This window comes from Arthrobacter sp. UYEF20 (assembly GCF_040546335.1).
GTDB lineage: Bacteria > Actinomycetota > Actinomycetes > Actinomycetales > Micrococcaceae > Arthrobacter.
This window is the reverse complement of the sequence record NZ_JBEPNP010000029.1, coordinates 1-43,182: the sequence shown is the minus strand read 5'-3', so window position 1 is coordinate 43,182 and position 43,182 is coordinate 1. Positions and strand designations below refer to the sequence as shown.

The 43,182-nt window shown below is 66.8% G+C and carries 40 protein-coding genes, 1 tRNA gene, 1 rRNA gene and 1 pseudogene; 17 read left to right on the top strand and 26 right to left on the bottom strand.

What is annotated here, in order from left to right; translation table 11 throughout:
* Positions 1–967 (top strand): annotated as a pseudogene (locus ABIB26_RS21455) (hypothetical protein); the annotation flags it as partial.
* A 598-nt stretch (positions 968–1,565) separates the two neighbouring features.
* On the opposite strand, the gene ABIB26_RS21450 reads toward ABIB26_RS21455, so the two are convergent.
* The 13 genes from ABIB26_RS21450 to ABIB26_RS21390 form a co-directional block, all read right to left on the bottom strand.
* Positions 1,566–2,249 (bottom strand): C40 family peptidase, encoded by a 684-nt coding sequence (locus tag ABIB26_RS21450; RefSeq protein WP_354247950.1) that lies wholly within the window; start codon positions 2,247–2,249, stop codon positions 1,566–1,568.
* A gap of 2 nt (positions 2,250–2,251) precedes the next feature.
* Positions 2,252–2,686, bottom strand: coding sequence for a flagellar FliJ family protein (locus ABIB26_RS21445; RefSeq protein ID WP_354247938.1), 435 nt, complete (start codon positions 2,684–2,686; stop codon positions 2,252–2,254).
* A complete protein-coding gene (locus tag ABIB26_RS21440; protein WP_354247935.1) occupies positions 2,683–4,011 on the bottom strand; it encodes a FliI/YscN family ATPase in 1,329 nt (442 codons plus the stop codon). The genes ABIB26_RS21445 and ABIB26_RS21440 overlap by 4 nt, the downstream gene beginning before the upstream one ends.
* Positions 4,008–4,703 (bottom strand): FliH/SctL family protein, encoded by a 696-nt coding sequence (locus ABIB26_RS21435; RefSeq protein ID WP_354247932.1) that lies wholly within the window; start codon positions 4,701–4,703, stop codon positions 4,008–4,010. Before ABIB26_RS21435 ends, ABIB26_RS21440 begins: the two co-directional genes overlap by 4 nt.
* Entirely contained in the window at positions 4,693–5,709 is a 1,017-nt protein-coding gene (fliG, locus tag ABIB26_RS21430) for a flagellar motor switch protein FliG (protein ID WP_354247929.1), read from the bottom strand. The genes ABIB26_RS21435 and fliG overlap by 11 nt, the downstream gene beginning before the upstream one ends.
* The gene (gene fliF, locus ABIB26_RS21425; protein ID WP_354247926.1) at positions 5,706–7,316 is read right to left on the bottom strand and encodes a flagellar basal-body MS-ring/collar protein FliF; all 1,611 of its coding nucleotides are present in this window, start codon (positions 7,314–7,316) and stop codon (positions 5,706–5,708) included. The genes fliG and fliF overlap by 4 nt, the downstream gene beginning before the upstream one ends.
* On the bottom strand, positions 7,316–7,621 hold the full coding sequence (gene fliE / locus ABIB26_RS21420) for a flagellar hook-basal body complex protein FliE (protein WP_354247923.1): 306 nt from the start codon (positions 7,619–7,621) through the stop codon (positions 7,316–7,318). Before fliE ends, fliF begins: the two co-directional genes overlap by 1 nt.
* The gene (locus ABIB26_RS21415) at positions 7,621–8,013 is read right to left on the bottom strand and encodes a flagellar basal body rod protein FlgC (RefSeq protein ID WP_354247920.1); all 393 of its coding nucleotides are present in this window, start codon (positions 8,011–8,013) and stop codon (positions 7,621–7,623) included. Before ABIB26_RS21415 ends, fliE begins: the two co-directional genes overlap by 1 nt.
* The gene (gene flgB, locus ABIB26_RS21410; protein WP_354247918.1) at positions 8,013–8,354 is read right to left on the bottom strand and encodes a flagellar basal body rod protein FlgB; all 342 of its coding nucleotides are present in this window, start codon (positions 8,352–8,354) and stop codon (positions 8,013–8,015) included. Before flgB ends, ABIB26_RS21415 begins: the two co-directional genes overlap by 1 nt.
* A 181-nt stretch (positions 8,355–8,535) precedes the next feature.
* Entirely contained in the window at positions 8,536–8,943 is a 408-nt protein-coding gene (locus tag ABIB26_RS21405) for a hypothetical protein (RefSeq protein ID WP_354247915.1), read from the bottom strand.
* Positions 8,944–8,953: 10 nt separating this feature from the next.
* Positions 8,954–9,478, bottom strand: a complete 525-nt coding sequence (locus tag ABIB26_RS21400; RefSeq protein ID WP_354247912.1) for a flagellar export chaperone FliS — start codon at positions 9,476–9,478, stop codon at positions 8,954–8,956.
* Positions 9,475–10,806, bottom strand: a complete 1,332-nt coding sequence (gene fliD, locus ABIB26_RS21395; RefSeq protein WP_354247910.1) for a flagellar filament capping protein FliD — start codon at positions 10,804–10,806, stop codon at positions 9,475–9,477. The genes ABIB26_RS21400 and fliD overlap by 4 nt, the downstream gene beginning before the upstream one ends.
* A 187-nt stretch (positions 10,807–10,993) precedes the next feature.
* A complete protein-coding gene (locus ABIB26_RS21390; RefSeq protein ID WP_354247907.1) occupies positions 10,994–11,848 on the bottom strand; it encodes a flagellin N-terminal helical domain-containing protein in 855 nt (284 codons plus the stop codon).
* A gap of 201 nt (positions 11,849–12,049) precedes the next feature.
* On the opposite strand from ABIB26_RS21390, the gene ABIB26_RS21385 reads away from it, so the two are divergent.
* From ABIB26_RS21385 to fliW, 4 genes are read left to right on the top strand one after another with little or no spacing between them, the layout of a single operon-like run.
* The gene (locus ABIB26_RS21385; RefSeq protein ID WP_354247904.1) at positions 12,050–12,610 is read left to right on the top strand and encodes a flagellar protein FlgN; all 561 of its coding nucleotides are present in this window, start codon (positions 12,050–12,052) and stop codon (positions 12,608–12,610) included.
* Positions 12,611–12,618: 8 nt separating this feature from the next.
* Positions 12,619–14,046: a flagellar hook-associated protein FlgK gene (gene flgK / locus ABIB26_RS21380; protein WP_354247901.1), complete on the top strand. Its 1,428-nt coding sequence runs from the start codon at positions 12,619–12,621 to the stop codon at positions 14,044–14,046.
* Between the two features lie 4 nt (positions 14,047–14,050).
* Positions 14,051–14,941 (top strand): flagellar hook-associated protein FlgL, encoded by an 891-nt coding sequence (gene flgL / locus ABIB26_RS21375; protein WP_354247899.1) that lies wholly within the window; start codon positions 14,051–14,053, stop codon positions 14,939–14,941.
* Positions 14,938–15,327 (top strand): flagellar assembly protein FliW, encoded by a 390-nt coding sequence (gene fliW / locus ABIB26_RS21370; protein WP_354247896.1) that lies wholly within the window; start codon positions 14,938–14,940, stop codon positions 15,325–15,327. The genes flgL and fliW overlap by 4 nt, the downstream gene beginning before the upstream one ends.
* Positions 15,328–15,369: 42 nt before the next feature.
* Here the strand turns inward: fliW and ABIB26_RS21365 are convergent, their stop codons facing one another.
* From ABIB26_RS21365 to ABIB26_RS21355, 3 genes are all read right to left on the bottom strand, one after another.
* Positions 15,370–15,915: an AMIN-like domain-containing (lipo)protein gene (locus ABIB26_RS21365; protein ID WP_354247893.1), complete on the bottom strand. Its 546-nt coding sequence runs from the start codon at positions 15,913–15,915 to the stop codon at positions 15,370–15,372.
* A 251-nt stretch (positions 15,916–16,166) separates the two neighbouring features.
* Positions 16,167–16,469: a DUF4193 domain-containing protein gene (locus ABIB26_RS21360; protein ID WP_354247890.1), complete on the bottom strand. Its 303-nt coding sequence runs from the start codon at positions 16,467–16,469 to the stop codon at positions 16,167–16,169.
* A 148-nt stretch (positions 16,470–16,617) separates the two neighbouring features.
* A complete protein-coding gene (locus tag ABIB26_RS21355; RefSeq protein ID WP_354247887.1) occupies positions 16,618–17,106 on the bottom strand; it encodes a GyrI-like domain-containing protein in 489 nt (162 codons plus the stop codon).
* Positions 17,107–17,331: 225 nt separating this feature from the next.
* Here ABIB26_RS21355 and ABIB26_RS21350 point away from each other — a divergent pair, with 225 nt between their 5' ends.
* Genes ABIB26_RS21350 through ABIB26_RS21340 form a run of 3 tightly spaced genes read left to right on the top strand, consistent with a single transcriptional unit; the run spans position 17,332 to position 20,962 of the window.
* Positions 17,332–18,366 carry a nitrilase-related carbon-nitrogen hydrolase gene (locus ABIB26_RS21350; RefSeq protein ID WP_354247885.1) on the top strand — a complete coding sequence of 345 codons (1,035 nt, stop codon included), beginning with the start codon at positions 17,332–17,334 and terminating at the stop codon, positions 18,364–18,366.
* A complete protein-coding gene (locus ABIB26_RS21345; RefSeq protein ID WP_354247884.1) occupies positions 18,363–19,388 on the top strand; it encodes an agmatine deiminase family protein in 1,026 nt (341 codons plus the stop codon). Before ABIB26_RS21350 ends, ABIB26_RS21345 begins: the two co-directional genes overlap by 4 nt.
* Before the next feature lie 11 nt (positions 19,389–19,399).
* Positions 19,400–20,962, top strand: coding sequence for an APC family permease (locus ABIB26_RS21340; RefSeq protein ID WP_354247882.1), 1,563 nt, complete (start codon positions 19,400–19,402; stop codon positions 20,960–20,962).
* A gap of 91 nt (positions 20,963–21,053) precedes the next feature.
* Here the strand turns inward: ABIB26_RS21340 and ABIB26_RS21335 are convergent, their stop codons facing one another.
* From ABIB26_RS21335 to ABIB26_RS21320, 4 genes are all read right to left on the bottom strand, one after another.
* On the bottom strand, positions 21,054–22,010 hold the full coding sequence (locus ABIB26_RS21335) for a carbohydrate kinase family protein (RefSeq protein WP_354247879.1): 957 nt from the start codon (positions 22,008–22,010) through the stop codon (positions 21,054–21,056).
* 127 nt (positions 22,011–22,137) lie between these two features.
* Entirely contained in the window at positions 22,138–22,932 is a 795-nt protein-coding gene (locus ABIB26_RS21330; RefSeq protein WP_354247877.1) for an ATP-binding cassette domain-containing protein, read from the bottom strand.
* The gene (locus ABIB26_RS21325; protein WP_354247874.1) at positions 22,929–23,975 is read right to left on the bottom strand and encodes an ABC transporter permease; all 1,047 of its coding nucleotides are present in this window, start codon (positions 23,973–23,975) and stop codon (positions 22,929–22,931) included. The genes ABIB26_RS21330 and ABIB26_RS21325 overlap by 4 nt, the downstream gene beginning before the upstream one ends.
* Positions 23,976–24,080: 105 nt before the next feature.
* Entirely contained in the window at positions 24,081–25,199 is a 1,119-nt protein-coding gene (locus ABIB26_RS21320) for a substrate-binding domain-containing protein (RefSeq protein WP_354247872.1), read from the bottom strand.
* Between the two features lie 167 nt (positions 25,200–25,366).
* Here ABIB26_RS21320 and ABIB26_RS21315 point away from each other — a divergent pair, with 167 nt between their 5' ends.
* Positions 25,367–26,365 carry a LacI family DNA-binding transcriptional regulator gene (locus ABIB26_RS21315; protein ID WP_354247947.1) on the top strand — a complete coding sequence of 333 codons (999 nt, stop codon included), beginning with the start codon at positions 25,367–25,369 and terminating at the stop codon, positions 26,363–26,365.
* A gap of 46 nt (positions 26,366–26,411) precedes the next feature.
* Positions 26,412–26,705, top strand: a complete 294-nt coding sequence (locus tag ABIB26_RS21310; protein WP_354247869.1) for a putative quinol monooxygenase — start codon at positions 26,412–26,414, stop codon at positions 26,703–26,705.
* A gap of 130 nt (positions 26,706–26,835) precedes the next feature.
* On the opposite strand, the gene ABIB26_RS21305 is transcribed toward ABIB26_RS21310, so the two are convergent.
* On the bottom strand, positions 26,836–30,372 hold the full coding sequence (locus ABIB26_RS21305; RefSeq protein WP_354247866.1) for an ASH domain-containing protein: 3,537 nt from the start codon (positions 30,370–30,372) through the stop codon (positions 26,836–26,838).
* Positions 30,373–30,752: 380 nt separating this feature from the next.
* Between ABIB26_RS21305 and ABIB26_RS21300 the strand changes: the two genes are divergently transcribed.
* Entirely contained in the window at positions 30,753–32,132 is a 1,380-nt protein-coding gene (locus tag ABIB26_RS21300) for a hypothetical protein (protein WP_354247864.1), read from the top strand.
* Positions 32,133–32,235: 103 nt separating this feature from the next.
* Here ABIB26_RS21300 and ABIB26_RS21295 read toward each other — a convergent pair.
* Both ABIB26_RS21295 and ABIB26_RS21290 read right to left on the bottom strand, forming a co-directional pair.
* Positions 32,236–32,309 (bottom strand) — tRNA-Thr (locus tag ABIB26_RS21295).
* 208 nt (positions 32,310–32,517) lie between these two features.
* Positions 32,518–33,408, bottom strand: coding sequence for a DsbA family protein (locus ABIB26_RS21290; protein ID WP_354247862.1), 891 nt, complete (start codon positions 33,406–33,408; stop codon positions 32,518–32,520).
* Positions 33,409–33,587: 179 nt separating this feature from the next.
* On the opposite strand from ABIB26_RS21290, the gene ABIB26_RS21285 reads away from it, so the two are divergent.
* The 4 genes from ABIB26_RS21285 to ABIB26_RS21270 all read left to right on the top strand — a co-directional run bounded on the left by ABIB26_RS21285 (position 33,588) and on the right by ABIB26_RS21270 (position 38,849).
* Positions 33,588–35,108 (top strand): alpha,alpha-trehalose-phosphate synthase (UDP-forming), encoded by a 1,521-nt coding sequence (locus ABIB26_RS21285; RefSeq protein WP_502913728.1) that lies wholly within the window; start codon positions 33,588–33,590, stop codon positions 35,106–35,108.
* On the top strand, positions 35,098–35,916 hold the full coding sequence (gene otsB, locus ABIB26_RS21280; RefSeq protein WP_354247860.1) for a trehalose-phosphatase: 819 nt from the start codon (positions 35,098–35,100) through the stop codon (positions 35,914–35,916). Before ABIB26_RS21285 ends, otsB begins: the two co-directional genes overlap by 11 nt.
* Before the next feature lie 228 nt (positions 35,917–36,144).
* A complete protein-coding gene (locus ABIB26_RS21275) occupies positions 36,145–37,227 on the top strand; it encodes an ABC transporter ATP-binding protein (RefSeq protein WP_354247857.1) in 1,083 nt (360 codons plus the stop codon).
* Positions 37,228–37,430: 203 nt separating this feature from the next.
* Positions 37,431–38,849 carry a DUF4032 domain-containing protein gene (locus tag ABIB26_RS21270; RefSeq protein WP_354247941.1) on the top strand — a complete coding sequence of 473 codons (1,419 nt, stop codon included), beginning with the start codon at positions 37,431–37,433 and terminating at the stop codon, positions 38,847–38,849.
* A gap of 49 nt (positions 38,850–38,898) precedes the next feature.
* On the opposite strand, the gene ABIB26_RS21265 is transcribed toward ABIB26_RS21270, so the two are convergent.
* Complete coding sequence (locus ABIB26_RS21265) at positions 38,899–40,266, bottom strand: FAD-binding oxidoreductase (protein ID WP_354247854.1); 1,368 nt, start codon at positions 40,264–40,266, stop codon at positions 38,899–38,901.
* A gap of 186 nt (positions 40,267–40,452) precedes the next feature.
* On the opposite strand from ABIB26_RS21265, the gene ABIB26_RS21260 reads away from it, so the two are divergent.
* Entirely contained in the window at positions 40,453–41,262 is an 810-nt protein-coding gene (locus ABIB26_RS21260; RefSeq protein WP_354247851.1) for an SDR family NAD(P)-dependent oxidoreductase, read from the top strand.
* 185 nt (positions 41,263–41,447) lie between these two features.
* On the top strand, positions 41,448–42,071 hold the full coding sequence (locus tag ABIB26_RS21255) for a dihydrofolate reductase family protein (RefSeq protein WP_354247848.1): 624 nt from the start codon (positions 41,448–41,450) through the stop codon (positions 42,069–42,071).
* Positions 42,072–42,092: 21 nt separating this feature from the next.
* On the opposite strand, the gene ABIB26_RS21250 is transcribed toward ABIB26_RS21255, so the two are convergent.
* The gene (locus ABIB26_RS21250) at positions 42,093–42,593 is read right to left on the bottom strand and encodes an SRPBCC domain-containing protein (protein ID WP_354247845.1); all 501 of its coding nucleotides are present in this window, start codon (positions 42,591–42,593) and stop codon (positions 42,093–42,095) included.
* Between the two features lie 320 nt (positions 42,594–42,913).
* Positions 42,914–43,030 (bottom strand): 5S ribosomal RNA (rrf, locus tag ABIB26_RS21245).
* Positions 43,031–43,182: the final 152 nt, after the last annotated feature.

The following is a 43,182-nucleotide window of genomic DNA, read 5'->3' as shown; positions in this document are numbered from 1 at the left end:
GACGGTCGAGGCCGGCGTGGCGGTCAGCGAAGTTGCGGGAAGCGCGGTCGCCTGCGCCCCTGGCGTCGGAGCAACCGTGGTGGGAAGGACGGTCGAGGCCGGCGTGGCGGTCAGCGAAGTTGCGGGAAGCGCGGTCGCCTGCGCCCCTGGCGTCGGAGCAACCGTGGTGGGAAGGACGGTCGTGGCCGGCGTGGTCGTCGCAGCTGGGGGAAGTGCGGTCGCCGCCGCACCGGGCGTAGGAGCGACCGTAGTGGGAAGGACGGCCGTGGCCGGCGTGGTCGCGGCTGTTGCGGGAATTGCCGTCGCCCGCGCCCCAGGCGTCAGCGTAGTGGGAAGGACGGTCGTGGCCGGCGTGGTCGTCGCAGCTGGGGGAAGTGCAGTCGCCGCCGCACCGGGCCTCGGAGCGACCGTAGCGGGAAGGACGGTGGTGGCCGGCGTGGTCGCCAGCGAAGTGGCGGGAAGCATGGTCGCCCGCGCCCCTGGCGTCGGTGTAGCGGGAAGGACGGTCGTGGCCGGCGTGGCGGTCGGTGAAGTTGCGGGAAGTGCCGTCGCTCGCGCCCCAGGCGTCAGCGTAGTGGGAAGGACGGTGGTGGCCGGCGTCGGCGGCGGCGTCGATGTTGCGGGTAAGACGGTCGTGGCCGGCGTGGTCGCCAGCGAAGTGGCGGGAAGGAAGGTCGCGGCAGGCGTCGGCGTCGGCGTCGGCGTCGTCGTCGGCGCAGTTGCGGGAAGTACGGTCCCGGCCGCCACCGCCGTCGGCTGCACCGCCATTGCCTGCGCACTATTGACGGGCGGCCCCTCTGCAGGCTGCGCGGTGGAAGTTTGCGACACCGGAGACGTTGCGGGCAGGGGCTGCATGGCACCGGCGAGCACGCCGCCGGCCTGGATCAGCCGGGAATCCGGCAGGCCGGGTTCGCCCGGCACGAAAGTTGCCAGTCCGCGGGTTGCCGCGAGGGGAGCCTCGGCGTAGGCCGGCTGCGCGGCGGGGACGTTGGGTGTCCCGGCCACCTGGTTTCCGAGGGCCACCTGGTTTCCGACCGCGGCCGGCAGCCCACGGTGTGCGGCGCTGGCTGCAAGGGGTGACCGCGAGGAACCCGAGCCGAGGATCGGAGCCATAGTTCCAACTGACGATGCAGCGGCAGGAACAGCAAACGATCCCATCGCCGACGCAGCACCTGAAGGGTCCACCGCAGCCGGAACGAACTGGGCCGGATCGACCGCAGCCCGATCGAACTGAGCCGGCGCGAACTGAGCAGGAACAACCGCAGCCGGGCGTGCGGCGGCGTCGGTGGCGGATTCGCCGTCGACAGGTGCGTCAGCAGGCGCCTCGGCGGGAACTCCTTCAGTCTCCTGCGCTCCAGGCGTACCGGTCTCCGGAGCCTGGCCGGACGCTGAATTGAGGACGTCACTGAGAACGGTGGCGAAGGTGCCCGAGTCGGTGAAGCCGGCGGTCTCCTGTTGCGCGCCGCGGCCACGCGCCGTCCCTGCGGCGGGCGTCCCTGCGGCCGCCGCTGCAAGAATTGGCGCTGCAAGAATTGCCGGAGCAAGGTCCGTCGATGCCATCCCGTTCATGCTCCTGCCCCTGCCGGAACGATCCGCCGGATGGACGTCAGGTTCGAGTGCTGCTCCCAGGCGTCCCGGATCTGGATGGTCTTGCCCGGAACGGGGGCGTCAATCGCCTTGCCGTTGCCGAGGTAGATGGAGATGTGGTCTCCCCCGAAGCTGACCAGCAGGTCACCGGGCTTGGCCTCGGCCAGGGACGCCACCGGGGTGCCCTGCCGCATCTGGTCGCTCACGACGCGTGGAATCTCGATGCCCAGGTCCTTGAAGACGCGCTGGGTGAAGCCGGAGCAGTCCATGCCGGTGGCCGGGTTGGTCCCGCCCCAGACGTAAGGCACGCCGATGTACTTCTTCGCCATCGCGACGACGTCGGTGCCGGTCGCAGCGCCGGCGGCGGGAACGGACCCGGCCACTGCGCCCGGCGCGGTCAGGCCCTTGAGGGCGCCCACCGCCGTCGTGCTTCCCAGCCCGAGGCCGTTGGCGAGGGAGGAAATGTCAGCGCCGGTAGTGCCGCCCAGTGCCGCGGTGAGCGCCTGGGTAAAGGAAGCGGCATCGCCGCTGCCCGTCGCGGTGGCAAGCGAAGACGCGGCGGCGGACTTCACCGCGGCGGCGTTAGCCTCGGCCGCCGGGGGGCGGGTCAGTTCCGCAATCATGGACTGGATGCCCTGCATCCGGCCGATCGCCTCGGTCATGCTCACTGCGTCACCTGCTGCGCATCGCGGTGCCACACGGTGGATGCGATTTCGTCCAGCGTGGATTGTTCGGCCCGGAGGTCCTCGGTGGTGACCTCCGCGTGGTGGCGGGCCTGCAGCTTCTCCAGGCCGACCGAGCGGGTGCGTGCGGCGATGAACTCGCTGCGGGCGTCGGCTTCCTGGGTCTCCGCAAGCCGGCCCAGGGCCTGCAGGTCCGCGAGCATGCTCTGGGACGAGGACCGTGCCGCCGCAATGGCCCGCAGCGAGGCGGAACTGGAGATCGGCTCGTCGTTGGCGGCCAACTCGCGGCGCGCGGCGGCTTCCCGGACCCGGACGGAGCTTGAGCGCGAGCGGGCGCGCGCCAGCCCGGTGGCGGCCTGGTCCTGCTGAATCTGGCGGAGGCGCAGGAGCCCTGCCAGTGAGAATTGGCGGCTCATGCTGCGGCTCCCAGGATTGAAGTGAGGTTCTCGAGCCGCTGCCAGGACTCGGGGTGGGCCGTGGATTCCTCCATCGGCTGCTGCAGGAATCCGCTCACGTCCTGCTCGTGGTTGAGCGCCGCGTCCACCAGGGGGTTGGTGCCCGTCTGATAGGCGCCGACGTCGATCAGGTCCTGTGCCGCCTTGCGCGCGGCAAGGACCCGGCGCAGGGTTGCTGCGGCCTCGAGGTGGGGCCGTGAGTTGACCTTGGTGGCCACCCGGGAGACGGACCCGAGGACGTCCACCGAGGGGAAGTGCCCGGTGACGGCGAGTTTCCGGTCCAGTACCACGTGCCCGTCAAGGATGGACCGGGCCGCGTCGGCGATCGGCTCGTTGTGGTCGTCGCCGTCGACGAGGACGGTGTAGATGCCGGTGACGGAGCCGGTTTCGGCAGTCCCGGCCCGTTCCAGCAGCCGGGCCAGGATCGAGAAGGTCGACGGCGGGTAGCCGCGGGTGGCGGGCGGCTCGCCGGCGGACAAGCCGATTTCGCGCTGGGCCATGGCCACCCGGGTGAGGGAGTCCATCATCAGGACCACGTCCTGGCCCTTGTCGCGGAAGGACTCGGCGATCCGGGTGGCGGTGAAGGCCGCGCGCATCCGCATCAGTGCGGGTTCGTCCGAGGTGGCGACGACCACGACGGAGCGCGCCAGGCCTTCGGGTCCCAGGTCATCCTCGAGGAATTCCCGGACTTCACGGCCGCGCTCCCCCACCAGGGCAATCACCGAGACTTCGGCGTCCGTGCCGCGGGCAATCATCGAGAGCAGGGAGGATTTCCCGACGCCGGAACCGGCGAAGAGGCCCATCCGCTGGCCCTTGCCGAGCGTGGTCATCGTGTCCAGCACACGGACGCCGGTCTGCAGCGCAGTATCGATCCGGGCACGCTTCATGGCGTTCGGGGCTTCGTTGTCGATCGGCACGCGGGGGCCGCTGTTGAGCGGACCTTTGCCGTCGATGGGCCGGCCCAGTCCGTCAATGACCCGGCCGAACAGTCCCGGACCGGTTGGAACCAGCACGGTGCCGCCCTTGGCCCGGACGGGGTCGCCCGCCGCGACACCGGCGAGCCGGCCCAGCGGCATGCAGCGCACGGAGCTGTCCAGGGCGGCGACCACTTCGGCGTCCAGTCCCGGGTTGGAGCCCACGGTCACCAGATCGCCCAGGGCGCAGTCGAGTCCGGACACTTCAAGTCCCAGGCCCATCACCGAGGTGACGACGCCGACCCGCTGGGGGGCGGCAGCCTTGAGGGCCGCGGCGTAGTCGGCACCCTTGGGGCGCCACTCGGCGATCATCGCTGGTCCGCCGGAAATCCGGCGGGAACTCCGTCGCCCAGCAGCGCTGTGCGGGCACGGGTCAGGGCGCTGCCCAGGCTGGCGTCGAGCCAGCCCTGCTGGTATTCCACCTTGGCGTCGCCCCGGCTGAGGGACTGGTCCGCGAGCAGTGGCAGTCCGGCGGGCAGGTCCTGTCCTTCCTTGGCGAGGACGTCGATGTCAGCCGGGTTGAGCCGGATCGCCAGCACGTTGGCGGCGTCGTTCCCGGACAGGGCCCGGTCCAGGGCGGCGCGCGCCGTCCGGGTGCCTTCGGCGAGTTCGTAGCCCAGAATGGCCTCCGCGAGTTCCAGCGCGGTGCGGGCCAGTACTTCCTCGGCATCCTGCAGGGCCTGTACATTGCGGTGCGCGAAGTCAGTCCGTGCCACCGCAAGGGCGCGCACGGCACGGTCGAGGTCCTGCTGGCCGGCGGCGAGGGAGGCGGCCTGCTCGGCGGCCATCCGGTCCCGCCATCGGCGCTGTTCCTTCGCGGCGGCCCGGACGCCGGCTGCGTAGCCGGCGGCATGGCCCTCCGTGTAGCCGGCCTGTTCGCTGGCCGGCCCGCTCGCGCGGAGCGAGGGAAACACAATCCGCTCAGGGGCGGTGACAGTAGGCGCGGCGCCGGTAGGGGCGGTGACAGTAGGGGCGGTGCCTGCAGGGGGCGCGTCAGTAAACATAGTCTTCCTCGTCCCCGCGCTGGATCGAGATCGAGCCTTCGGCATCGAGCTCGCGCATGGACCGGACCACGGCCGCGCGGGCTTCCTCGATCTGGGAAGCGCGCAGCGGGCCCAGGGCGGCGATCTCGGACTCGAGGATTTCCAGGTTGCGGCCGGAGACGTTGGTGGTGATGGTCTCCAGGACGGGCTCCGAGGCGCCCTTCATGGCCACGGCCAGCACGGACGCGTCCAGTCCGCGCAGCACCAGCTGGACGTCCTTGCGCTCCAGCTTCACGATGTCGTCGAAGGTCACCATCTGGGCGCGGATTTCCACCGCGAGTTCCGGGTCCAGCAGGTCCAGGCCGTCCAGCACGGAGCGTTCCGTACCGGCGTCGGTCCGATTGATGATCTCCAGCAGCGGCTGGATGCCGCCCACCACCTTGGAGGCCTGCTGCGAGACGGCGGCGCCACCGCGCAGCTTGAGCGTGTCCGCTACGATGCCGATTGCTTCCGGCGCGCCGGAACCCATCGTCGCGATGCTCAGGGCGACGTCGGCCCGCAGCGAGCCCGGCAGTCCGGACATCACGGCGGAGGCCTTGCGGGGGCTGAGGTGGGCCAGGACCAGGGCAATGGTCTGCGGCAGTTCGCCGTCGATCAGTGACAGGACCTGGACGGGTTCAATGTCTTCGAGGAACTCAAAGGACTTTCCGGCCATGTTGACCGTCAGGCGGTTGATCAGGCCGGCAGCTTTTTCGGAACCGAAGGAGGCTTCGAGGAGGCCTTCGGCGAGTTCGCGGCCGCCCCGGGCCTGCCGGGGGCTGGACAGCGCGGCGTGGTGGAAGTCCTTCATGATCTGCTCGGCCACGTCCGGGTCCACCTTCCGGAGCCGGACGATCTCGGCGGCAATTTCTTCCGCCTCGGAATCCGTGAACTGGGCCATCACCTTGGCGGCGTTGGCGGAGCTCATCTGCATGAGGACGACGGCGACACGCTGGGTGCCGGTGAGGGTGACTTCGGCTAGTTTCATACCGGCTGCCTGTCATCCATGAGGCCGCGCAGGTAGTCGGCGGCCTTCTCCGGGTTGGCGGCCACCATGCTGTCGATCTCGAAGCGACGCTGCTCGGCCTCCAGCTGTTCGGGCGGCGGGCCGGGAAGCGGGGGCAGCGCGGTCAGGGGGATGGCCGACGTCGCGGGCGCGAGCGGCAGTGCGGAAACAGCCGGCATGACCGGCAGGAGATCCAGGTCCAGGCGTTCGCCCAGGTCCACCGGTTCGCGCTTCTGCCGGCGGCGCAGCACAATCATGATGACCAGCGCCAGGATCAGCAGCCCCAGCAGGATGCTTCCCGCGGTGACCAGGGTCCCGAAGAACTCGGCCTGCTTCTGGGCTTCCGCCTCGGCCTTGGCGGCTTCAAGGGAGGCTGCGGCCTGGTCCGCGGCGGCGGTGCTGAAGGGCACAACCTCGACGGTGACGACGTCGCCGCGTGCGGTGTTGATGCCGGCGGCGGCAGTGACCAGCGACGTCAACGAGGCCACGTTCAGTCCGCCGGCGGCGGACTGGTTGACCGCCACGGAAATCGTCTGCCGCCTGACGGCGCCCGGCGGGATCACGCGGTCCTCGGTGACCTTGTTGACGGCATTGTTCTTGGTGGCCGTCGCGGAGTCGAAGTTGCCGTTTCCGCTGGTGCCGCCGGGAACGGCGATGTTGTCCGGGCCGAGGACTCCTGCGGCGCCTCCCCCGGTCCCGGTGTATTTCTCGGTCTTGGAGGACTCGCTGAGCGGCAGCGCGCCCTCGGCGTTGGAGAACGTTTCGCTTTTCTGCTGGGCGGATTCGCCGGTGACGTCCGCGGCCACGGCCACGGTGGAGTTGCCGGGACCCACCACGCGGTCCAGAACCGTCTTGACGGCGTCGGACGTGCGCTGCTGGAAGTCGCTGGCCTGCTTCGAGGAGGAGCCCGCGGCCCCGCCGCCGACGGTGGACAGCACATTGCCCTGCGAGTCAACAACGGACACGTTGGCGGGCTTCAGGTTTTCGATGGCGGCCGAGGTCAGGTGCACAATCGCCTGGACTTTGTCGCCGGAGAGCGTGGAGCCGGGCGCGGTCTCCACGAATACGGAGGCGGTGGTGTCCGGCGTCTGGGACACGAAAACGGTCCTTTCCGGGATGGCCAGGCGGACAGCGGCGGTCTTCACGCCGTCCATGGCCGAGATGGTGCTGGCCAGCTCGCCTTCGAGGGCCCGCTTGTAGGTGACGGACTGCTGGAATTCGGAGGACGTGACGCCCATCTTGTCCAGCAGCGAGTAGCCGGTGGCCGCTGCGGTGGGGAGCCCGGCGGCGGCGGCCTTGAGCCGTTCGTCGTACACCTTTTCCTGCGGCACCAGGATGGTGGAGCCGCCGTCGCTGAGCTCGTAGGGCACGTTGTCCTTGCGCAGCTGCTCCACGATGCCGTTGGCGTCCGTGTCCTTGAGGCCGGAGAACAACGGCGTCAGGGCAGGCTTGGTCAGCCAGGCGGAGAGGGCGATGATGCCGACCACCAGCATGGCGGAACCGATCACGGCGAGGGTCCGCTGGCCGGTGGAGAAACCTTTGAGGCCCGCGCTGAAGCGCTGGAAAAAGCCCGTAATCTGCGGCGGCATCAGGCCTGCATCCTCATGATCTCGTTGAACGCGTCAACACCCTTGTTGCGCACGGTTGCCACGAGCTCCAGGGTGATCTGCGCGCGGCTGGCGGCGAGGGTGGCGTTGTGGATGTCGCTCAGGTCGCCGGTGACCGCCGAGACGGCGAGCTCCTTCGACGTCGATTGCAGCTGCTGGAGGTTGTCCACAGCACCCGTGAGGGTGCTCGCGAAGCCGGAGCCGTCAGTTCCGGTGGCGGCTCCCGCGCCGGAGACAAAATTCGAGGGAAGTACTCCCTGGACCGGGGCGATTGGGGAAACAGGCATCAGGATCTTCCAATCTCAAGGGCGGCCATGTAGGTCTCGCGGGCGCGGTCGACCACCTGCGCGTTTGCCTGGTAGCCGCGCTGGGCGATGATGAGCGCGCCCATCTGTTCGGCCATGTCGATCTCCGGGTATTTCACGTTGCCGTCCGCGTCGGCCAGCGGGTGGTCCGGCTGGTAGACGATCCGGCCCTCGGCGTTGCCGAGCTGGGTGCTCTTGACGTAGACGCCGGTGCCCTCGGAGCCCTCGGCGGCCTCCACATAGCGGGCCTGGAACGCGTTGCCGCTGGTGGGCGAGGCGTTGTTCATGTTGGCAAGGTTGTCCGAGACGGCGTCGAGCCACTTGCGGTGCACGGTCAAGGCCGAGCCGGCGATCCCGATTGCGTCGAAGGTCATCAGTTGGTCCTCATGGCGGCGCGCACGGCGTTGAATTCCCCGCCGGCGGCGCGGGCGGCGAACTGGAAGCGCAGCACGGTGTCGATGTTGGACAGGGTCTCGGTGTCCAGGTTGACGTTGTTGCCGTTCAGCTGGGTGGGCTCGAGGGACGCCGCGGTGGTGGCCTGGGCGCGGCCGTCGCCGGACTTCACGGAGGCTGCGAGGGCTGCCTCGAAGCTGACGCGCTTCGCCTGGTAATTCGGCGTGTTGACGTTCGCGATGTTGTTCGCGATGGTGCGCTGGCGCAGCGCAAGGCCGTCCATGGCGCTGGCCAAGGCGGCGGAAGTCACGGATTCGAGCACAGAGTCCTGCCTGGGGATGGAGAGGAGAGGCCGATCCGTGGCCGGTAAGCGAGCGATCCGTGCTCTATCAGTGGTTATCGGCACTGGTCAGCCGCGCGTTAGGAGAAAATATGAAAGGTTTTCACAGGTTCTTCCGCCGCGGGTTTTGGGGGGTTCTTGGCCGTGTTCTTCGCAGGACCGGTCAGCCGTTTACGTCGAGGTAGACGGCGCCGGAGGACTCGCCGACGCCGGGCACGGAGGATACCGCCTGGAGCTGGCGGGCCACGTCCATTCGGGCTTCTTCAAGCCTGCTCGCGATCCGCTCCTGGGAGGCCGACAGCGCGACGGCGCGGCGCCTGGCTTCCGCCGGCACCGGGCCGGTGAGGGCGGGTGGAGACCAGCGCTCCGCCGCCAAGGGCGCTACTGCGCTCTGAGGCGCGGCGGAGAGCGGGCCAAGGGGGTCATTCAGTGTGCGTTCGGCTGCATGGACGGCCATCTCCAGCACGTCCAGGATGGCCGTCCACGCAGCCAGGGCTGTGTCCGTGGGGGCGTGTGCTGCGAGGGATAGTTCGGCGTGGTTGAACCCGGCTTCCGCTAAGCGGGTTTCCACGTCCGCTTGGTCACCCAAAGCCGAGGCTCCCGCCACCTGTCCCGGGCTGGGTGTTCCAGGCCCCGGCCGCCGGGAACCCGTTGGGGACGGGAAAGGCAATGCTTGCACCGTAGGCTCCGGAAGGGGCGGACGGCGCAGGAACCGCGGCGGCGGCCTCGTGCCAGGCCTGGCGCAGGGGTTCCAGGAGTTCGATGGCTTCGCGGGTCAGGGCCGGATCGCGCTGGATGTTGGCGTTGACCAGGGCCGTGAAGGCGTAGTTGTAGAGGCCCAGAAGTCCGTCGGCGCCGTCCCAGGCGTCCGTCTTGAGCGAGGAGATGAGTTCGGCGATGATGGCCTGGCCATGGAGGAGGTTCTCCGAAGCGACGGGCCAATTAGCCGACTGCTGAGCGGCTTCCGCGCGGCCCAGGTCCAGCAGGAGCCGGTCGTAGAGCATGGTGAGCAGGCGTGCCGGCGGAGCCGAGAGGACGGAGTCGGCGAGGTACTGGTTCCGCTGGGCGGCACTGCCGAGGCCGCTGCCGTAAGACGTGGTGGTCATGCTGAGTTACTTCCTGAAGAAAGGCCGCCGAGCTGGGCGGTAAGCCAGGACTGCTGCGCCTTCATGTTGCTGAGGGCCACTTCCAGTCCGGAGTAGGTGCGCGCCAGCGTGGCCTTGCGGGATTCGAGCCGGGTGTCCCAGTCGCTGATGCGATTGGCGAGGTCACGGACTTCGGATTGCTGGCCGGTGATCTTCTGGGTCAGGGTCCCGTCATATTTGTCCGAAGCGGTGGTAGCGGCTGCGGCAATGCGCGTGGCGATCTCCTGGACCTTGGCTGCGGTACCAGCCGGGTCCGCAGCCAGGGCGGCGGAGAACTTCTTCTCGTCAAACTCCATGCTGCCGGTCTTGGTGATGCTGATCCCGATTTCCGACGGCGACCGCGGCGGCGTGCCCACCGGCAGCGACGCGGCGGACAGGATGCTCTGATTGACGGAGCGGACCGCGCTGTCACTGGTGAAGATGCCGGCAGTGGTGGATGTCCCGCTCGTGTTGGTGGTGCTTGTGACGGCGGTCTTGCTGGCCACGAAGGAGAAGATGCCATTGACTCCCGAGACGAGGTCGGAGGCGAGCTTGGTGATGCCGGCGGCGTCACGGGCCACGGTGAGCGTGACGGGAGCGGCCGTCACTTCTTTGGCTGTGACGGACACGCCGGGGAGCAGGTCAGCAAAGGTGTTCGTCGAGGATTTCACGGTCTGGGCTGCGGCGGTGCCTGGCCAGAGGGCGATTTCGGCGTCTTGCGCGGCTTTGACGTCGGTGAAAGTAGCTGCCGGGTCTTTGACCGTGAAGGCCCCGGCTTCGCCGGACTTCGTTGCGGTGAACTGGAGCCGGAAGTCCCCGCCGCCAACAGCCACCTTGCTGGCAGTGACACCGGCTCCGGCTGCATTGACGGCGGTCACGACGTCGTCGAGGTTGCTCGAGAGCGGCTCGATCGTGTAATCAACGCCCCCGCTGTTGATGGTCATGGTGGCATACGGCCATCCGACCACCGCGTTCACTTTGGGCGTCACGGTGACCTGGGTCTGCGCGAGCTTGGTTACCTGGAAGTCGATGGAGCCGGCCCTTGCAGCGGCCGTGGTGGTGACGGCGACGTTGTCGCTGCTCGTTGTCCCGGCAAAGAGGTCCAAGGCGCCGGGCTTGGCCGCGGCGGTGGCCTGGGTGGCAAGGGCCGCGACCTTGCCGTTAAGGCCCTGTAGTGCGGACACCATGGACTGAATGCCAGCGGATTTGTTCTTGAGGAGAGTCTGCGGGATGGCCTCAACCTGCATCACGGAGCTGATGAGCGCGGTGGTATCGAGCCCGCTGGCTAGTCCGTCGAGTGAGATTCCCATCGCTGCCTCTCATTGCTGCAAATGATCACTGGTGCTTGGTGGTCGGAAATTCAGATGTTGCACGTAAGGGCCGGACGCTGCATTTCTGCAATCGTCCGGCCCTTCCGCAGTGCGTTGATCGGGGGTGTCGCTTCGTCCGATCAGGGTGGCAGACTCATTTCTGGACTACGGGACTGCCGGAACCTGTTTAGCGCAGGAGCGAAAGAACACCCTGGCTGGACTGGTTTGCCTGGGCCAGCATGGCCGTGCCGGCCTGGGACAGGATGTTGGCCTTGGTGAACTTGACCATTTCCTGAGCCATGTCGACGTCGGCGATGCGTGACTGAGCGGCCTGCAGGTTCTCACCGGACACGTTCAGGGTCTTGATCGTGTGCTCAAGACGGTTCTGGGCTGCACCCAGATCCGAGCGGGAGCTGGACACATCCTTGATCTGCGTGTCGGCAACGGCGATCGATGCTGCGGCCGTCGTGGCGTTGGTGTAGAGGTTGGCCTTGATTGCTGCACCGATCGTGGCCAGGTCCATGCCGGCACTGGATGTGCTGACCGTGATCTGGTCATCAGCAGCGACAGAGCCTGCGCCGACCTGGAACGTCATGTCCCCGCCACCGCTACCGGAAGTTGCGCCGGAGAGCAGCTTGATGCCGTTGAAGTTAGTCGATGTACCAATACGGAGCAGTTCGTCACCGAGGGCGTCCGATTCGGTCTTGATGGCCGTCCGTGCATCATCGTTGTTGGAGTCGTTACCGGCCTGAACGGCGAGGTCACGAACGCGCTGCAGAATGGAGTGAACCTCGGTCAGTGCGCCTTCAGCGGTCTGGATGACCGAGATGCCGTCCTGGGCGTTACGGGCGGCCTGGGCCGAGCCGGTGACCTGGGACTTCAAGCCTTCCGAGATGGACAGGCCTGCTGCGTCGTCGCCGGCACGGTTGATGCGCAGGCCGGTGGACAGCTTCTCCAGGGACTTGGAGAGATCGTTCTGCGTGGCGTTAAGGCTGCGGTAAGAGTTGTTGGCCGCAAGGTTGTTGTTAATGACGAAGCCCATGATGTTTCCTCCGTGAGTGGGACTGTAAGCGATGGCCCATCCGTGGGCCTTCAGGAGTAGTTATCGCCCTTTCGGAAGCACAGGTAAGCAGAAATCCAAAATTCTTTTCCGAACGGCTTTCCTTGCCACTCCGCAGGTAATCCGCCTTGTTGCCGCTAACGGATCCCCCACCCCTGCCGATAGTTTCTACGAACCCTGCTGATGGCTGCAGCCGACTCCTTTATGTACTGCATGCCCGGCACCAACGCTTTAGTCACCTTTGAGGGAGCCGTCCGGACCATGGCCATCCACGAACTTTCAGCCCTGCTGTGGCGGGAGCGTGAACTCCTGGACGTTCTCACTTTCAAGCTCGAGGAAGAACAGCTCCTGCTGACCTCTGGCAAGTCACGCTGGCTCCCGCACGGGACCAAAGAAGTAGAGCAGGTCCTGGGGCACCTTTCGCAGGCGAGCCTGGCCCGCACCATCGAGGCTGCCGTCGTCGCCGAGGTCTGGGGCCTCCCGACTAACGCGTCCCTGGCGGAATTGGCCGCCGCGGCCCCGGAAGGCGCCTGGTCCGAGGTTCTCACCGCGCACCTGGCCGCGCTGACCCGCCAGACGGCCCTCATCAAGGAACTGCGCGACTCCAACGAGCAGTACCTGCGCACCGCCGTCCGCTCCACCCAGGAGTCGTTGGCCGACCTGCGCCCCGCCGCCGGTACCTACGACGCGCACGGCAAGACCGGGGAATCCGCCGGTTCCCGCATCTTCGACAAGCAATTCTAAGGAAGCGAATGAGCACCTTCGGCGCCCTGAACACCGCCTACCGTGGACTGACGGCAGCCCAGCAGGGCATGAACGTGGCCGGCCAGAACATCGCCAATGCCGCCACCGAGGGCTACACCCGGCAGCGCGTCGAACAGTCCTCGCTGGCCGCGCCGGCCCGTGGACTCTTCAGCGGCGGGCTGTTGCAGCCCGGCCAGGGTGCGTCCGTGGACGCCATCGCACGCCTCGGCAACAGCTTCCTCGACGCCGGCGTCCGCTCCACAGGTGCCCAGGCCGGCTACGCGAGCGTCCGATCCTCGGCGCTGCAGGGTATCGAAGGCATCCTCCAGGAACCGGGCGATAACGGCATTTCCACCGCATTGCAGGGCTTCTGGTCAGCGTGGCAGGGCGCCGCAACACAGCCTGATAAATCCGGCCCCCGGGGACTGCTCCTGACCGCCGCCAACTCGGTGACAGACAAGATCTCTTCCGCCTACCAGGCACTGGATTCCCAGTGGACCAGCGTTCGCGCCCAAGCGTCAGACAACGTAACCGCCGTCAACGCAGCAGCCGCCCAGGTCGCTTCTTACAACACGACGATCCGTTCCACCCTCGCCGCCGGAGGCTCAGCAAACGAGCTGATCGATGCTCGCGCCAAACTTACTGACAAGATCGCCGGCCTAGCTGGCGGCACCGTCCGCGAACAGGCCGATGGCACCGTGGACGTCCTCATCGGCGGCAACGCCCTCGTCACGGGCGGTTCCGTCCGGACGTTGCAGCTGGCTGGCGCAACGAGGCTGGCCGATGCCAACGGCAACGCGCCTCGCGTCGAGTGGACCAAGCCCAGTGGCGTGGCGGCCCTTGATGGCGGCGAAATCGCCGGTGCACTCTCGGTACTGGCCCCGGCAGACAAAGGCGGAGCAACCGCCCAGGCGGCGGCGGCCTACAACGGCTTCGCCACCGAACTGGCCAGGATCGTCAATGACGTCCATCGGGACGGCCAGCTCCCGGACGACGCCTCGGGCAATCCGGGGCTGACGGGTCAGAACTTCTTCACAATCGGCCCAGTCGGAAGCGAAGCTCTCGGCATCAAGGGCCCCCCCGACATTACTGGCATTGCACTCAAGCTCCCGAACAAGGGCGCCCTGGACACCAGCATCGCGGACCTGATCTCGCAGCTCGGTACCGGTGTAGGTTCGCCGGACAAGGTCTGGTCAGGCATCGTGACCGCCATCGGCGTGCAGTCCCGCGGAGCCCAGCAGCACGAGTCGCTCACCAATGCCGCCCAGGCCTCTGCCCTCACCGGTCGCGCCTCACAGGCCTCCGTGAGCCTTGACGAAGAAAACGTCAGCCTGCTCACCAACCAACACGCCTACCAGGCCGCGGCCCGCGTGATGACCGCCGTCGACGAGGCCCTCGATGTCCTGATCAACCGCACCGGATTGGTAGGAAGGTAGACCCATGCTGAACCGGGTAACGAACCTGACCATGAGCGCGAACGCCCAGCGGACGCTGCAGACCCAGCAGTCCAGGCTGGCCGAGCTGCAGGAAAAGGCCACCACACTCAACAAGATCTCCCGCCCCTCGGACGACCCGGCCGCTACGGCCAAGGCGCTCGAAACCCGTTCGCTTCTCGCTGCCAACGCCCAGTACGGCCGGAACATCGACGACGGCAACACCTGGCTCACAGCGGCGGATTCCGCGCTCGAGCAGGCCACCAACGTGATGCACCGGGTCAAGGACCTCACCGTGCTGGCAGGAAACGGCTCGCTGAACCAGTCCGGCCGGGACGCCATCGCCCTTGAGCTGGAGGCCCTGAACAAGGACCTTGTTTCGATCGCTAACACCAAGCACCTTGGCCGGAACATCTTTGCCGGGAACTCGGATAACCCCGAAGCGTTCAGCGGCCCCATACCTCCCGCCTTTAACGGCGCCGGCCTCAGCCCCGTCGAACGTCGCTTCAGTGCGACCCAGTCTGTTCGTGTCGACGCCGACGGCCAGGCGATCTTCGGCAGCGCGACAGGCTCCGTCTTCGACTCCGTCAAGTCGATCTCTGATGCGTTGAGGAGCGGAACGGCCCCCACGTCGTCGCAACTCGGCAACGTGGATACTGGGTTTAATAGCATCGTCAACGGACGTGCTGAGATAGGAACACGGCAGGCGCAGCTGGAACGTGCCGGCAACGTCAATACAGATTTGGAGGCCAACTTGGATGCGCAGAAGATGGGCATAGAAAAGTTAGATCTTGGCAGCGTTATCATGGATCTGAAACTTCAGGAAACCAACTATCAGGTGGCCCTGGCCGCCACGGCACGGGTCCTGCAGCCCACGCTGATGGACTTCCTCCGGTGAGCACAGCCGTGATGGACACCCCCGTCGCCTTCACCGCCCCCATGCCGGGCCTGGAGCACGTGCACGACTTCACGCTTCGAAGCGTCGAGGGCGCGGCGGGTCTCTACGCCCTGGAGTCAAGCTCCACCCCGGTGCGGCTGTTCCTCGCCGACGCGGCCGTGTTTGTGCCGGGCTACGACCCGCCGATTCCGTCCGCGTCGCTGGAGGCCCTCGAACTGGAACAGGGCGCGGCGCCCCAGGTGCTGGTGGTCCTCAACCACTCCCCCGGCTCCACCACGGTCAACCTGATGGCCCCGCTCGTGCTCAACCCGGCCACCCGGAGCTGCACGCAACTCGTGCTGGACGGCCGCGACTACCCGCTCCGGGCGGAGCTCAACGCGCTGTAGCAGGCCCTGCCATACAAAACCCCGGCGTCACTGACGCCGCACTCACCAGAAATGCGCGACGTCGATCACGAGCCGTGAGCCGGCGTCTGGCCCGGCGAGGGTGGACACCCGGAACGGCAGGCGAGCGCGGACCCCGAGCCCAAGCGTCGTGTAGCCCTCAAAACTGCCGGCAAAAGCCACTTGCCGGAACGTCTGGTAGCCCGTGACAGTGGTGAGTTCATTCTTGTCCGCCGGGTTGTAGGTGGAGTTGCCGGCGTCATCGTAGGCCGGAGCGTTGACCGTCAGCTGGAGGAACGCCTGGCCCCTCAGCGGCACCCCGGCGCCCGATCCGCCCTGGGTCACCTGCGGAACGTAGCGGACGGTGTACCCCGCCACCGGGCCGTTGAGATCGATCACCAGCCGGTCGAAGCAGTAGTGCTGACCGGTGCGTACGTTGGTCACCTTGGCCTGGCTCAGCGCCGGATCAGCCTTGGCCAGGGATCCCCACACCAGGCCGCAATAGGGTTCCGCCGAGGCCGGCCCGGATGCCACCAGCACCATGCCGACGGCCAGCAACACGGCTGCGAGCCATACCTGGATCTTCTTCATTTGGACCGCCCCCTGAAGCGATGAGATAGCTTCAGACTAGGAGCATTTCCGGGCCGAATCGAGGGCCGCGGGAGGATCGGCGCCCAACCGTTAAGCTGCGGCGCGGCTGATCACAAGGCGATATCCCCGCCGTCGCCCGGCTTGACAAACACCACGGATGCAACGAAGCGCCGGTCCCCGCTGGGGTGCCGACGCTTTGCTGGGTAATACTTTTTGTGCTTTGAAGTGGGTGCCGCGCGCTCCGAAGTCCCCTAGCCTTCGCAGTCGCGGCAGTACTTCAGGCCGTTCTTTTCCTTGGCCACCTGGGACCGGTGGCGGACCAGGAAGCAGGAGGAGCAGGTGAATTCATCGGACTGCTCCGGAACAACAATGACGGTCAGCTCTTCGCCGGAGAGATCGGCACCGGGAAGGTCGATGCCTTCAGCCGTGTCGTTCTCGTCGACGTCAATAATAGCGGTCTGGGCGCCACCGCCGCGGGACGCCTGAAGGGCCTCCACCGATTCGGCGGGAGACTCTTCTTCTGTCTTGCGTGGGGCATCATAATCGGTAGCCATGTCGGGGTTCACTTTCGTTGCTGCGCAGCGCCATTTCAGGCCCTCAGTGAAGCAGTTTAGGACATTATGCACGGAGTTGGAGCATAGTGTGTTCAAACAGACACTTTGCGTCGCCCAGCCCCTTGCGCGCCGGCGTCTGAGCCGCCTCTCAGGCCACCGGCCAGACGACAAGGGTCTTCCATTTTGAGGGATCCGGCTCGGTCGCCGGATCGCTGAGATAGTACTCCCACATCTTCTCCGCGGGTGTCACCGCCTCGGCTTCCATCCGCGCCATGAGCGCGTGGTACGTGTCCTCCAGGGTCTCGTACGATCCGATGTGCATCGCCTCGAACGCCTGGCCGGCGGGGAGCGCCCCGGCCGTCACACCACCTTCGGCGGTGCCCGGGAAGGGCGCGGCCAGCGGAAAACCCGCCTCGACGTCGACGACGTCGGTGGGCATCCCCCGGTAGAGCGCAAACGGCGGTCCGGCCAGCTGGACGTGCTGCTGTTGCACGGCGCCCATCACAGCGGCATAGGCCCTGCTGAAGAATTCGCGCAGGGCAGTCATCGGGACGGTTTCGCGCACGACGGCGGTCGGTTGTTCGTGGAGTTGGGTGGACTTGATGTCCGGCGTCTTTTCCGGATTCGTTTCAGTCATACGCCCAGACTCCGCCCGCCGTTTTGTGGGGTCAAGGGCCTAATGTCCCGGCGGGCCTAACGTCCCCGCGGGGCGACCTGCCCCACGCCACCGCCGGGAACGCGGACAGCCACCTTCGTAACAAAATGAACTTTATTCATTTAACCCTTGCCTTCCGGTGCCGTCCGCGTCCATACTAAATGAACGTCATTCATTTAGTGACGTCCATCTCACTGGAGTAACCAAATGATCGAAATCACCTGCCTGAATGCGCCGCCTTCGCTGGCCCGGACCGAGCCGTCAACACGCCCGGCACTCCGGGTCGGGCTGGTCCAGCACCGCTGGCACCCGGACATGGCCGCCCTCCGCGCCGAACTCGACGAGGGAATTGAGCGCGCAGCCCGGCTGGGCGCCACCGTCGTCTTCCTCCCGGAGCTCACGCTCTCCCGCTATCCGGCCGCTACGCTTCCCGAAAACGACATCTCGCGGCCCGGAGCGGTGCGTCCGCGCCCCTCGGACACAGCAGAAGATCTGTTGACCGGGCCCACGTTCCGTTTCGCCGCCGAGGCCGCCCGCCGCCACGGGATCTGCATCCACGCCTCGCTCTACCAGCGCTCGGACCACCCCGACGGCACGGACGACGGCCTCGGACTGAACACGGCAATCCTGGTGTCCCCGGCAGGCGAACTGCTGGCCCGCACCCACAAGCTGCACATCCCGGTGACGGCCGGGTACTACGAGGACAAGTTCTTCCGCCAGGGTCCCGCCTCCGACGACGCCTACGAGGTCCATGCCCCGGCCGAACTCGGCGGCGCACGGCTGGGCATGCCCACCTGCTGGGACGAATGGTTCCCGGAACTCGCCCGCCTCTACTCCCTCGGCGGCGCCGAAATCCTGGTCTACCCCACCGCCATCGGTTCCGAGCCGGACCATCCGGACTTTGACACCCAGCCGCTCTGGCAGCAGGTCATCGTCGGCAACGGCATCGCCAACGGCCTCTTCATGGTCGCCCCCAACCGCTGGGGCAACGAGGGGACGCTGAACTTCTACGGCTCGTCCTTCATCTCGGATCCTTATGGCCGGATCCTCGTCCAGGCCCCGCGGGGTGAGTCCGCCGTCCTCGTCGCCGACCTGGACCTGGACCAGCGGCGGGACTGGCTGACGCTCTTTCCGTTCCTGGCCACCCGCCGCCCGGACACCTACGCCCGGCTCACGCATCCCGTGCGCCGGGAAGCGCCGCTCGGCGGCGAGGCACCCGTGTACCTCGAGGTGACCGCATGAGCGCCTGGCACATGCCCGCCGAGACCGCGCCGCAGGAGCGGATCTGGATGGCATTCCCCACCGGCGGATACACCCTCGGCGAGACGGCCGAAGAAGCCCACGCCGCCCGCTCCGTCTGGGCCGCCGTTGCCAACGCCGTCGTCGACTTCGAACCGGTCACGGTCATCGTCAACCCGGACGACGTCGATATTGCCGGACGCTACCTCCGCCCCGGCGTCGAGGTGCTCACCGCGGAACTCAATGACGCCTGGATGCGCGACATCGGCCCCAGCTTCGTGCTGGACGGCAACGGAACCCTTGGCGCCGTGGACTGGGTCTTCAACGGCTGGGGAGCCCAGGAGTGGGCATCGTGGGACAAGGACGCCAAAATCGCCGCAGAGGTGGCCGGCCGCTCCCAGGCTGCCCACATTCCGTCCGCCCTCGTCAACGAGGGCGGCGGCATCCAGGTCGACGGCGAAGGCACCGTGCTGATCACCGAAACCGTCCAGCTGGACCCGGGGCGCAACCCCGGGCTGGTCCGGGAAGACGTTGAAGCCGAACTGGCCCGGACCATCGGCGCCACCCACGCCATCTGGCTCCCGCGCGGCCTGACCCGGGACTCGGAAAAATTCGGCACCCGCGGACACGTGGACATCGTGGCCGCCATCCCGTCCCCGGGCACGCTGCTGGTCCATTCGCAGCAGAACCCCGAGCACCCGGATTTCGAGGTCAGCCGGGACATCATCAGCTTCCTGTCCACCACGCGTGACGCCGCCGGCCGGGAGTGGAACATCATCGAAGTCCCCGCGCCCCTGGCCCTCTCGGATGAGGAGGGGTTCGTTGACTACAGCTACATCAACCACCTGGTGGTCAACGGGGGCGTCATAGCCTGCACCTTCTCCGATCCCAACGACGAGAAGGCGCTCCGCATCCTCGCAGACGCCTACCCCGGCCGGCGGGTTGTGGGCATCGACGCCCGCGAGCTCTTCGCCCGCGGGGGCGGCATTCACTGCATCACCCAACAACAACCTGCTGCCTCCTAGAAAGGCCGGACATGACTCAGACCAGCCGCCAGACTTCCACGCCTGACCGCGCAGCCGTCACCGACGCCGCCGGTTCAGCCCACGGCATCACCGGAAAAGGCCTGAAAGGCGGACAGCTTGGCCTGCTCGCCGTCGTGGTCCTGGGGATCTCGACAATCGCTCCCGCGTACACCCTCACGAGCGCCCTTGGCCCGACCGTCAGCGAAGCCGGGCTGCAGCTGCCGGTGATCTTCCTGATCGGCTTCATCCCGATGATCCTGGTCTCCCTCGCCTACCGGGAACTCAACGCCGACTCCCCGGACAGCGGCACCACCTTCACCTGGGTCACAAAAGCATTCGGCCCCTGGGTGGGCTGGATGGGCGGCTGGGGGCTGCTGGCGGCCAACATCATCGTGCTATCCAACCTGGCCGGTGTGGCGGTGGATTTCTTCTACCTTTTCCTGGCGCAGCTGACCGGCGCTCCGGAGCTGGCCGATCTCGCGGCCAACAAACCCCTGAACGTCCTCACCTGCTTCGTGTTCGTCGCCCTGGCCGTCTGGATTAGTTACCGCGGCCTGCACACCACCAAGTTGGTCCAGTACGGGCTGGTCGGCTTTCAGCTGCTGGTCCTGGCGTTGTTCGTCGTCATGGCCTTCGCCAACTGGTCCACCTCGGAAACGGCCATCCCGTTCAGCTGGGAATGGTTCGACGTCACCAAGATTCAGACCTTCGGCCAGATCGCGGCCGGTATCTCCCTGTCCATCTTCGTGTACTGGGGCTGGGATGTCTGCCTGACGGTCAATGAAGAAACCTCCAACGGCAAAAAGACCGCAGGCATCGCCGGGACCCTGACCGCCGTCGTGGTCCTGGGGATCTATCTCGTCGTCACCATCGCCACCATGATGTTCGCCGGGGTCGGAGACACCGGGATCGGCCTGACCAACGCCGACAACCAGGCGAACATCTTCACGGCACTGGCCTCCCCCATCATGGGGCCGTTCGCCATCCTGATGTCACTCGCGGTGCTCTCGAGCTCGGCGGCCTCGCTGCAGTCAACGTTCACGTCGCCCTCGCGCAGCCTCCTGGCGATGGCCCACTACGGCGCGCTGCCCAAGCCGTTCAGCCACGTCAGCAAGCGCTTTTCCACCCCCGGATTCGCCACCGTGGCAGCCGGCGTGGTCTCGGCAGGCTTCTACGCCGTGATGCACGTGATCAGCGAAAACGTCCTCAACGACACCATTCTGGCGCTCGGCCTGATGATCTGCTTCTACTACGGGCTGACGGCCTTCGCGTGCGTCTGGTATTTCCGCGAAAGCGTCTTCAGCAGCGCCCGCCACTTCTTTCTGCGGCTGCTGTGCCCGTTGCTGGGCGGGGCCGGCTTGTTCGTGGTGTTCCTGCAGACCGCTGTGGACAGCTGGGCGCCCGAGTTTGGCAGCGGATCGGAGTTCCTCGGTGTGGGACTGGTCTTTGTGCTGGGCATCGGCGTCCTGGCGCTTGGCGGGGTGTTCATGATCCTCATGGCGCGGCTCCGGCCAGCCTTCTTCCGCGGCGAGACCATCCGGCAGGACACGCCGGCACTGGTGGTCCCGGAATAGCCTGTCGCCTCCGAGAGCCCATGTTCGGCCTTGCCCCGGGAATCCGGGGCAAGGCCGTGCGGCGTTAAAGGCCGTGCGGCATGCCCTGGCTTCAGGCGTGGGCGTGCGCCGCCGCCTCAGGTGCTTGCAGATGGTGCTCCAGTTCCTCCAGCGTCGGGGGGTTCGCTCCGGGACGGCGTACCGTGATCGCTGCTGCCATGGAGGCTGTCCGGCCCAGCCGATCCAGGACCTCGGGGCCGAGTCCCTCGCCGGCCCGTGTAAGCAGCCCGAGAATCAGCGCCGCCATGTAGGAGTCGCCGGCTCCGATGGTGTCCGCGACCTGGGATTTCACCGACGGGACGCTCAGCTCTGCTGCGGCGGTGGCCAGGAGGGACCCTTCCGGGCCCCGGGTGATGACGGCCAGACCGGCGCCCAGGCGAAGGATATGCCTGGCGGTGTCTTCAAGGGTCTTCCCGGGGTAGAGCCACAGGGCGTCCTCGTCGCTGAGTTTGACGACGTCGGTGAGCGGAACGAGGTCCTCGAAGACGCCTTGGGCCTGCGCATGGCTGCCAAGCAGGGCGGGCCTGATGTTGGGGTCGTAGGTGACCAGGCAGGAGCGGTGGGATTGTTCCAGAAGTGATTTGACGGTGCCGGCTCCCGGCGCGAGGAAGGTGGCGATTGACCCCGTGTGGAGCACCCGAGGGAGGTGGGCGGGGGCGACGGGAGGCAGTTTCCAGTCAATGTCGAATTCGTAGCTGGCGGAGCCGTCCGCGGCGAGGGTCGCCGTGGCTGACGCAGTGCGGGCCAGGGAACGGGAACCCGGCAGGAGCACCACTCCCCCGGCGCGCAGGTGTGCCTCGATCTCGCCGCCGCGTTCGTCGTCGCCAATGGCTGTCAGCAGTCCGGTGCTCACGCCGAGCCGTCCGAGGCCGTAGGCGACGTTGGCCGGTGATCCGCCGGGGTGTTCACTGGTGCCGTCGGCCGAGGTGACGATGTCGATGAGGGCTTCGCCTACGACGATGGCGTCGAAGATATTCCGTGCGGAACTCGCGGGCTCGGTGTTTTTCATGTCCTGTCTTTCTTGGCATTTCTGTGGTTTCGCCGGTCCCAACAGCAGATGGGTCCGTCCGCGGACCGGCTGACAGGTCCGCGGACGGAGAGGGTTGGCGATCCAAGCAAACGGGTGCAGCCGGACTCTAGGCCGTGGCGGCGCCCGTCATGATGGCGACGGCGTCGGTCATGGTGTGGGACTGCGGAGTGATGGTGGCCGCGCACTTGCCCAGACGCTGGATGTGGATCCTGTCCGCCACGTCGAAGACGTGGGGCATGTTGTGGCTGATCAGGATCACGGGCAGGCCGCGGTCCCTGAGGTCGCGGACCAGCTGCAGAACCTGGTTGGATTCGCGCACCCCCAGGGCCGCGGTGGGTTCGTCGAGCACCACCACTTTTGATCCGAAGGCTGCGGCGCGGGCAACGGCGACGGCCTGGCGCTGGCCCCCGGACAGGTTCTCCACCGGGACGGTGACGTCCTGCAGGGTGGAAATGCCCAGACGTGCCAGCTCTTCCTCGGCCTTTTTCCGCATGCCCTTGGTGTCGAGGACGCGGAAGAGCTTGCCGAGCGGACCCGGCAGCCGTTCTTCCCGGCCCAGGAACAGGTTGGATGCGACATCGAGGGCCGGTGATACGGCCAAGTTCTGGTAAACGGTTTCGATCCCGTGGATGCGGGCATCCTGGGGTCGCTTGAAGTGGACGGGTTGACCGGAGACGGTCAGCTCTCCGGAGTCCGGGATTTCCGCGCCCGTGAGGCATTTGATCAGGGTGGACTTTCCTGCCCCGTTGTCACCGATGATGGCAAGCACTTCGCCCGGGTAGAGGTCCAGGCTGACGCCGTCCAGGCCGACGACGCGCCCGAAGGTCTTGACGAGGTTCCGTGCCTGCAGGATCGGCTGCCGTGTTCCGGGCGTGGCGGAGGAGATGTCTGTGGCGGTCATGACTTGACCTTTCGGATCCACTGGTCGATGGACACAGCGAGAATGATGAGAATGCCCACTGCGAGGGTCTGGTACAGGATGTCCAGGCCGGCGAGGGAGAGACCGTTGCGGAAAACGCCGACGATCAGCGCGCCGAGCAGGGTGCCCCAGACGGAGCCGCGGCCGCCGAAGAGGCTGGTGCCGCCGATCACGACGGCGGTGATGGAGTCCAGGTTCAGGTCCATGCCGGCGTTGGGGCTGGCGGCGTTGGTGCGCCCGATCTGGATCCAGGCGCCGACGGCCAGGACGGCTCCGGCGGCCAGATACACGCTCATCAGGACTTTGTTGACCGCGATTCCGGCGAGGCGGGCTGCTTCTTTATCGTCGCCGACTGCGTAGACGTGGCGTCCCCAGGCGGTCTTGCCCAGGATGAACGCGACCGCGATGTAGACGAGCAGCATCAGTACGACGCCGATGGAGATCCGGACCGGGCCGACCGGGAACGTGGTTCCGGTCCAGGTGAGCAGCCCCGGCATGCTCGAGCCGCGGACAGTGGCGCCGTTGGAGTACAGGAGCGTCAGGGCGACGAAGATGTTCAGTGTGCCGAGGGTGACGATGAACGGGGGAAGCCTGAGCCGGGTGACGAGGAATCCGTTCAGTGCCCCTGCGGCGAGCCCGACAACGAGCCCTGCCAGCAGTGCGAGCGGGGCGGGGACGCCGTTGCTCACGGCGAGCTGTGCGACCACTATGGAGGACAGAATCATCACGGCGCCGACGGAAAGGTCGATCCCAGCGGTGAGGATGATGAGGGTCTGTGCGATAGCCAGGGTTCCGACGACGGCGACCTGCTGGGTGATCAGTGAGAGGTTTTCGACGCGCAGGAATCTGTCGTTGAGCAGTCCGAACACGATCACGGCGACCAGCAGGACGATGGCCGGGCTGACCGCCGGGTAGCGGTGGAGGACGTTGCGGATGCGGCTGAGGGGCGTCTGGCGGTCGAGGAATTCCTCGGCCAGATCCGGATGCCGGGTACCGGGCGGACCGGCCATTTGTTGCTGGGTCACGATTGCTCCTGAACTTCCATGTTCGGTTGCTTTTTGCGTTTGCTAAGGGGAGGGTGCCGGGGCGGGCGTGCCACGCGCCGCCCCGGCGCCAGTAGGCGGTGCGGGTTACTTGCCCCAGCAGATCTTCGATGCATCCGCGGTGCCGATGCTCTTGACACCGCTGGCGGCCTTATCCGTGACGAGCTCGACGCCGGTGTTATAGAAGTCCAGGCCTTCGGAGTTGGCTGGCTTCTTGCCTGTCTTCGCGAGTTCGACGATCGCCTTCACTCCCAGCTCGGCCATCTTGACCGGGTACTGCTGCGCAGTTGCGCCGATGATGCCGGACTTGACGCTGTTGACGCCGGCGCAGCCGCCGTCAACAGAGACGACCAGGACATCTTTTTCCTTGCCGGCGGACTTCAGGGCCTCGAAGGCCCCTGCCGCTGCGGGTTCGTTGATCGTGTAAACGACGTTCACGGCCGGGTTCTTGGAGAGCAGAGTCTCCATGGCCGTGCGGCCGCCGTCTTCGGCACCCTGCGTGGCCTGGCTGCCGACGATCTCGTAGTCGCCGCCCTTGCCGCCGGTGTACTTTCCGGTCTTGGCCTCGTCGCCGTTCTTCTTCTTGTCTGCCGTGTCGATGCCCAGGCCTGTCAGGAATCCCTGGTCACGGTTGTAGTCGACGGATACGACCTTGTCATCGAAGAGGTCAAGCAGGGCGATGGTGGCTTTCTTCCCGTCCAGCTGTGCCGCGGTCCACTTCCCGATCAGTTCGCCGGCGGCGAAGTTATCCGTGGCGAAGGTGATGTCCGCGGCGTCGGCCGGGTCCGGAGGGGTGTCCAGCGCGATGACGAACAGCCCGGCATCCTTGGCCTTCTTCAGTGCATCAACTACGGAGGGGCCATTGGGGGTGATCAAGATGCCCTTGTCGCCCTTGGAGATGGCGTTCTCGATCGCCTGGATCTGGGTGTCCTCGTCGCCATCGGCCTTGCCGGCGGCCAGCTTCAGATCCACTCCGTCCGCTTCCGCGGCCTTCTTGGCACCGTCCTGCATCGACACGAAGAACGGGTTCGTGGTGGTCTTGACGATCAGCGAAACACCGACCTTCTCCGCGGCGGCAGCGGTTCCGGTCGCGGCCGGGGCGGAAGTTCCGCCGCAGGCAGTCAGGCCCAGCCCGGCAAGGGTCAGGACCGCGCCGGCGGCGAGGAGACGAGTAGCCTTGGACCGGGGGGTTTTGGAACTCAACATTGAATCTCCTGTTTTCGGGCGGCACACTCTGTGCCTGACAACGATGTCAGGTAGCATGTAATCAGGATCACACAGCCGAGTCAAGCAGTGGATCAGGCTAAAGGAGAAGTTCTTTGACAACGATGTCGAATCGTTACCGGGCCGAACCCGCTAACAACCGCCCCACCATGCGGGACGTGGCCGCCCTGGCCGGGGTAGGGACCAAGACCGTTTCCCGGGTAATGAACGACGAGGCGGGCGTCACAGAGGCCACCCGGCTCCGCGTCCTGAAGGCGACCAAGCAGTTGAACTACCAACTGGACATAGCGGCAGGCAGCCTGAGGCGCACCGGACGCAGGACGCTGTCCATCGGCCTGCTGCTGCCCAGCGTGGCCAACCCCTTCAGCGGGGAAATCCACCGGGCCATTGAAGACGCCCTGGCTGCCCGCGGGATAGCGGTGTTCGCGGCCAGCCTCGATGACGATCCCGAGCGGGAGAAGACCCTCGTTGCTGCGTTTCTTCGACGCCGCGTCGACGGCCTGGTCCTGACGCCCATCGCCAAGAGCCAGGCCTACGTCATTCCGGAGCATTCGAGGGATCTGCCCATGGTTTTCATCGACCGTGAACCTGTGGGCATCGAAGCGGACGCCGTCGTCACTGACAACGCCGCCGGCGCGGCCAAGGCGGCCGCGCATCTGATCAGCCACGGCCACCGGAAACTCGCCTACCTTGGGGACCGTACCGATATCCAGACGGCCCGGGAACGCCGGAGGGGATTCACGGAAGAACTCGGCCGGGCAGGCATCGTCAGCTCCACCATTCCCGTCCTCGAGGGCCTGCATGATGAGGAATCGGCCTGCCGCGCGGCACACGCGCTGCTCGGCTCCGATGATCCCCCCACGGCGATCTTTTCCAGCCAGAACCTCGTCACCTTCGGTGCCATGCGCGCGCTGAAAGATCTAGGGCTGAGCAAGCGCACGGCGCTGCTCGGCTTCGACGACTTCTCCCTGGCCGACATGATGGATCCAGGCATCACCGTGATCGCCCAGCACCCGGAGCGCATCGGCAAACTTGCTGCCGAGCGGCTGCTGGCCAGGATCGACGGCGACCACGTCCAGCCCCGGACCTACGTTGTCCCCACCGAACTGATACCCCGGGGCTCCGGCGAGCTCCGGCCGCCAAACTGAAGCCGCCACCCGACTGCGGACAAACCCTACAGATCAAGGACACACCATGACCAGAACGTTGTACGCGGAATTCACCGTCAAATCAGGCAGCGAAGCCAGAGTCGCCGACATGATGCGCGAGCTTACCGAAAACGTCCGCCGCGAACCCGGCAATGTCCTGTTCCTGCCGTGCACGCGCGAGACGGATCCGCGGCAGTATTTTGTCTTCGAGGTCTACCGGGACGAGGCGGCGTTCCAGGAGCACATCGGCGCGGAGTACGGCCGTACGTTCAACGCAGAACTTGCCCGCCACATCGAAGGCGACGGCTCGGACCTGACCTGGCTCCTGCCGGTGGACTGAAACCGGCCGCGCGCAGGCCGCCGCGGCCTCTTGCGCCTGCTACGGCGGCCACTTTCACCCGGACAACCCGAGGCTACTTGGCGGCGCTTCCCACATTCTCTCGACGGCAGATCCGGGGACGGCGGAGGCGCTATCCGCTGACCACGCCTGTCCGCGAGTCAAGGACCAGCCGGCCGCCGCGGAAATCCGATGCCCGGCCAAAGGGAACCGAGTACTCGTCGGTGACGGGGTAGCCAAGCCGGCCGGTTTCCCAGCCCAGGGAGGCCCACTTGGCCCGGATCAGCCCCTGGACCGAGTGCGCCCCCGTCGCCGGCGACCAGTAGATCGAGGCCCCGCCCGAACCGTCGAAGTGGTTGTACCGCCCCACCCCATCCGGCGAGTTCTTCTGATCCGTGGTCGGATAGCCCAGCGGGCCGGTTTCCCAGCCCTGGGAGGCCCACTTGGCCCGGATCGGCCCCTGGACCGAGTGCGCCCCGGTCGACGGAGTCCAGTAGATCGAGGCCCCGCCCGAACCGTTGAAGTGGTTGTACCGCCCCACCCCATCCGGCGAGTTCTTCTGATCCGTGGCGGGGTAGCCCAGCGGGCCGGTTTCCCAGCCCTGGGAGGCCCACTTGGCCCGGATCAGCCCCTGGACCGAGTGCGCCCCGGTCGCCGGCGACCAGTAGATCGAGGCCCCGCCCAAACCGTTGAAGTGGTTGTACCGCCCCACCCCATCCGGCGAGTTCTTCTGATTGGTGGTCGGATAGCCCAGCGGGCCCGCCTCCCAGCCCTGGGAGGCCCACTTGGCCCGGATCGCACCGTAGACCGTGTGCGCTCCCGTCGCCGGCGACCAGTAGATCGAGGCCCCGCCCGAGCCGTTGAAGTGGTTGTAGGCCCCCAATTTATCCGGGGTGCCCTTCTCGTCGGTGGTGGGGAAGCCGAGGATGCCGGCGGCGCCGCCCGCGGCCTTGTAGATTGGGTAGATTCCTCCGTGGACCTCATGCGCCCCAGTTGCTGCCGACCAGCAGATAACCCCTCGGTCGTAGTCCTGACACTTCCCTCCGGCCACGGGGTACTCCAGAGTCAGCGTGCGCCCGAGGGCAGACCTCGGGTCGCCGGCGCCGGTACGGTTCGCCTTAACCGCAATCGGGTCGTCGATACCTTCTCCGGTGAGCATCACCTTCAGGGCGCCCTGGCCATCGTCGGCGGTGACCAAGTAGTACGTATCCTGCGTCCCCGCCGGCCCGACGACCGCCGGCGTGAAGGTCACGCTCTGGTAGGCGGATTCACCCGCGGGGATCACCAAGCCCTCGGAGATGGGTGTGGCCGTTGAGAAGACCCCCTGGGGCGCCTTCGCCTTGGTGAGCGTCATCGGTATGTTTCCGGTGTTCTTTATCGTGAAGTCCCTGGTGGCCGACATCCCCACCGGGACGACGCCGAAGTCCAGGGAGGGCGGCAGCTCCAGGTGCGCCGTTCCCGAAACGGCGGTCGCGTTGACCGGCACAGTTACCGAACCGAGGTCGCTGGCGACGACCAGCGAGTCGGTCACCGGGTCCGCCGTCGTGGGACTGAAGGTCAAAGACACCGGAACTGATGCGAGCGGTTCGATGGTCTGTCCGACAACCGGGACGGTGCCCGGGTCGACTCCAAGCGCTGCGTTGGCCGGCAAGGTCACGCCGGTGATTTTGACGACGGTTGCGCCGGTGTTGACGATGTTTACGGTCTGCCGGCTGCCCGTCCCGGTGGGCACGTCGGTGAACTGGACCGCGGCCGGAGCCGCGCCCAGACCATCCTTCGTAGCGACGCCGTGGACGCCAAGGAGGACTGTCTCGCCATCGGACGTAGTTACGGTCAGCGTGCCGTCGGCCTGTCCGGGCGCCGTCGGCGAGAAGGTCACCGGGACCGTCATGCTGCCGCCACTCGCCAGCGCCATAGGCAGCGCGACCGTTCCGATCCCGAACGGGGCACCTGCTGTGACGGAACTGACCGTCACCGCCCGGGACGCGGTGATCGTCACAGTGCCAGTCCGGCTGGCGCCCACCTCGGCCGTGCCCAGGTCGGTGTTCGTCGCCCCTACCGCTGCGGTTGTCGGGGCGCCGAAGGAGAGCACGTGCCCCTCGCGGGTCCCGACGTACACCCGACCGCCTTCGGTGGCCACCGAGGAGAACTTGGCGGCTATACCCAGCGGGGCGCTGAACACCTGCTTGAGCTGCCCGGTGCTGTCCGGGAGGGCCCGGTAGGCCCGCAATTCCGCGTTGGCACCGGTCCCTCCGGTGGAATAGACAACCCAGACAAGGGCGGAGGACCCGTCCGTGCCGTTGGAGGTCACCGCCGGGGCACCGGAGCTGAACCCGAAGGTGCCGGCGGACGTCCCGACGGAGGCGAGCTTGACCCCGCCCGTGATGCTCGGTACGAGCTTGTGCGCGCGCAGGTAACCATTGCTCCCGACTGTGTAGATGTACCCGCCGCTGTTCGTCCCGAGGAACGCGGGCCGTCCCCACACCCCGTTGTACGGACCGGCTGAGTCGAGGACGTCATCGGTCCCGCCGGCCCCCTGCGCCATGCCGCCCAGATGGTCCCGGTCCAGCAGGTAGATGCGTCCCTCCTTTCCGACCTGGGCCAGCAGGTGCGGGTGCGCCGCCGTGCCATAGCCGTCCGGGATGGCGATCGGGGCGCCGGAACCAAGGTCGGCGTCGTTCCCGTCCAGCTTTAAGTTGTTGGTGGGACTGAAGAAGTCAGTGGGCTTCAGGTTGCCGTCGCTTCCGACCTGGAGCCGGACCACCGACTCTGCCAGTGTGGCGGGAGGCGTCGTGCCCGGGCCAGGCTTCGGGGAGATGCCGTTCCCGGTGGCCAACAGGATCTGACCGGCACCGTCGGAGACCAGTCCTCCGCCCGACTGCCAGATCCCACCCTCCGCGTTGCTGTTGCCTGACTCGGTGGCCCACATCGTGGTCTGCCGGCCGCTGGTCGACACGCCGACGACGTAGCCGACGAAGGGGACGTAGTCACAGTGGCTGGCAAAGCCCGCGTACACCACCCCGTCCAGGAGCAGCAGCCCGGGCCGTTGCATCGCGGTCATCGCGTTGAACGGACGGGTCGGATCGTTGGTCGGGGCTCCGCCGATCATGACGGGGAACCCGGCCCTCTCCGCGCCTGTGGTCCGATCGAGGGAGTGCATGTACCAGTGCGGGAGCTGCGGGCTCGGTCCGTCATTCGTCTTCGCCATCAGGAAAACGCTGTTCGTCGCCGGGTCGAAGACCGGAGTGGACGTGATTCCGATGTTGGGCGTAAGGTCACCGCAGCTCACGGTCGATGCCGGCCATGCCGGACCGAGGTTGCGGGTCCACTTTTTCGCGCCCGTGGCGCCGTCCAGCCCATAGACATTGTTGTTCTCCGTCGCGGCAATCACGGTGCCGCCGATCACGAGTGGCTGGGCATAGACCTGCCCGTCCACGGCTGTCGAGAACAATCGGCCGAAGTTCGAGGACGCGACCGCCGACGGCGAAAGCGCGGTCTCGTTCTGGTCCCATCCCGTCCGCAGCGAATCGTGGGCGATCGTCCCCACATCCGCCACGGCGGTGCCGCTGACGGACAGCCCGGCAAAAGCGAGCAGCGCCGACAGAAGGGCGGCCCACCCGCGTCGCGCGAAGCGCCAGTAGAACAGCTTTGCGGCCGGGGCATTGGTCAACGCCCGCGGTTTTGGTTGTCCACGCATCTTGGAGCCCCGTTTCTGACCGTCATTGGACTGACAGTTGCGAGGAGCCTAGGCGTGGAATAACAGCCGCACAGGAGTGGGTCCTACCCGACTTCTGGCGGCGAACTCTCAATTTTCAGCCGACGCTACTTGTCCGGTGGGTGCCCGGATCCGAGTGACTACTTGTTTGCTCGAGCGGGACATTCGACGGCGGGGCCCCTGTCCGCTGGGCGGCGCGTGCATACGGCTTCCGCCCCCGGCGAAACTACCAAGATGCGTTTTGGAACGACTCCACGTGCTAGATTCACGCTGTCTGCATTTCTGCGGGCTCTAGCGCAGCCCGTTCCGGGCGCCGCAATTTGGGGGATATTTTCATGCTGCTATTCGATCGCGTCCGGCCTCTGTCGATTCGATTATTCCTCGTGGTGGTCCTGATGCTTTCCCTGGCCCCGCTTGCCCCGGCATCCGCGGCGGCCGACACGACGACAGCAGTACGTGAAATGTCCGCAGCGCCGTTGAAGCCGGCCCCGGTGCCGACGATCACCGGAACCGCCAAGGTCGGCTACACCCTGACCGCAGTCCCGGGCACGTGGGGTCCGGCACCCGTGACCCTGAAGTATCAGTGGAAGGCCAACGGCGTCGTCGTCATCGGCGCGACCGCCGCCACCTACAAACTGGCCGCTGCCCAGGCCGGCAAGACCCTCACCGTCACAGTCACCGGAACCAAGACCGGCTACACCACCGCCGCGAGGACCTCGGCCCCCACCGCCGCCACCGCCGCCGGCTCGCTCGGGCCGGTTCCCGTGCCGACGATCACCGGCAAAACGACGGCCGGCTACACCCTGACCGCAGTCCCGGGCTCCTGGGGACCGGCACCCGTCACCCTGAAGTATCAGTGGAAGGCCAACGGCGTCGTCATCGCCGGCGCGACCGCCGCCACCTACAAACTAGCCACTGCCCAGGCCGGCAAGGCCCTCACCGTCACAGTCACCGGAACCAAGACCGGCTACACCTCCGCCGCGAAGACTTCGGCCGGGACAGCAGCAGTCAAGCCCGCGGGACCCGGCGTCGACGTGTCCTGGCCGCAATGCGGCAAGCCCCTGCCCAAGGGCCAGAGCTTCGCGATCATCGGCGTGAACAACAGCCTGGCGAACAACACCAACCCGTGCCTGGCCACGCAGCTGTCCTGGGCCGCCACGTCCACCGGCGGGACCGGCCAGCCCCTCGTGGCGCTGTACGTCAATACCGGAAACCCCGGTACCGCCGGCTCGTGGTGGCCCACCAGCAACATCTATGCCGGGAAGACCGTGGCCAACCCGTACGGCACTTGCACGAAGGGATCCGTCGGCACGGCCTGCTCCTATATGTACGGCTACGCCAAGGCCTATGACGACGCCAACATCCGCGGGGTCAAGAACCCGGCCTCCTACATCTGGTGGCTGGACGTCGAGACCGAAAACTCCTGGTCCAAGAACAAGGCAGCCAACAGGGCCGACCTGGAGGGCATGGCCGCCTACTTTGCCAGCATCGGTGCCAAGACAGGGCTTTACTCGACCGGCTACCAGTGGGCAGAGATCGTCGGCTCCGTGCCCTCGACCAGCAACCTTTACGCGCAGCGGAGCTGGCTCGCCGGCGCGAGTTCGCTGTCAAACGCCAGCAGCATGTGCTCGGCAGCGCCGCTGACAGGCGGCGGGAAAGTCACCATGACCCAGTACATCTCGGGCGGGTTCGACTACAACAAGTCCTGCATCTGAGGCCTAAGTGTTGAGGCCTCAGCCCCGGCGCGTCGCGCCCCCGTTTTCGGGCATAAAAAACTCCTCCGTTCCGGGAAAATTTCCGGAACGGAGGAGTTCGTAGGGCCCCCTGTCGGATTCGAACCGACGACCCCCGCTTTACAAGAGCGGTGCTCTGGCCAACTGAGCTAAGGAGGCATTCCTTCGTGCCGGGCCGAACCGGACCCCGCAGGCGCCCGGCGCCACGGCGCTAGATAAGGTTAGCCCACGGACCCCCGGTGGTAAAAACCACGGTTGAAACGCGTCCAGGCACGCCGCCGGAACCGGCTGCCGGGACAAAAACACTCGGCCCGTTCCCGGACGAATCCGGGAACGGGCCGACTGTTGTTGCCGTCAGGTGCTGCTGTTACTTCTTGGCGTCGATTGCTGCCGTCAGGAACTGCTCGAACGGGATCTGGGCGCTGTCGCCCTTGCCCCACTGCTTGCCTTCAACGAAGACGCTGGGCGTGCCCGAGACACCGATGGCCGAGGCTTCCGCGGTGGTGTACTTGACGTACGGGCGGTAGGTCTTGTCGTCCACGCACGTGTCGATGCTCTTGGCCCCGACGTCGGTGGCCATCTTCTTCAGCTCCGCATCGGACAGGCCTGCCCCGCCCTCGGCGGGCTGCTTGCCGAAGAGCGTGTTGACGAAGTCCGCGTACGTCTCCGGCGACTCGTTCACCACGCAGGCGGCCGCGTTGGCCGCGCGCGAGGAGTAGTTGGTGGTGGACCGGGTGTCCAGGAAGCCGAGCGGCCGGTACTCCACCGTGATTTTGCCTTCGTTGCGCAGGCTGGTCAGGGACTCGTTGTACTGCGCTTCGAAGCTCTTGCACACGGGGCAGATGAAGTCGACGTAGAGGACCACCTTGACCGGCTTGGCCGCCTCAGGCTCGGCGCCGGGCGCGGTGACCACTGCCGGCGGAGTGGCCGGCGCTGGAGGAATATCGGCGAGCTTGACGGTTGCCGGTTCCGTTTTCAAGACCTCGGTATTCGCCAGCAGGGTGACGCCACCGTTGATGTTGCCGTTGGCCGGGGTGGGGCCCTCGTCCGCCACCGGGGCGTTGTTCTTGATGTTGGAGGTGACCACCAGTGCCACAATCACGATGATGGCCACGACGGCGGCAACAATCCCCCAGCCGATCAGCAGCTTGTTCCGCTTATCCTTCTTCAGCTGCGCCTCGCGGATTTCACGGGCTTTCTCGCGGGCCACGGCAGTTCGCTCTGCTTTGGACTGACGGGGTTCGTTTGCGGGGCTCATTGGTTCCTCGGGTCGATCGGCCTGGAATGGTCCACTGGGTGTCAATTTCATCATTTTAGGGGAGAAACCCGAGAGCTTGCGCTTTCAGGTTTCCTGCACGCCTCCCAACGGACGAATAGCCCGGAAGATTCCGTGCGGATAGGGTGGGTGAGAGCCACGAGCGACCCCAGGGGGCAGCAATGCAAGCAACGGACCGCGCCGACGGCAAGAAAATGACAGCCGCGGCGGACGGGACAACCGAAGGCAACGCAAGCAAGGGTGCCGCCGAGTCTGATGCCCAGTACAGCTTCATGGTGGTCTCCAACCGCCTACCCGTTGACCGCTGTTCCGAGGACGAGCCCGGCTGCGTGGACGGCTGGCGCCGCTCCCCCGGCGGCCTCGTGACCGCGCTGGCACCGATGATGACCAGGACCGACGGCGCCTGGGTGGGCTGGCACGGTGCACCGGACGAGACGGTGAAGCCGTTCAGCCACGGCGGCATCGACCTGGTACCGGTCCAGTTGAGCACCACGGACATCGAGCATTTCTATGAGGGCTTCTCGAACGCCACGCTCTGGCCGCTGTATCACGATGTGATCGCCCCGCCGTCGTTCCACCGGACCTGGTGGGACTCGTACCGGAGGGTGAACAAGAGGTTCGCCGACGCCGTCGTCCAGCACGCGGAGCATGGCGCCACCGTCTGGGTGCAGGACTACCAGCTCCAGCTGGTCCCCAAGATGCTCCGGGAGGCGAGGCCGGACCTGAAGATCGGTTTCTTCAACCACATCCCCTTCCCGCCGCCGGAGATTTTCGCGCAGCTGCCGTGGCGTCGGGCCATTATCGATGGCCTGCTGGGCGCGGACCTTGTGGGCTTCCAGCGCAGCAGCGACGCCGCAAACTTCATGCGCTCCGCCCGCCGCTTCCTCGGCGCCAGCGTCAAGCAGCAGCAGGTCCACGTCAGGGGCGGGGACGGAAAGACCACCCATATAGCCCGTGCCCAGGCGTTCCCCATCTCCATCGACGTCCAGCAGATCGTCGAGCTGGCACGCAAGCCCGAGATCATCGAGCGCGCACGCCAGATCCGCCGGGACCTCGGCAACCCCAAGACCATCCTGCTCGGCGTCGACCGCCTCGACTACACCAAGGGCATCCAGCACCGGCTCAAGGCCTACGAGGAACTCCTGGCTGACGGCAAGGTCACGGTGGAGGACGCCAGCCTGATCCAGGTGGCCAGCCCCAGCCGGGAACGCGTGGAGCAGTACCGCCTGCTCCGCGAGGAGATCGAGGGCACCGTGGGTCACATCAACGGCACCTACGACACCCTGCAGAACACGGCAGTGCGGTACCTGCACCACAGCTACCCCATCGAGGAAATGGTCTCCCTCTACCTCGCGGCGGACGTCATGCTGGTCACCGCCCTGCGCGACGGCATGAACCTCGTGGCCAAGGAATACGTCACGGCACGCACCAACAACGACGGCGCGCTGGTGCTCAGTGAGTTTGCCGGCGCCGCGGACCAGCTCAAGCAGGCGCTGCTGATGAACCCGCACGACATCGACGGCCTCAAGGACACCATCATGAAGGCCGTGAACATGCAGCCGGCCGAAGCCGGGCGCCGGATGCGGGCGATGCGCAAGCAGATCCTGCACCACGACGTCGACCTGTGGTCTTCCGATTTCCTCAGCGCCCTCAGAGAGAAGGTAATCCGCGATGACTCCTGAGACCACGGGCAAAACGCCGCTCTCGCTTTCCCCCGAGCTGCTCGAGTCCGTGCGCCGCGTCGCGGCCACGGACCACCTCCTGGTCGCCATGGACTTCGACGGCACCATGGCCCCCCTCGTTGACCATGCCGCGGACTCCCGGGCGCTCCCCCGCTCCGCGGCGGCCTTCGCCGCGCTGACCGAACTCCCGCGGACCACGACGGCGCTCATCTCGGGACGGGCGCTGGACAGCCTGCGGGCAGTCGCTTCCCCGCCGGAGAAGACCCTGCTGATCGGCAGCCACGGGGCGGAAGTCTGGATGGGTCCGGGTTCCTCCCGGCTCGTGCTCGACGACGCCCAACGCGAGTTGCTCGCCGAGGTCCGCCGGGTTCTCGCGGAAATCGTCGAGGAGGCTCCGGGCACTCTGTTGGAGGACAAGCCGGCCGGCGTCGTGCTGCACACGAGGCTTGCCGACGACGACGTCGCGGAGGACGCCGTGGCGGCAGCCCGCGCCGTCCTCCAGGACCGGCCCGGCGTCTTTCTGAAAGCCGGCAACCGCGTGCTGGAAACCTCCGTGGTCCATGCCTCCAAGGGCGAGGGGATCGCGTTCCTGCGGCAGGCGACCGGCGCTTCGGCGGTAGTCTTCGCCGGCGACGACACCACGGACGAGGACGCCCTGGGCCGCCTGGTCCAGGGGGACCTTGGCGTGAAAGTCGGCCTGGATTTCACCCAGGCGCAGTTCCGTGTCGGGGCCCCGGTCCATGTCGCCGAACTGCTGGAGGCGCTCCTGCGGGAACGCAAGCGGGTGGCCGGCCCCGACGTCACGTAAGCGGGATCACGTGTGACATTCGTAACTTTTTAGCCCTATTGCTGAAAGTCTGACATACTCTGTTTGTGATGTGGCGCACAGATACCGTGCGGCGTCATTGGGTACTCCTCGGCTTCGGCCGGGGAGTATGCGCACGTTTGATGCTTACAACTGGATTAACAACTGCATAACAAGGCCATTCACTACGGATCGTCCGGCACGTACCTGCCGGTGAAGGGATTGATAACTGTGGCTACAGTTACTTTTGACAACGCAACACGTCTGTACCCGGGCACGGATAAGCCCGCTGTTGACAGACTCAACATTGAAATCGCCGATGGCGAATTCCTGGTCCTCGTTGGACCCTCCGGCTGTGGAAAGTCGACCTCCCTGCGCATGCTTGCAGGTCTTGAGGACGTCAATGCCGGCCGAATCCTCATTGGCGACCGCGACGTCACGGATGTTCCGCCGAAGGACCGCGACATCGCCATGGTTTTTCAGAACTACGCCCTGTACCCGCACATGACGGTGGCAGACAACATGGGCTTCGCGCTGAAGATCGCCGGCGTCAGCAAAGAAGAGCGCGCCGAGCGGGTCCGTGAAGCTGCCAAGCTGCTGGACCTGGAGCCGTACCTCGATCGCAAGCCGAAGGCGCTCTCCGGCGGACAGCGCCAGCGTGTTGCCATGGGCCGCGCCATCGTGCGTAACCCGCAGGTCTTCCTCATGGACGAGCCGCTGTCCAACCTTGATGCCAAGCTCCGCGTGCAGACCCGTACGCAGATCGCGTCGCTGACCCGCCGCCTGGGCGTCACCACGGTCTATGTGACCCATGACCAGGTCGAGGCCATGACCATGGGTGACCGCGTCGCCGTGCTGAAGGACGGTCTGCTGATGCAGGTCGACACCCCGCGCAACCTCTACGACAAGCCGACGAACGTGTTCGTCGCCGGCTTCATCGGCTCGCCTGCCATGAACCTGCTGGAGCTCCCGGTGGTCGACGGCGGCGTGCAGTTCGGCGGCACCGTGTACCCGGTTCCCCAGGATGTGCTGCAGGCGACCAAGGGCAAAACCGTCACCCTCGGCTCCCGCCCCGAGGACCTCGAGACCGCGCCGCAGGGTGAAGGCCTCCAGGTCGAGGTGGACGTCGTCGAAGAGCTCGGCGCCGACGCCTACGTCTACGGCCACACCACCCTGGACGGCCAGAGCCACGACATCGTGGCCCGCGTCGACGGCCGCCGCCCCCCGATGAAGGGTGAGTCCATCTGGGTCCGCCCGCAGTCAGGCCACGTGCACCTGTTCGACACCCAGACGGGTCTGCGCCTGGGCGACTAGTCCCCACCGGCTCCCTAACCTCGCTCCGCTTCGGCCAGGGAACCCTGCCGGCGTGGGCCCAGGTAGCACTGCACGGCGGTCCTCCCAACTGGAGGGCCGCCGTCGGGCTTTAACTTCCTTATGCATTTCCAGAGGCGACGCCCGATCGTTAGGGCGGTTGCCCTTAGTACGGAAGAATTGGTTTCATGACCGAGGAAAACCCCATGACCGAGGAAAACGGTGCCCAGTGGCACGACGAGCCCACCGACTACGGTCAGATCGGCAAACTGCCCCGGTTCCAGGCCGCCAGCGCCAACGATGCCAAGGCCGCCGTCGTCTCCAGCTCGTTGAGCATCACGGCCGCTGCCACCGCTCCCGAGCTGCTGGACCTGCCATGGCACATCGCCCTTGAGGACTGGCCGGCCGAGAACCTCGCCGCCCTCCCGCGCGGCATCTCCCGCCACATCGTGCGCTTCGCCCACCTCGGCGGTTCCGTCATCGCCATCAAGGAAACCTCGGAACACATCGCCCGCCACGAGTACCACATGCTCCGGAAACTGGCCCGGCTGGACGTCCCGTGCGTGGAGCCGGTCGCCGTCATCACCGGACGCACCACGCCAGAGGGCCGGCCGCTGAACCCCGTCCTGGTGACGCGGCACCTGAAGTTCTCCATGCCGTACCGTGCGCTCTTTTCCCAGATGCTGCGCAAGGACACCCTGACGCGCCTGATCGACGCCCAGGCCCTCCTGCTGGTCCGGCTCCACCTGATCGGCTTCTACTGGGGCGACGTCTCGCTCTCCAACACGCTGTTCCGCCGCGACGCCGGCGCGTTCGCCGCCTATCTCGTGGACGCCGAGACGGGCGAACTGTACCCGGACCTCTCCACCGGACAGCGCGAGTACGACCTGGAAATCGCCCGGGTCAACATCGCCGGCGAACTCATGGACCTCCTCGACGGCGGCCTGATCGAGGAGAAGGTGGACCCGGTGGCCACCAGCGAACTGATCATGGACAGCTACCGCCGGCTGTGGACGGAGCTGACCGAGAAGGAATCCTTCGAAATCGGCGAACGCTGGCGCGTGGCGGCCCGGATCCGGAAGCTCAACGAGCTGGGGTTCGACGTCGAGGAATACGCGATCAAGACCACCCAGAACGGCTCCACGATCCAGCTCCAGCCGAAGGTGGTGGACGCCGGGCACCATCAGCGCCGGCTGCTGCGCCTGACCGGCCTGGACGCCCAGGAGAACCAGGCCCGCCGGCTCCTGAACGACATGGACTCCTTCCGTGCGGACAACAACCCGGGCATGGACGAGGAATACAGCGCGCACCTCTGGGTCAGCCAGATCTTCGAGCCGATCGTCCGTTCCATTCCCCGCGATCTGTCCGGGAAGCTCGAGCCGGCGGAGGCCGTGCACGAAATCCTGGAGCACCGCTGGTACATGTCTGAGAAGGAGAACCGGCACATCCCGCTGGCCGAAGCCGTGCAGTCCTACATCGACTCCGAGCTCCGCCACCGCCGCGACGAGGCTGCCATCATGCTCAACCCGGACACTGAACTGCTGAAAATCCTCGAGGTGGAAACCGAGGAATCGCGCTACGGCGCCGACGAATCCGTCGAGGAATACCCGGACTCCGACGACTGATCCCCGCCTGACGCCGGCGGTCCTGCCAGGCCGCCCTGGCCCGGCCGGGTTAAATCGCCTTGCCGGGGTTCAGGATGCCGGCCGGGTCGAACAGTTCCTTGATCCGGCGCTGCAGTTCACGCACGGGCTCCTTCTGCTCGAGCCCGAGCCAGCGCAGCTTGTACTGGCCGATCCCGTGCTCCCCCGTGATGGTGCCGCCCATCGCCAGCGCCACGGCGACGGACTTGTCCAGCGCCGCGCCCAGGCGCGCCATAGCATCGGGGTCGACTGCCTGGTCCACCCGGTCCACCCAGAAGGTGGGGTGCAGGTTCCCGTCGCCGGCGTGCGCCACGACCTTGAGCCGGACCCCGTAGGCCGCTGCCATGGCCTCCAGCTCGGCGACGTAGTCCACCAGCCGGGACCGGGGCACGGCGACGTCCTCGCCCACCCGGTATTCGTCGTCGACCTCCACGCCGCGGCTGTTGCGGCGCATTTCCACGAGCTGCTCGGCCTCGGCGTTGGCCTCCAGGGTGACCACAGCCCCGCCCGCAACCAGCAGCGGCCGGATGGCTGCCGCCTCGGCCGCGGCGCCGAAACCGTCGGTCTGGACCAGCAGCAGGGACGCGCCCCGCGCGGCCAGGGCCGACCCATGGGCGTCGTCGAGCTGGGCGAGCGAGCCGCCGTCGAGCAGTTCCATGATGGCCGGCTGCACCCTTGCCTTGCCGACCGCGAGGACGCCCGCCGCGGCGCTGCGGAAGTCCGGGTAGAACGCAGCGATGGTGTGCACTTCACGCGGAAGGTACTTGAGCCGGACCGTGATGCCGACCACGATCCCCAGCGTCCCCTCGGAGCCCACGAAGAGCCCGGTGAGGTCGTAGCCGGCGACGCCTTTGAAGGTCTGGTGGCCGGTGTGGATCAGGGAGCCGTCCGCCATCACGACGTCGAGCGCCAGGACCGAGTCCCGCGTCACCCCGTACTTCGCGCAGCGCAGCCCGCCCGCGTTGGTGGCCACGTTGCCGCCGATGGTGGACATCTTGTAACTGGCCGGGTCCGGGGCAAACATCAGGCCGTGCGCGGCGGCGGCGGCGTTGAGGTCCGCGTTGATGACGCCGGGCTCGACGGCGGCGGTCTCGTCGTCCGGGTTGAGGTCCAGGATGCGGTTCATCCGCTCGAGGCTCAGCACCACGCAGCCCTGGCTGGCGTGGGCGCCGCCGGAGACCCCCGTGCCCGCTCCGCGCGCCACCACCGGGACCCCGCGTGCGGCACAGGCCCGGACGGTGGCCTGGACGTCCGCCACGGATTCGGCGAGGACCACAGCCTGCGGCAGCTGGTAGTCCAGCACCGGGGCCTGGTCCACGGCGTACGCGGCCAGGGTGGCAGCATCCACCATGACCTTCACCGGGCCCAGGGCAGAGGTGAGCTCGTCGATGATGCTCATGTGGTCTCCAGTTCTTCGAATCCAGCTTTCAGTCTAAGGCGCGAAGTCGGGCGCCCCGGGTTGTGGGTCGGTGCCGGGTGTCAGGCCGGGGGTTACGAAGCGAGGGTGCGTGCGCTGCGGGCCCAGGGCGCCAGCTCCGGCCTATCATGGGGATCACGGAACGGAAGGTGAGCGGGGCCGCTGAGCATGACCAACGAACGCGAACGCAATGAAGCGCCGACGGGAAACGTTGCGCTCGTGACCGGCGCGAGCCGAGGGGTCGGCCGGGGCATCGCACTTGGCCTTGTGGCGGCGGGGTTTCGAGTTTACGGCTCGGGCCGCTCGATCGACCAGGCGGACCTGCCGCGGGCGGTACGGCGCCTGCGCTGCGACCATCTCGAAGACGAAGAGACGGCGCGCGTGTTTGAAGCGATCCGCTCCGAGTGCGGCGGCCTCGATCTCCTCGTCAATTGCGCCTGGGGCGGCTACGAGAAGATGGTCGAAGACGGCGCGTTCACGTGGCCTGCGCCGTTTTGGGATCAACCGCCGCATCGCTGGACCGGTATGATGGACGCCGGCGTGCGCGCGGCATTTGTGTGTTCGGCGCACGCGGCGCGCATGATGACGCCGCGGCACCGCGGCTTGATCGTCATCAGCTTCTGGTCGGCGCAGCGTCACCTCGGCAACACGATCTACGGCATCGCAAAAGCGGCGACGGACAAGATGACGTCCGACACGGCCGTAGAGCTGAAACCGTTCGCCATTCCGGTAATCTCGCTCTACCCCGGCCTGGTTCGAACCGAGTCGGTCCTGGCAGCGGCGAAAAGTGGCACGTTCGATCTCTCGACCAGCGAAAGCCCTGAGTTCATCGGCCGCGTGATCAGCGCGCTGTTCCACGATCCGAACCTGATGGCGCGGACCGGCCAGGTGCTTATCGCCGCCGCGGTTGCGAAGGAGTTCGGCGTACTGGACATCGACGGAAGTTCGCCGCCGGCGCTGACACTTGCGGACATCTAGGGCGTGTCTCCTATCCTTCGCCTAATGTTCGGGGGCTGATGTCGTGGCTCGCCTGAGGTGTTGTCGGATGCGCAGCGGGCTCGGGTCGAGCCGTTGATACCGGTTGCTTCGCAGGGGGATCGTGTGGCAGCCTCGAAGTGATCCCGTCGCCGGGGCGCCGACGGGCGACAGAGAAGGAGCACGGCATGGGACTCATCCATATCGACCTGTTCACCACGCTCGACGGCGTCGCGCAGGCGCCCGGCGGGCCGGACGAGGACGCTGACGACGGTTTCGCGTTTGGCGGCTGGCAGGCGCCTCTCCTCGACGAGGCCGTCGGCGAGCAGGTCGACTCCGGGATGGCGGGGATGGACGCGCTGCTGCTTGGGCGCCGGACCTACGACATTTTCGCCGCGTACTGGCCGCACGCGGACGGGGACATCGCGCGGCTGTTCAACCGCCTCCCGAAATACGTGGCCTCGCGCCGGACGCCGGCCCTCGAGTGGGCCGGCTCCACACTGCTCGGCCCTGATGTCGTCGCCGCCGTGCGCGAACTGCGCGACCGGCACGCGAACATCCACGTCATCGGCAGTCTCGACTTCGTGCAGACCCTGTTCGCCGAGCGGCTCTTCGATCGGCTCACTCTCTGGGTCTATCCGATCCTCCTCGGCGGTGGAAAGAAGGTCTTCGCAGACGGGGTGGTTCCGACGAACCTCAGACTCATCGAGCCGGTCGTCGCCTCACCGAGGGGTGCGGTGCTGCAGCGCTACGCGCTCGCCGATGGCACACCCGGCGTCGGCGATATGTCGGCCGGCGGCCGGGAGGGCTAGGGCGTTGAGAGTGTCAGCTCGTCAGTCATCGGCACCGCCCATGAACCGCACGAACTGCTGCAGGACGCCGGGCCAGCCAGCCAGGTAGTCCGCCCGGGTGGCGGCCGGGTCCTCGGCGCCTTCCCAGCCGGTGTGCACCAGGCGGAGCTCGGTGCCGCCTTCGACAGCCCGGAATGCGACGCGCAGCTCCGTAGACCACACGGCGGAGCTTCCCGGATGCCAGCTCGCGTGGAAAGACAGCGGCGGCTGCCAGTCGTCAATCGATCCCCAGATCGCCGTCCTGCCGTCCTCCGCAGTCTCCAGAATCAGGTTCTCTTCGAACTCCACATACGACCCCGCGCCGTAGACACCGTGGTCTTGGAGCGGCCACCAGAGGTGCGTATGCTCGGTGAAACCCACGAAGGCGCGGGCGACGGCACCAGGCACCACCACCGTGAAAACGACGGGCTCCAGACTCTCGGTTGCCTCGGGCTCCGGAGTATCAGACGGGTCGGCAGGAGCGTGGCTGAAGAGGTTATCCATGGGCATTTACTCTACCCGCGCCCACCCAACGCTCCCGCACATTCCGGCCCCTCCCACCCAACGCTCCCGCACATTCCGGCCGCTCCCACCCAACGCTCCCGCAGGAGCGGCAGGGGGCGCCGGCGGCAGGCGGGGTGGGGTCCGGCTGAAAGGCGCCGGATCTGCGGCAGCGTCCGGCTGGAACGCTGCCGGATCTGCGGCAGCGTCCGGACGAAAGGCGCCGGATCTGCGGCAGGGTCCGGATGATAATGGGTTTGGGGGTTAAATGCGGGAGAGCCTCCAGAGAAGTGTCTGGAGGCTCTCGACCGTGTTTAATGGTTGTCCGGCGGTGACCTACTCTCCCACACCCTCCCGGGTGCAGTACCATCGGCGCTGTGGGTCTTAGCTTCCGGGTTCGGAATGGGACCGGGCGTTTCCCCCACGCTATGACCGCCGTAACCCTTGCTCCCGCTCCCCTGGCCGTGGCCTGGGGTGGGAAATCTGGTGTTACAACTGTGGTGTTGTTATTCAGTTGTCGGTTCGCCAAGCAACGGGTTTGTTGTCTGGGAACCACATAGTGGACGCAAGCAGTCTTGTTTCTTTGTACCAC

Coding starts and splice junctions, on each gene's coding strand:
- ABIB26_RS21450 (WP_354247950.1), bottom strand. CDS start 2,249: ATGACCGAGGCGATCGGCCGGATGCAGGGCATCCAGTCCATGATTGCG.
- ABIB26_RS21445 (WP_354247938.1), bottom strand. CDS start 2,686: ATGAGCCGCCAATTCTCACTGGCAGGGCTCCTGCGCCTCCGCCAGATT.
- ABIB26_RS21440 (WP_354247935.1), bottom strand. CDS start 4,011: ATGATCGCCGAGTGGCGCCCCAAGGGTGCCGACTACGCCGCGGCCCTC.
- ABIB26_RS21435 (WP_354247932.1), bottom strand. CDS start 4,703: ATGTTTACTGACGCGCCCCCTGCAGGCACCGCCCCTACTGTCACCGCC.
- fliG (WP_354247929.1), bottom strand. CDS start 5,709: ATGAAACTAGCCGAAGTCACCCTCACCGGCACCCAGCGTGTCGCCGTC.
- fliF (WP_354247926.1), bottom strand. CDS start 7,316: ATGCCGCCGCAGATTACGGGCTTTTTCCAGCGCTTCAGCGCGGGCCTC.
- fliE (WP_354247923.1), bottom strand. CDS start 7,621: ATGCCTGTTTCCCCAATCGCCCCGGTCCAGGGAGTACTTCCCTCGAAT.
- ABIB26_RS21415 (WP_354247920.1), bottom strand. CDS start 8,013: ATGACCTTCGACGCAATCGGGATCGCCGGCTCGGCCTTGACCGTGCAC.
- ABIB26_RS21400 (WP_354247912.1), bottom strand. CDS start 9,478: ATGACCACCACGTCTTACGGCAGCGGCCTCGGCAGTGCCGCCCAGCGG.
- fliD (WP_354247910.1), bottom strand. CDS start 10,806: ATGGGAATCTCACTCGACGGACTAGCCAGCGGGCTCGATACCACCGCG.
- ABIB26_RS21390 (WP_354247907.1), bottom strand. CDS start 11,848: ATGGGCTTCGTCATTAACAACAACCTTGCGGCCAACAACTCTTACCGC.
- ABIB26_RS21385 (WP_354247904.1), top strand. CDS start 12,050: ATGGCTGCAGCCGACTCCTTTATGTACTGCATGCCCGGCACCAACGCT.
- flgK (WP_354247901.1), top strand. CDS start 12,619: ATGAGCACCTTCGGCGCCCTGAACACCGCCTACCGTGGACTGACGGCA.
- flgL (WP_354247899.1), top strand. CDS start 14,051: ATGCTGAACCGGGTAACGAACCTGACCATGAGCGCGAACGCCCAGCGG.
- ABIB26_RS21365 (WP_354247893.1), bottom strand. CDS start 15,915: ATGAAGAAGATCCAGGTATGGCTCGCAGCCGTGTTGCTGGCCGTCGGC.
- ABIB26_RS21360 (WP_354247890.1), bottom strand. CDS start 16,469: ATGGCTACCGATTATGATGCCCCACGCAAGACAGAAGAAGAGTCTCCC.
- ABIB26_RS21355 (WP_354247887.1), bottom strand. CDS start 17,106: ATGACTGAAACGAATCCGGAAAAGACGCCGGACATCAAGTCCACCCAA.
- ABIB26_RS21350 (WP_354247885.1), top strand. CDS start 17,332: ATGATCGAAATCACCTGCCTGAATGCGCCGCCTTCGCTGGCCCGGACC.
- ABIB26_RS21345 (WP_354247884.1), top strand. CDS start 18,363: ATGAGCGCCTGGCACATGCCCGCCGAGACCGCGCCGCAGGAGCGGATC.
- ABIB26_RS21340 (WP_354247882.1), top strand. CDS start 19,400: ATGACTCAGACCAGCCGCCAGACTTCCACGCCTGACCGCGCAGCCGTC.
- ABIB26_RS21335 (WP_354247879.1), bottom strand. CDS start 22,010: ATGAAAAACACCGAGCCCGCGAGTTCCGCACGGAATATCTTCGACGCC.
- ABIB26_RS21330 (WP_354247877.1), bottom strand. CDS start 22,932: ATGACCGCCACAGACATCTCCTCCGCCACGCCCGGAACACGGCAGCCG.
- ABIB26_RS21320 (WP_354247872.1), bottom strand. CDS start 25,199: ATGTTGAGTTCCAAAACCCCCCGGTCCAAGGCTACTCGTCTCCTCGCC.
- ABIB26_RS21315 (WP_354247947.1), top strand. CDS start 25,367: ATGCGGGACGTGGCCGCCCTGGCCGGGGTAGGGACCAAGACCGTTTCC.
- ABIB26_RS21310 (WP_354247869.1), top strand. CDS start 26,412: ATGACCAGAACGTTGTACGCGGAATTCACCGTCAAATCAGGCAGCGAA.
- ABIB26_RS21300 (WP_354247864.1), top strand. CDS start 30,753: ATGCTGCTATTCGATCGCGTCCGGCCTCTGTCGATTCGATTATTCCTC.
- ABIB26_RS21290 (WP_354247862.1), bottom strand. CDS start 33,408: ATGAGCCCCGCAAACGAACCCCGTCAGTCCAAAGCAGAGCGAACTGCC.
- ABIB26_RS21285 (WP_502913728.1), top strand. CDS start 33,588: ATGCAAGCAACGGACCGCGCCGACGGCAAGAAAATGACAGCCGCGGCG.
- otsB (WP_354247860.1), top strand. CDS start 35,098: ATGACTCCTGAGACCACGGGCAAAACGCCGCTCTCGCTTTCCCCCGAG.
- ABIB26_RS21270 (WP_354247941.1), top strand. CDS start 37,431: ATGACCGAGGAAAACGGTGCCCAGTGGCACGACGAGCCCACCGACTAC.
- ABIB26_RS21265 (WP_354247854.1), bottom strand. CDS start 40,266: ATGAGCATCATCGACGAGCTCACCTCTGCCCTGGGCCCGGTGAAGGTC.
- ABIB26_RS21260 (WP_354247851.1), top strand. CDS start 40,453: ATGACCAACGAACGCGAACGCAATGAAGCGCCGACGGGAAACGTTGCG.
- ABIB26_RS21255 (WP_354247848.1), top strand. CDS start 41,448: ATGGGACTCATCCATATCGACCTGTTCACCACGCTCGACGGCGTCGCG.
- ABIB26_RS21250 (WP_354247845.1), bottom strand. CDS start 42,593: ATGGATAACCTCTTCAGCCACGCTCCTGCCGACCCGTCTGATACTCCG.